We start from the raw sequence: 56,630 nt of genomic DNA on the forward strand, positions 1-56,630 counted from the left end.
AGGCGCGCATTCTACAGCAGCCTCATTTGCTGTCAAGTGATTATTTTCAGAAGCTTTCGAAGATTTCTTCAACAACTTCAACCACTTGCGCTTCTGATCTCTCATCAGCGGGAGGCGAATTCTACAGCGTTACACGCTGCTGTCAACACCTCTTTTTCAACTTCCTTTCGGCTTCGATGAACTGAAGCAACCTGCTGCCGAAAACCTCATAACTCATTGTTTACCAAAGAGTTTTCCGTTTCGACTGCGCCGGAAGTGGGGCGAATTATAGGCCTCCAGAATCTGCCGTCAACTATTAATTCTACTTTTCTATCAATAAGTTAGGATTGATTAAAAAGCGAGCACTCTCTAAAAGATCGCCCTGCGCGCTCCTATATAGAAGGGTTAACTCAGATGACACCGGCCGCCTTCAATGCAGCCACATTAGCTGCCCCCAACCCTAGAACTCCCTGCAACACCTGAAGCGTATGCTCCCCCAATAGAGGAGGCGCACTACGGTACTCCACAGGTGTCTTGGATAACCGTATAGGGCTGGCGACCTGAGGCACCATTCCCGCCAACGCATGAGGTAGTTCCATCGCCAGGCCGCGCGCCCTCACCTGAGGATCGGCGAACACCTGCGCCAGATCATTGATCGGCCCACACGGCACCCCCACTCGCTCCAACTGTGACACCCACTCAGCAGTCGTCTTGAAGACCGTAGCTTGGCGGATCAATGGAATCAGCACGGCACGATTGGCCACTCGCGCCCTGTTAGTTGAAAAGCGCGGGTCATCCACCCATTGCGGCTGCCCAGCGACTTCAGCGAACTTGCGGAACTGACCGTCATTACCAACCGTGAGGATGAAATCCCCATCGGCCGTAGGAAAGTCCTGGTACGGCACAATATTGGGATGAGCATTGCCAAGACGCTTAGGCGACACCCCTGTTGTCAGGTAATTCATCGCCTGATTAGCCAGGCAAGCCACCTGCACATCCAGCAGCGCCATATCGATATGCTGCCCACCGCCATCGTGATCGCGATGAGCTAGCGCAGCCAGGATCGCCACGGTCGAATAAAGCCCCGTCAGAATGTCAGTCAACGCTACGCCAACTTTCACCGGTCCCTCACCGTCATCCCCCTCAGGCCTCCCCGTCAGGCTCATGAGCCCACCCAACCCTTGGATCATGAAGTCGTAGCCAGCGCGCGCCGCATAAGGCCCTGTCTGACCAAATCCGGTGATCGAGCAGTAAATCAGCTCTGGATTGACCTCCTTGAGCGATTCATAGTCCAGCCCATACGCAGCAAGACCACCCACCTTGAAGTTCTCGATCAGAATGTCCGACTTGGCAGCCAAGTCGCGCACCAGCTTTTGCCCTTCCGGTCGCGTGAAGTCGATGGTCACCGACTCTTTATTGCGGTTAGCCGAAAGGTAATACGCCGCCTCACTGGTGTTCTCGCCATCGGCACCCTTGAGGAAGGGCGGCCCCCAGGCACGCGTATCATCACCGGTGCCCGGCCTTTCGACCTTGATCACCTCGGCCCCAAGGTCTGCAAGGATCTGCCCGGACCAGGGGCCCGCCAGTACTCGCGACAAATCCAGTACCCGCAGATGCGAAAGCGCGCCCATACCCATGCTCCTATTAATAGAACGCCTGAAGACCGGTTTGCGCACGCCCCAGAATCAAGGCATGCACGTCATGAGTCCCTTCATAGGTATTGACCACCTCCAGGTTGACCAGATGGCGCGCCACCCCGAACTCGTCGGAGATACCATTGCCACCCAGCATGTCCCGGGCCATACGCGCGATGTCCAAGGACTTGCCACACGAGTTACGCTTCATGATCGAGGTAATCTCAACCGCAGCCGTACCCTCATCCTTCATCCGCCCCAAGCGCAGGCAGCCTTGCAGGGCGAGGGTAATCTCAGTCTGCATGTCGGCCAGCTTTTTCTGGATCAACTGGGTGGCAGCCAACGGACGACCAAACTGTTGACGATCCAGCGTGTATTGGCGTGCGGTATGCCAGCAGAACTCCGCGGCCCCAAGCGCGCCCCAGGAAATGCCGTACCGCGCCGAATTAAGGCAGGTAAAAGGGCCTTTCAAGCCACGTACATCCGGGAAAATATTCTCTTCCGGTACAAATACGTTATCCATGACGATTTCACCGGTGATGGAGGCGCGCAGGCCGACCTTGCCGTGAATGGCCGGAGCACTTAGCCCTTTCCAACCTTTTTCAAGAACGAAACCACGGATATCGCCCGCATCGTCTTTGCCCCACACCACAAACACATCCGCGATCGGACTGTTGGTGATCCACATCTTCGCGCCGGTCAGGCTATAGCCGCCATCCACTTTGCGCGCCCGGGTGATCATCGCGCCCGGGTCGGAGCCATGGTTTGGCTCAGTCAGGCCGAAACAGCCGATCCATTCGCCAGAAGCCAGCTTCGGCAGGTATTTCTGTTTCTGCGCCTCAGTGCCAAACTCATTGATCGGCACCATGACCAGTGACGACTGCACACTCATCATCGAGCGATAGCCGGAGTCAACACGCTCCACTTCACGCGCAATCAGCCCGTAGCTGACGTAGTTCAAGCCACTGCCACCGTACTGCTCGGGAATCATTGCGCCCAGCAAACCGGTTTCACCCATCTCACGGAAGATCGCAGGGTCAGTCTTTTCATGACGGAAGGCTTCGAGCACACGCGGGGCCAGCTTGTCCTGAGCAAATTGCTCGGCACTGTCACGCACCATGCGCTCTTCTTCGGTGAGCTGCTGATCCAGCAGCAGTGGATCGATCCAGTTGAAGCTTGCCTTACCAGCCATGAATAAGTCCTCGCGGAAAAATCAGAAGTCGTGGATGCAGACTAGGCCGGGTCAGCGCAGAGGGCAAACGAGGTTTCTGCATAGGCTTGTGCTAATTTCTCACTTCGTAACACTCAATAAGGCCAAAAAAAGCGCCTTATCTGTGAGGACAATGTACATGCGTAGAAAAATCCCCAGTACCACCGCACTTATCAGCTTTGAAGCAGCGGCCCGTCACGAGAGCTTTACCAAGGCGGCGCAGGAGCTTTCCATCACACAGGGCGCCATCTGCCGACAGATCGCCAGCCTTGAGGAGTTTTTGAGTGTCGAACTGTTTCGCCGCTCTCGCCGCGGGGTCAAGCTGACGGAGGCAGGGCTTTCTTATAGCCGCAGAGTTGCAACACAACTGGATGCCGTGGAGCGCGACACCTTGTCAGTCATGGGCCAGCAGGGCGCCAACGTCATCGAACTGGCAGTGGTGCCTACCTTCGGCACACAGTGGCTGATCCCGCGCCTCAAGGATTTTCAGCACCAGCACCCGGAAGTGACGGTAAACCTCACCAACCGCACACGCCCCTTCCTGTTTGCCGACACCGAATTCGACGCGGCAATCTACTTCGGCGATGCCGACTGGTCCGGTACAGAGTCCCACAGGCTGATGGGCGAAAACCCTGTCCCAGTGTGCAGTCCGCGTTTACTCAATGGCCGGACGCATTTCTCCCCCCAAGAGATCGCCGAGCTGCCACTGCTGCAACAGACAACGCGCCCTTATGCCTGGCGCCAGTGGTTCAACGCCCAACAACTGAACATCCCTCGCGACATGACAGGCCCTCGATACGAGCTATTCTCGATGTTGTCCCAAGCAGCCATGCATGACATGGGCATTGCACTGATCCCTCCCTTCCTCATCCAGCGAGAGTTGAAGGAACGACAACTAGTCATCGCCAGCACCGAAGCGCTGAGAAGTGAAAAGGCTTATTACCTGATGATTCCCGACAAAAAGGTCGAATCAGCCTCGTTACACGCGTTCAGGGATTGGCTAGTCGACCAATCACAACGCTACAGCCCCAGTATTTAAAGGAGATCGACTTCTTGCTGACTCTGTAGTCAACTTATTTTTTATCCTACAGATATACGTATATGTCGCATTTAAACAGACTGTACTCGTCACGCAAAAATAAGGCTCAAAGCCATGATTTGCATGGCTTGTAGCGACTCTTACCATGCAATATACGACTATTCACACAGACGATGGAAAAAGACCCAGTAATCGCCTACAGCCCTTTAAAGACTTGTATTTAAAGAGGTTATTTCAGGGTGTTGCGACAATCAGTCACAGGGTGACTTGTAGTTAATTTTTCGTCACCCGTCATAATCCCTTGAAGGCCGTAAAGTTCGCCTGCAAAATGCCGCGCCCCGCTGTCATTTCAGCGGGATCGTGCTGATCGGCCGCCCCAGTTACGCCACTCGCGGTGTACTGGCCTTTTTACAAAAAGATCAAAAGCAAAAAGATCATGCAGGAGATTTGACGTGCACATTGGTGTTCCTCTCGAAACCCAGACCGGTGAAACGCGGGTGGCTGCCACCCCAGAAACCATCAAGAAGCTGATCGGCCAGGGCCATAAGGTCACTGTACAAAGCGGCGCAGGCATCAACGCCAGCATCCTCGACAGTGCCTATGAAACGGCAGGCGCAACCATTGGCAGCGCCAGCGATGCGTTTGGCGCAGAGCTGATTCTCAAGGTGGTTGCCCCCAGCGACAGCGAACTGGCGCTGATCAAAAGCGGCACCGTATTGGTGGGCATGCTCAATCCGTTCAGCAACGAAACCATCACCAAGCTCGCGGAGCGCGGCATCACCGCCTTCGCCCTTGAAGCCGCACCGCGCACCTCACGGGCCCAGAGCCTTGACGTGCTGTCTTCGCAAGCGAACATCGCCGGTTACAAGGCAGTGTTGCTGGCCGCCCATCACTACCCGCGCTTCATGCCGATGCTGATGACTGCCGCCGGCACCGTAAAAGCTGCGCGCGTACTGATTCTCGGCGCCGGCGTTGCGGGCCTGCAGGCTATCGCCACAGCGAAACGCCTGGGTGCGGTGATCGAAGCATCCGACGTACGTCCGGCGGTGAAAGAGCAGATCGAATCCCTCGGTGCGAAATTTGTCGACGTCCCGTACGAAACCGATGAAGAGCGTGAATGCGCCGTCGGCGTCGGCGGTTACGCACGCCCAATGCCGACCAGTTGGATGCAGCGCCAAGCCCTGGCCGTACACGAGCGCGCCAAGCAGGCCGACATCGTTATCACCACAGCGTTGATCCCGGGGCGTAAGGCTCCCACCCTGCTCAGCGCCGATACAGTGGCGCAGATGAAGCCAGGCTCAGTGGTCATCGACCTCGCCGCGGCCCAAGGCGGCAACTGCCCGCTGACCGTCGCCGACCAGGTGGTGGTGGAAAACGGCGTGATCATTTGCGGCCCGACCAACCTGGCGGGCGCTGTCGCCGCCGATGCCTCGGCCTTGTATGCGCGCAACCTGCTGGACTTCCTGAAGCTGGTCTTCACCAAGGAAGGGCAGTTTGAAATCAACCTCGAAGACGACATCGTCGCCGCGTGCCTGATGTGCCGCGACGGCCAAGTCATCCGCAAAAACGCCTAAGCAGGGATTCAGACGATGGAAGAGCTTATCTCCCCCGGTATCTACAACCTGATCATCTTTGTGCTGGCAATTTATGTCGGTTACCACGTGGTCTGGAACGTAACACCCGCGCTGCACACGCCGTTGATGGCAGTGACCAATGCCATTTCCGCGATTGTCATCGTCGGCGCCATGCTGGCTGCTGCGCTGACCGTCACCCCGCTGGGCAAGACCATGGGCACACTGGCCGTGGCCCTGGCCGCAGTGAATGTATTCGGCGGCTTCCTGGTGACTCGCAGAATGCTTGAGATGTTCAAGAAGAAAGCCCCGAAAGCAAAAGAAGAGGCGCCATCGTCATGAGCATGAATCTGGTCACGACGCTCTACTTGATCGCGTCGATTTGCTTTATCCAGGCCCTTAAAGGCCTGTCGCACCCAACTACCTCGCGACGCGGCAACCTGTTCGGCATGCTCGGCATGGCGCTGGCGGTGCTGACCACCGTGGGCCTCATCTATAAGCTTGGGGCTGAGCTGGCCACCGCCGGTATCGGCTACGTGATCGTTGGCCTGCTGATCGGCGGCACTGCCGGTTCGATCATGGCCAAGCGCGTAGAAATGACCAAAATGCCCGAGCTGGTGGCGTTCATGCACAGCATGATCGGCCTGGCCGCAGTGTTTATCGCCATCGCCGCCGTGGTCGAGCCGCAATCGCTGGGCATCGTCAAACACCTGGGCGACGCGATCCCGGCCGGTAACCGCCTGGAGCTGTTCCTCGGTGCCGCTATCGGTGCGATCACCTTTTCCGGTTCGGTGATCGCGTTCGGCAAGCTGTCGGGCAAGTACAAGTTCCGCCTGTTCCAAGGCGCACCGGTACAGTTTGGCGGGCAGCACAAACTGAACCTGGTGCTTGGCCTGGCAACACTGGGCCTGGGCCTGGCATTCATGCTCACCGGCAACCTCACTGCGTTCGCACTGATGCTGGCCTTGGCCTTCGTGCTGGGCGTGTTGATCATCATCCCGATTGGCGGCGCTGACATGCCGGTAGTCGTGTCGATGCTCAACAGCTACTCCGGCTGGGCAGCGGCGGGTATCGGCTTCTCGCTGAACAACTCGATGCTGATCATCGCTGGCTCCCTGGTGGGCTCCAGTGGCGCGATCCTGTCGTACATCATGTGCAAAGCGATGAACCGCTCCTTCTTTAATGTGCTGCTCGGCGGTTTCGGCAACACGGCGGATGCAGCCGGCCCGGCGGGCTCTAAAGAAGCACGCCCGGTGAAGTCCGGCTCGGCCGACGATGCCACCTTCCTGCTGACCAACGCCGATACCGTGATCATCGTGCCGGGCTATGGCTTGGCAGTGGCACGTGCGCAACATGCGCTTAAAGAACTGACCGAGAAGCTGACCCACCGTGGCGTGACCGTGAAGTACGCGATCCACCCAGTGGCGGGGCGCATGCCTGGGCATATGAACGTGCTGCTGGCTGAGGCGGAAGTGCCTTATGACCAGGTGTTCGAGATGGAAGACATCAACTCCGAGTTCGGCCAGGCCGACGTGGTGCTGGTATTGGGCGCCAATGACGTGGTCAACCCGGCCGCCAAGAACGACCCGAACTCGCCGATCGCCGGCATGCCGATCCTGGAAGCGTTCAAGGCCAAGACCATCATCGTCAACAAGCGCTCTATGGCCAGCGGCTATGCGGGCCTGGACAACGAGTTGTTCTATCTGGACAAGACCATGATGGTCTTCGGCGATGCCAAAAAGGTCATCGAAGACATGGTCAAGGCCGTCGAATAACACTGCGCCAGCGCAATACCCGAAACCCTGGCCTCCCGTAGGCTGGGGTTTTTTATTACGGGATAAAACCCGACCAAAGGCTCTAAATCGCTACCTTGCATTCGACCATGGTAGCGGGCCGAAATTTTTTGAAATCACTACACTGCCCACCTTGCTTCCGTAGCCTGAGATAACAATTCATGTACCGTGATCGTATCCGCTTGCCTTCGTTGTTGAACAAGGTCATGAGCGCGGCAGACGCCGCTGCACTGATCGAGGACGGCATGACCGTCGGCATGAGCGGCTTCACCCGAGCCGGTGAAGCCAAGGCCGTCCCCCACGCCCTGGCCGAACGCGCCAAGACTTCGCCATTGAAAATCACCCTGATGACCGGCGCCAGCCTGGGCAATGACCTGGACAAGCAACTGACCGAAGCCGGCGTACTATCGCGACGCATGCCATTCCAGGTCGACAGCACCCTGCGCAAGGCTATCAATGCCGGCGAGGTGATGTTTATCGATCAGCACCTGTCGGAAACCGTCGAGCAGCTGCGCAACAACCAGCTCAAATTGCCCGACATTGCGGTGATTGAAGCCGTCGCAATCACTGAGCAGGGCCATATCGTGCCCACCACCTCGGTCGGCAACTCGGCCAGTTTCGCGATTTTTGCCAAACAGGTGATCGTCGAGATCAACCTGGCGCACAACCCGAACCTGGAGGGGCTGCACGACATTTACATCCCGACCTACCGGCCGACTCGCACGCCGATCCCGCTGGTGAAAGTCGACGACCGCATTGGCAGCACTGCGATTCCGATCCCGCCGGAGAAAATCGTCGCCATCGTGATCACCAACCAGGCCGACTCCGCCTCCACGGTGACGCCACCTGACAGTGACACACAAGGCATCGCCAACCACCTGATCAACTTCCTCAAGCAAGAAGTGGACGCCGGGCGCATGACCAACAAGCTCGGCCCGCTGCAAGCCGGGATCGGCAACATTGCCAACGCGGTGATGTGCGGCTTGATCGACTCGCCGTTCGAAGACCTGACCATGTATTCGGAAGTCCTGCAGGACTCGACGTTCGACCTGATCGACGCTGGCAAGCTGAGCTTCGCCTCCGGCAGCTCAATCACCTTGTCGGAGCGGCGCAATGCCGACGTGTTCGGCAACCTGGAGCATTACAAGGACAAACTTGTATTGCGCCCACAGGAAATCTCCAACCACCCTGAAGTGGTGCGTCGCCTGGGCATCATCGGGATCAACACCGCGCTGGAGTTCGATATCTACGGCAACGTCAACTCCACCCACGTGTGTGGCACGCGGATGATGAACGGTATTGGCGGTTCTGGCGATTTTGCACGCAACGCGCACCTGGCGATCTTTGTCACCAAATCGATTGCCAAGAGCGGCGCGATTTCCAGCGTGGTACCGATGGTCAGCCATGTGGACCACACCGAGCATGACGTGGACATTCTCGTCACCGAAGTGGGCCTGGCCGATTTGCGCGGGCTGGCACCGCGGGAACGTGCGCGGGTGATCATCGACAACTGTGTACATCCGGCCTATCGCGATGCGCTCAACACCTACTTCGAAACCGCCTGCGCCATCGGTGGGCACACCCCGCACATTCTGCGCGAGGCACTGAGCTGGCACATCAACCTCGAAGAAACCGGGCATATGCTCAAGGCTTGATGAATACAGATCCGAGCTGATGCAAATACAGTTTCATCAGCTCGGAGATCTAACCGTCACGCCTGTAAAAAACTGTACTGCTGTACTGGTCATTTCCTACCGAAATATCCCACATAAAACCTCAAAAACACCAAATACGCACCTTTTAGGTGCGCACAGGTACAGTTGCCCCATTTACGTACCGTACAGCCTGATTAAACAGTTAACTGGCCTCTCACAATACAGGTGAACTGTATCTAGAGAGTCTTGCGCGGGAGGAGGATCATTGGCATCAGTTAAACCACTACCTAATCCCGCCACAAGCGGAAGGATGTCATCATGGAACGTACACTCAGTTCCGAACTGTTCCTCGAAGAAAAAGCTGTAAACACCCGGGCTTCCTTGCCTTTGCGCGTTCTCGCCAACCTGATGTTGTGGCAGCGCCGCATCTCCAGCCGCCATCAGTTGGCCCGCCTGGATTCGCGTCTGCTGGCTGACGCCGGTATCAGCGAAGCTCAACGCTACGAAGAGCTGAGCAAGCCGTTCTGGCGCTAATGGGCGCCCGCTGGCCCTGACCCGCCGGGTCCACCGCCAGCACCCAGATTTGTCAAGGCAAAGCCCGCCCCGGGTAACCGGAGACGGGCTTTGTTGTTTCTGCGATATCGCCTTGAATCTTCGAGGATTTCTACAAGCAGGTACAGTTTTAAAATTATAGAAAAAGATAGGTACAGATGAATTGCAAGCTTCCGAATGGACGGGCGCAAGACTAATATCCATCCACCACGTGGCGAACCTTGTAGAGCGTGCGTCTGATGCTCAACAGTCCCAGTCCGTTTCGCAGTGGCCGTTTCGCGCCACCTTCTTATTCGTCTACAGGAGTTACCCCATGTCCCGTCTTCGCCTGCTGTGCACTGCCGCTGTGTTGACTCTGGCTGCCAATGCCAATGCGAGCAGCTTGATCATGACCACCGACTCGATCGTCGGCGCGCTGAAAGCCACCTCCGATGCCAGTTCCGATGCTACATCCTCCCTGCGCGACAACAAGGTCGTACAGGCCGCCCGTGACGACGCCGCCAGCTTTGTCGCCAGCGAAGGCGCCATCCGTGGCGTGAAGCTGGAAAGCGCCCTGGCCCAGATCCGCCAACAAGCACCGCAACTGAACACCGCAACCGATGCACAGCTGGCACAGGCCATCCTGGCGATCTGATCGGCGGCAACCAGAAGGGAGCGCATGCCGCTCCCGGATGCCTCGGCGCTGGCTCTCGCCGGGCCATTGCGCTAGCCTTGGCGCTCGCTTTCAGTTGTCGAGTCCCATGGTTTTTTCATACCGCCTGTTGATCGTCCCTGTACTGTTTTCCGCTTGCTGGTCACCTTTGGCTTCGGCCCTTGATGTGTCCACCCAGAGCACCGTTGTCAGCGTGTACGCCACCAGCAAGGTGACCTCTGCACCGTTCGACGACAAGTTGATATTGGCCGCCCAGGATGATGCTGCCGCTTTCATCGCCACTGACGGCCAATGGCGGGGCGCACGACTGGAGTCTGCACTGGATTATCTGCGCCGCACCCAGCCAAAACTTCATGCAAGCGACCTTGAACTGGCGCAGGCAATTCTCGTCCAATAATCATCTTTGTATTTGGAGTCACCCCCAATGCGTAGCCCGTTGATCGTCGCCGCCCTCGGCCTGCTGTTTTTGGCTGATGTCGCCCAGGCGCAAACCTTGAAGGCCACCAGCAACATCGTCGTGCGAGCTTCGGCGCGCACTATTGATTTCACCTCGGACACCACCACCTCCATCCGCGACTCCAAAATCGTGCGTGAAGCACACGATGATGCCGCCAGTTTCGTCGCCACCAATGGCGAAATTCGCGGGGCGCAACTTGAAGCAGCTTTTGACACCCTGCGCACCCGCGTACCCGAAGCCCGTGATGCCAGTGATCAGACCCTCGCCGAAGCTATTCTCGCTCTGTGAGGCGAATCAACGCCTGGCTCCTGGCCGGGGCCGTGCTGCTGTGTGCAAGTGCAGCCCAGGCCAGCCTGCAACTGCGGCTCAAAGCCGATGGCCTGAGCCCGGCCGAACAGCAGGCCAGCCAGGCATTGCTCGATGAAGCACTACACGCCTTGCCGCCGCGCTTTGTCGAGCAATTGGACCGGCGTATTGATGTTGGCTGGACCGATAAAATGCCCGAGAACGCCTACGGCCAGGCGTCATTGGTTTCGGAGTTGGACCTCAACCAAAACCTGCTAGCCAGCCTGACCGATGGCAGCGCCGCCACCCAAAAAACCAATCGCCCCCATGGCACTGTGCGCAGGGAAATGCTCGCCACCGTGCTGCATGAACTGACCCACATCTATGACCGTGCACGCCTTTGGCCCAAAGACGAGCGCACGCTGATCCAGCGTTGCAGCCGCCAGAACAACATCACGGGCTTGATCGGCCTGCCCGACCAATGCCGCGGCCAGAACGATCGTCGCTTCACGCTGAGCGATGACCCACGCCTGCTGGACCTTGCCGGCTGGCCACAATACGTCGGCCGTCGCGGTGAACGCGAACAGCACAACAATCAGGTGGTCCGCAGCCCGGATATCTATGAAACCACCAGCCCGCTGGAGTTCGTGGCGGTCAATATGGAGTACTTCCTCCTCGACCCCAGCTATGCCTGCCGCCGCCCCGCGTTATTCCGCTACTACGAGGAACACTTTGGCTGGGCCCCGCCGGAGCAAGATACTTGTGCCAAGACTTACCCATTCCTGAACGCCGGCAACGACTTCGCCAAGACGCCCCTGGGCCAGATCGACCCGGAACGTGTGTATGAAATTGACTACCTGCTCGCCGAAGCCAACCAAAACCTGGTGAGCCGCTGGGGCCATAGCATGTTGCGCCTGGTGATTTGCGCACCAGGTCGCCCGCGCGGCCCGGATTGTCGTCTGGACCTGGACCGGCACTTGGTGTTGTCCTACCGAGCCTTTGTCGGTGACGTACAGCTGTCGAGCTGGGATGGCCTGGTGGGTAAGTACCCGTCGCGGCTGTTTGTACTGCCGCTGGCGCAAGTCATCGACGAATACACCAAGACCGAATTGCGCGGCCTGGCGTCGGTGCCGCTGAAACTCAACCGCCAGGAAATCAACGACACCGTCGAACACGCCGCTGAAATGCACTGGAGCTATGACGGAAACTACTTCTTTATCTCCAACAACTGCGCGGTCGAGAGCCTGAAACTGTTGCGCAGTGGCAGCGCCAACCCGCAATTGACCGGCCTGGACAACATCACGCCTAACGGTTTGCTCGAAGTCCTCAGCGCACGCGGCCTGGCCGATACCAGCGTATTGAATGACAAGCGCGAGGCGCTGCGCCTGGGGTATCACTTCGACTCGTTCCGCGAGCGTTACCAGGCCATGTTCGATGTATTGCGCAAGCGCCTGCCGATCAAGCAGACCCAGGTCGAAGACTGGTTATCCCTCGATGCTCAGGCGCGCCGCCAGTGGTTCAGCCAGGCCGACCTGCGTACCAGTGCTGCGTTGTTGCTGCTGGAGCAGGCCAGCTATCGCAAGCAACTGATGCTTGCCCAGGACGAAGTCAAACAACGCTATCTCAACGCCCGCGAGCTGAAAAACGGCGGCATGGAGAAAGCCAACAACACACTGCAACAGATCCTCGCCAATAGCGGCTTTCTCAGTCGCCCGGCCGAGTTGCTCGACAGTGGTGGCTACGGCCTGCCGCAGCCTTCGGAAGCCAAGCGCCTGGAATCGGAGAGCGCCGAGCGCCAGAAGCAACTGCAATCATTGACCGGCGAGCTGGATAAAGAGGTGAGGGCGCTGCTCGATCCATCCCGCGCCGCCGAGATTGCCGCCTGTGAAGCCAACCTCAAACAGCTGGGTGAGCATCTGCGTACGTTGCATAAAGCAGCCGGTGGCCTCGAACTACCCTAAATACCTAGCGGTACACAATCAAATTGTGGAGGGGGCTTACTCCCGATAGCGTCGGTGCAGTCATTATCTTCAGTGACTGATACACCGCGATCGGGAGCAAGCCCCCTCCCACATTTTTATCTGCATCAGCCTTAAGACCGTATATCCCCAGTTTCTGCGGCGAAAGCTGGCTGAAAGCTTCCCCGTCTAGGATCGCCCCCACTGCCGGCAATAGACCGGCTGTTAACAACAACAATGGTGATTCCCGATGTCCGCTCGTACCCGCCTGTTCGCCCCGACTCCACCCGTACGCCTCGTGCCTTTCGTTCTGCGCTGACCCTCACTCGGTTCGCCATTCCCTAGCCGCGCTACGCCTGGAGTATTCCTATGCTGACTTTCCTTGGCTTTGCCATGGTCATCACGTTCATGTTCCTGATCATGACCAAGCGCCTGTCCGCGCTGATCGCCTTGATCATCGTGCCGATCCTGTTCGCGCTGTTCGGCGGCTTCGCGCCGAAGATCGGCCCGATGATGCTCGAAGGCATCACCAAGCTCGCGCCGACCGGCGTGATGCTGATGTTTGCCATCCTCTACTTTGCCCTGATGATCGACTCCGGCCTGTTCGACCCGGCCGTGCGCAAGATCCTCAAGATGGTCAAGGGCGACCCGCTGAAAGTCTCGGTCGGCACCGCCGTGCTGGCCCTGGTGGTGTCCCTCGACGGTGACGGCGCCACCACCTACATGATCTGCGTCGCCGCCATGTTGCCGCTGTACCAGCGTATCGGTATGAGCCCGCGCATCATGGCCGGCCTGATCATTCTCGCCGGTGGCGTGATGAACATGACCCCCTGGGGTGGCCCGACGGCCCGCGCCGCCAGTGCGTTGCATGTGGACCCTTCCGACATCTTCGTACCGATGATCCCAGCCATGGCCGCCGGTGTCGTAGCGATCCTGGTGATTGCCTACATGTACGGCAAGCGCGAGCGTGCGCGCCTGGGCGAGTTGCACCTGCAAGGCGACGAGATCGACCACAGCGAAATCAGCGTGTCGCAGTACCCTGACGCCCGCCGTCCGAAGTTGATCTGGTTCAACGGTGCTCTGACCCTGGCGCTGATGTGCACACTGATCGCCGGCCTGCTGCCACTGCCCGTGCTGTTCATGGTGGCGTTCAGTATCGCGATGATCGTCAACTATCCCTGCCTGCAAATGCAGAAAGACCGCGTCGCGGCCCACGCCGGCAGCGTACTGGCGGTAGTGGGGCTGATCTTCGCTGCGGGTATTTTCACGGGCATCCTGTCGGGTACCGGCATGGTCGACGCCATGTCCAAGAGCTTGCTGGCGGTCATCCCCGAGGCCATGGGCCCGTACCTGGCGGTGATCACCGCGTTGGTGAGCATGCCGTTCACCTTCTTCATGTCCAACGATGCGTTCTACTATGGCGTGCTGCCAGTGTTGGCCGAAGCCGCTAGCCATTACGGCATCACCGCCGTGGAAATGGCCCGCGCATCCATTGTTGGCCAACCGGTACACTTGCTCAGCCCGCTGGTACCCTCGACTTACCTGCTGGTGGCACTGGCCGGTATCGAATTCGGCGATCATCAACGCTTCACCCTCAAGTGGGCAGTGCTGGTGTGCCTGTGCATAATGTTCGCCGCACTGCTGATGGGGATTTTTCCGCTGTTCAGCACTCTATAATCCTACCGACTCACTCACCGCGCGGCGCTGCAGCTGGCGCGGTTTAACATTTGCTCAAAGGAATACACATGGAATGGCTGACCAATCCGGAAATCTGGATTGCCTTCTTCACCCTGACGGCCCTCGAGATCGTCCTGGGCATCGATAACATCATCATGATTTCGATCCTGGTCAGCCGCATGCCCAAGCATATGCAGGCGCGCACCCGGATCTTCGGCCTGGCCCTGGCCATGGTCACGCGAATCCTGTTGCTGCTGTCGATCACCTGGGTCATGCAACTGACCGCCGACCTGTTCGTGGTGTTTGACCAGGGTATTTCCGGCCGAGACCTGATCCTGTTCTTCGGCGGCTTGTTCCTGCTGTGGAAAAGCTCCCAGGAGATGTACCACGCCCTGGAAGGTGAAGACGAAACCCACGAAGAGCCGGGCGGCAAAGGTGGCAAGTTCATCTACACCATCATCCAGATCGCCATCATCGACATCGTGTTCTCCCTGGACTCGGTAATCACCGCCGTCGGCATGGTTTCCCACGTGCCGGTGATGGTCGCAGCGATCATCGTTGCGGTACTGGTGATGATGCTGGCTGCCGGCACCATCAGCGAATTCATCGACAAGCACCCGTCGCTGAAAATGCTGGCGCTGTCGTTCCTGCTGGTAGTAGGTACCGTGCTGATCGCCGAATCCTTCGGCGTGCACGTGCCAAAAGGCTACGTCTACTTCGCCATGGCGTTCTCGCTGGCGGTGGAAGCGGTGAATATCAAGATGCGCACCGCCATCGCGAAAAAGAAAAAACAGCAGGACCCTGTGAAACTGCGCAAGGACATTCCGGGTCAATAATCATGGCCCGCTGCTGAAATGGGGCGCTCGCGCCCCATTTTTTCATCTGCAAAAAACTGATTTCATGACAGTTTTGTTTCAATCCCCACTTTAGCTATGCGATGCTGGCGCAGAGCCCATTCGCCAACTACAGCTTAAGTACAAGACGTAGAACGGCACGCGGCAATTCTCATTTGCTCCTGTTGGAGCACACCCAAACGGGGGGCCGAGCATGCTGACCTTGCTCAATCTGCTTTCCGCCGTGACCCTGCTTATCTGGGGCACGCACATTGTCCGTACCGGCATCCTGCGGGTCTACGGCTCCAACTTGCGCCAAGTCATCGGGCAGAACATGTCCAAGCGCTGGCTGGCCTTTGTCGCCGGGATTCTGGTGACAGCCATGGTGCAAAGCAGCAACGCTACCGCGATGCTGGTGACGTCCTTTGTCGGCCAAGGGCTGATGAGCCTCACGCCTGCCTTGGCCACCATGCTCGGCGCCGACGTCGGTACCGCGTTGATGGCGCGCGTACTGACCTTCGACCTGTCCTGGCTATCGCCGCTGCTGATCTTTCTCGGGGTGATTTTCTTCCTCTCGCGCAAACAGACACGGGCAGGGCAGTTGGGCCGGGTCGGTATCGGCCTAGGGCTGATCATCCTCGCGCTGCAATTGATCGTCGAAGCCGCCGGCCCCATTACCCATGCCCAAGGCGTCAAAGTCATCTTCGCCTCGCTGACCGGCGATATCTTGCTGGACGCCTTGGTCGGCGCGCTGTTCGCGATGATTTCCTACTCCAGCCTTGCAGCGGTGTTGCTCACGGCAACCCTGGCCGGCGCTGGCGTGATCGGTTTGCATGTGGCAATCGGCCTGGTGATCGGCGCCAACATCGGCAGCGGTGTACTCGCGTTCCTCAGCACCAGCATGCAGAACACCGCCGGGCGCCAGGTGGCCCTGGGCAGCCTGCTGTACAAATTGATCGGCCTGCTGCTGATCATTCCAGTGCTTGACCCACTCGTACTCTGGATGGACGGCCTGGACTACAGCGCCCAAGGCATGGTCATCACCTTCCACCTGCTCTACAACGTCACGCGTTGCTTGATTCTGCTGCCGACCATTGGCCCTATGGCGCGGCTATGCGCCTGGCTGCTGCCCGAGCGCGAAGAAACCAATGGCAAGGCCAAACCGCGCCATCTTGACCTGGCCGCGCTCACCACGCCGAGCCTGGCCCTGGCCAACGCCGCGCGGGAAACCCTGCGCCTGGGCGACCTGATCGACAATATGCTCACTTCGATGCAAGAGGTCCTGCGCGGCAATCAAACCGCGATCACCCAGCAAATGCGCAGCCTCAGCGATGACGTCGAGGCGCTCTACAGCGCGATCAAGCTCTACCTGGCGCAAATGCCCCGTGAAGACCTGAGTGAACAAGACAGCCGCCGCTGGGCAGAAATCATCGAGCTGTCGATCAACCTGAAACTGGCGGGCGACCTGATCGAACGCATGCTGCGCAAGGTCCAGCAGCAGAAAACCTCGCAGCGCCGGCAGTTCTCCGAAGTGGGCCTGGAAGAGCTCAGCGGCCTGCACAGCCAGTTGATCGCCAACCTGCGCCTGGGTCTGTCGGTGTTTCTCAGCGGTGATGCGGAAAGCGCCCGCCAATTGCTGCGTGAAAAACGCCGCTTTCGCGCCCAGGAACGTCGCCTGGCCCACGCCCATGTCAGCCGCCTGCAACGCAAGATTGTGCAGAGCCTGGAAACCAGCTCATTGCACTTGGAGCTGATTGCCGACATGAAACGCTTGAACTCGTTGTTTTGCAGCAGTGCTTATGTAGTGTTGGAAACGTCCGACACCGGCGCACTCTCCGCCGAAGATATTGCCGACATCACCCATTCGCCCTGAACGTACGACGGCGAGTGAAGTCAGTTAACAATGGACCTCATTCGCCAGGAAGCTTGTTATGCGTCGCCTGTTACTCGCCTGCCTGCTCCTAGGCTCGGCACACACATTCGCCTTTGACCGCCTGCAAGTCGAGGGCTACACCTTGCCCAACGGCCTGCAACTGCTGCTCAAGCCGGGCACCGAACGCGGGCACGTAGCCATTCGCCTGGTGGTGGGCGTGGGCCTGGATGATTTCGGTTGTGAAGACAAAGAGCTGCCGCACCTGCTTGAACACCTGCTGTTCAGCGGCATCGACGGCGGAGGGGAAGGTGACCTGGAAGACCGCATGCAAGCCCTGGGCGGCGAGTGGAACGCCTATACCAGCAACGCCGACACCACCTTCGTGATCGAGGCCCCCGCGCAAAACCAGCGCAAGGTGCTGGACCTGCTGCTGGCTATCCTCACCCGTACGCAACTGACCGACGCCCATATCAACGCCGCCAAGCAGGTGGTCGAGCGTGAAGACGGCGGCCATTACTCCCATTTGCAACGCCTGCTGGACCGCCAGGACCTCGGCCACAACGCCAGCAACCAATTGGCTGTCGAACTGGGCCTCAAATGCACCGAACGCGCCGAGGCCAATCACCTGACCCGCGATCAGCTGGAAGGGGTGCGCAAGCACTGGTACGCACCGAACAACATGACCTTGATCATCGTTGGCGACCTCGACAAATTGCTGCCCGCCTATCTGGAACGCACCTTCGGCCAACTCGACCCTGTGGAACCCAGCGAACATCGGCCGCTCCCGGAGATCCAGCACACCGCCGCCAGCCACCGCGACCTGATCCGCGGCTGGGTCGGCGACGGCGCCAAGCTGCACTGGCTGTTCCCCGAGCCGGTGCTGGACGACCAGCATGATGAAACCTACGACCTGCTAAAGGATTACCTCGACTGGGCGCTGTACCGGCAACTACGCCTCAAGCACGGTTTGTCCTACGGCCCGTGGACTGAACGCGAAGTGCTCGGCGGCGTCGGTTTCCTGAGCCTGAATGCCGACCTCGAACGGGAAAATGTCCCTGAGGCCGAACAGGTTCTGCAAGACCTCAAGGCAAAACTGCTCAAGGACGGGCTGGACCCAACGGTATTCGCCCGCCTGCAACAAGCCGCCATTGCCCGTCAAGCCTGGGCCGTTCAGGGCAACAGTGCGTTGGCGGACTATTATTGGAGTGCCTCAGGCGACTACGCCGATGGTCATTTCAGTGACCCGGTCAAACGCATCAAAGCCGTGAGCTTGGCGCAAACCAACCAGGCCCTGCGTGAGGTGTTTAAACACTCGGGTTACTGGCGCATCGAAAAGCCGCTGCTTAGCTATGACGCGCTGACCTGGATCGGCGCGGGCGTGCTTGGCCTGATCGCCATAGTGTTGATCGCCGTTCGGCGTTATCGCCAACGGATCGTGGAATGAGGCACCGGACCCAGGGCTAAGACGTTATTCTGTCTGGGATTTTTTCCTACAAAGACTGCGAACCGCCGAATGCCTAACCTGACCCACTTAATCCAGCGCATCCTCGAACTGATGAAGCGCTACCCAGGGGTGATAGCACTCGGCGGTTTCATCTCGGGTGTGGGCAGCTTCATCCTCGTGGACCGCCAGCAGGGCATGGCCAGTTGGATCGCGGTGATCATGCTCGTGAGTTGGCTGTGGCTGATGCTGGAGAACAGCTTCACCCAGCTGTTCACCAAGGTCTTCAAGCGCGAAATCCCTGAACCGCTGCTGCGCTACGCCACCCAGATGATCCACCAGGAAAGTCTGTTTTTCGTCTTGCCATTCTTTTTCGTTACCACGGCCTGGAACAGCGGCCAATCGCTGTTCACCGGCCTGCTCGGCGCGGCGGCGCTGGTGTCGATCATCGACCCGCTGTACTACAAGTGGCTGGCACCCAAGCGCTCGCTGTTCCTGGCCCTGCACACCCTGACTTTGTTTGCCGCGTTGCTCACCGCGCTGCCGATCATCCTGCACCTGACCACTGCCCAGAGCTACAAACTGGCGCTCGGCGTTGCCATGGTTCTGTCGATCCCAAGCCTGGCCGTCAGCCTGCCGCTGCGCAGCCTCAAAGGCTGGGCAATGCTACTGGGAGTCACCGTCGCCATCGGCTGCGCCGGCTGGTTCCTGCGCAGTTGGGTACCACCCGCCACCCTGTGGATGACCGAAGTGGCGATCAGCACCCAGCTACAAGACCGCACACCGGGCGATGACCTCAAGGAAGTCACCGCCGACCAGTTGCGCAGCGGTGGGCTGTACGCCTACACCGCGATCAACGCCCCGCGTGGGTTGGATGAGCGGATCTACCATGTGTGGAAATTCAACGGCCAGGAAGTCGACCGCATTGCCCTGGATATCCATGGTGGGCGCAAGGAGGGCTACCGCGCCTGGACCCACAAGCAGAACTTCCCGGGTGACGCCGTGGGGCGCTGGCAAGTGCAGGTACTTACCGAAGACGGGCAAGTCATCGGCGTATTGCGCTTCAAGGTGATAGACGCAGCACAAGCGGACAACCCAAAGTAGGCCCGTTCGTGCTATTACGTAGGAACTGTGGATAGCCAAACAAGCTCGGAGCTTATGACCACTCGCACGACGGCCGGCGCGGCCCATCTTGATACGTCCAGCACCCCACCGTTGCTGCGGATTACCGGCGACTGGACGCTTGCCCACTACGCCAATCTGAAGAAGCTGTCGGGCACACTCGACGGCCAATACGACGCTGGCGCCCGTATTGACCTCAACGGCCTTGGCGCTCTGGATACCGCCGGTGCCTCGCTGCTGGTGGAACTGCTGGGCCCCGAGCGCATCGAGCACTCCGCCGAGCAGACCGATTGCAGCCTGCCAGCCGCCGACCGCGCACTGCTCAAGACCGTCTACCGCTCCCTGAATGATTTCTGCGTGCCGATCAAAGAGCCAGAAGAGGCCGTCGGCATTCAGGTGATGGCACGCATCGGCCGCGCCGTGGACACCGTTTGGCAAGACGCCATGAAGCTGTTGGGCTTTATCGGCCTGATCCTCGAAACCTTCGCCCGTGGCGTACTGCGCCCCAAGCGCTGGCGCCTGACGCCCATGGTCGCGCATATCGAACAGACTGGCCTCGACGCAGCGCCTATCGTCGCCTTGCTGACCTTCCTGGTCGGCGCGGTAGTGGCGTTTCTCGGCGCTACGGTACTCAAGAGTTTCGGCGCGACGATTTTTACCGTGGACCTGGTGGCGTTCTCCTTCCTGCGAGAGTTCGGTGTATTGCTCACCGCGATCCTGATCGCCGGCCGAACCGCCAGTGCGTTCACCGCACAAATCGGTTCAATGAAAGCCAATGAAGAAATCGACGCCATCCGTACCCTGGGCCTGGACCCCATGGAGCTGTTGGTATTGCCGCGGGTTCTGGCGCTGCTGGTGGCGCTGCCAATGCTGACCTTCCTGGCGATGCTCTCGGGGATTGTCGGGGGTGGCGTGGTGTGCGCCGTGGCGCTGGATATTTCACCGGCGATGTTCCTCTCGCTGCTGCAATCGGACATTGGCGTGCAGCATTTTCTGGTGGGCATGGTGAAAGCGCCGATCTTCGCTTTCCTGATCGCGGCCATTGGCTGCCTGGAAGGCTTCAAGGTCAGCGGCAGCGCCGAGTCAGTGGGCGCGCATACCACCTCCAGCGTGGTGCAATCGATTTTTGTGGTGATCGTACTGGATGCGGTCGCCGCGATGTTTTTCATGGAGATGGGCTGGTGAGTCGTCTACACCGTACGCCCACTGAGGCGGTGATTGAAGTACGCGGCCTGTGCAACCGCTTTGGCAGCCAGAGCGTGCACGAGAACCTCGACCTGGATTTGTACAAGGGCGAAATCCTGGCAGTGGTCGGCGGCTCCGGCAGCGGTAAGTCCGTGCTGCTGCGCAGCATCGTCGGCCTGCGTCGCCCAAGCGAAGGTGAAGTGCGGGTATTTGGCAAGAACCTGCCGAGCCTGCCTGAGCATGAACGCTCGCTGGTGGAGCGGCGCTTTGGCGTGCTGTTCCAGAAGGGCGCGCTGTTTTCCTCGCTGACCGTCACCGAGAATGTCGCCCTGCCATTGATTGAACACGCGGGCCTCAGCCGCGCCGACGCCGAGCACTTGGCGGCGGTCAAGCTGGCCCTGGCAGGGCTGCCGCTGTCGGCGGCCGACAAATACCCGGCCTCATTGTCCGGCGGCATGGTCAAGCGTGCGGCATTGGCCCGTGCGCTGGCATTGGACCCGGATATCCTATTCCTCGACGAACCCACCGCCGGCCTCGACCCGATTGGCGCGGCGCAGTTCGACCAATTGATCCTGACCCTGCGCGATGCGTTGGGTTTGAGTGTGTTCCTGGTCACCCATGACCTCGACACGCTGTACACCATCACCGACCGCGTGGCGGTGCTGGCGCAAAAGAAAGTACTGGTGGCCGACGCCATCGATGTCGTCTCGGAAACGGACGACCCCTGGATTCATGAATATTTCCACGGCCCCCGGGGCCGCGCGGCATTGGATGCCGCTCAATCGCTCAACGAGGTATGACATGGAAACCCGAGCCCATCATGTGATGATCGGACTGTTCAGCGTAATCGTGGTGGTCGGCGCAATGCTGTTCGGCCTATGGCTGGCCAAGTCCAGCGTCGACAGCGCCTTCCGGGATTACGAGGTGGTGTTCAACGAGGCGGTCAGCGGCCTGTCCCAGGGCAGCTCGGTGCAGTACAGCGGGATCAAGGTGGGTGACGTCACCAGCCTGCGCCTGGACCCCAGCGACCCACGTCGCGTCCTCGCACGCATCCGCCTGGCCGGGCAGACGCCGATCAAGGAGGACACCCAAGCCAAGCTGGCGCTGACCGGCATCACCGGCACCTCGATCATCCAGCTCAGTGGCGGCACCCCACAGAGCCCGGAGCTCAAGGGCAAGAACGGTAACCTGCCGGAAATCATCGCGTCGCCATCGCCCATCGCACGACTGCTCAATAACAGCAACGACCTGATGACCAGCATCAACCTGCTGCTGCACAACGCCAACCACATGTTCTCCCGGGAAAACGTCGAACGCCTGAGCAACACCTTGGACAACTTGCAGCAAACCACTGGCGCCATCGCCGAGCAACGTGGCGATATCAAGGTGGTGATGCAGCAACTGATGCAGGTGAGCAAACAGGCCGGCGCCGCGCTCGAGCAAACCACCGTGCTGATGCGCAGCGCCAATGGCTTGCTCAATGAGCAAGGCAAGCAAGCCTTCGGCAGCGCCGAGCAGGCGATGAAATCCCTGGAACAAAGCACCGCCACGATCAACACCTTGCTGACCAACAATCAGGATTCGGTGAACAGCGGCATGCAGGGCCTCAACGAACTGGCGCCAGCGGTGCGCGAGCTGCGTGAAACCCTCGGCTCGCTGCGCGCCATCTCCCGCCGCCTGGAAGCCAACCCCAGCGGTTACCTGCTGGGCAGCGACAAGAACAAGGAGTTCACGCCATGAAGCGTGCTTACCAAATGATCGCCCCTGTGGCTCTGGCACTGGTCAGTGCGTGTTCAATCCTGCCCAAGCCGGACCCATCGGACGTGTACCGCCTGGTATCTGCCCAGCCCATCACTCAAGGCGCACCGGTAAGTTGGTCATTGCGGGTGAGCAAACCCCAGACCAGCGAGTTTCTCGACAGCCCACGCATTGCCGTGGTGCCGCACGGTAATTTGATCAGCAGCTATGCAAGCTCACGCTGGAGCGATCCAACCCCAGTGCTGCTACGCAATCGGTTTATAGACGGCTTCCAGCGCGATGGTCGGGTGACGCTGCTGAGTACCGATGAGACCAATCTGCAAGCCGACTATGAGCTGGGCGGGCAGTTGCAGGCGTTTCAGAGTGAGTATCGTGGCACCGCGGTGGAAGTAGTGATTCGCCTCGACGCACGGCTGGTGCGCGGGAGTGATCAGCGGATTATTGCCAGCCGGCGGTTTGAGGTCAGGCAGCCGGTGAGCGACACCAAAGTGCCGGCGGTGGTGGAAGGATTTGGGCAGGCAGGGGATCAGTTGAATAAGCAGGTGGTGGATTGGGTGGTGGCGCAGGGCAACACTGCCTCTAAACACTGATGGCCTCATCGGGAGCAAGCCCCCTCCCACATTTGACTGTGTTCACAAATCAAAATGTGAGAGGGGGCTTGCTCCCGATAGCAATCAAAGCCTCAACCAAAAAACCAGTAGCACACCGAAATAGCCGCAACGACACCGGCAAACTCCGCCAGCAATGCACAGCCAACGGCATGCCGCGCGCGCTGGATACCTACCGAACCGAAGTACACCGCCAACACATAGAACGTGGTCTCGGTACTGCCCTGAATCGTAGCCGCCACCAACGCCGGGAAGCTGTCCACCCCCTGGGTCTGCATGGTCTCGATCAGCATCGCCCGCGCCGCACTCCCTGAGAACGGCTTGACCATCGCAGTCGGCAGCGCGTCGACAAAACGCGTGTCCATACCGGTCCAGGCCACCACATGGCGAATTCCTTCCAGACCGAAGTCCAAGGCACCCGAGGCGCGCAACACGCCAACGGCACACAGCATCGCGACCAGATAGGGCAACAGGTTCTTGGCAACGTCGAAGCCTTCCTTGGCGCCTTCGACAAAGGCCTCATACACCTTGACCTTGCGCAAGGCACCGATCACCAAGAACAACATGATCAAGCCAAACAGCGTGAGGTTACCCAGTATCGACGACAAACCGGCCAGCGCCGTGGCCGAGAGTGTCGCCAGCAGCGCCATGAAGCCACCCAGCACCAACGCGCCAGGGATCAGATAGGCCAGCACCACCGGGTCCCACAGCCGCAGGCGCTGCATCACTGCCACCGACAGCAGGCCCACCAGGGTCGAAGCGCTGGTAGCCAGCAGGATCGGCAGGAACACCAGGGTCGGGTCGGCAGCGCCTTGCTGGGCGCGGTACATGAAGATGGTCACCGGCAACAGCGTCAGCGAGGACGCATTGAGCACCAGGAACAGAATCTGCGCGTTGCTCGCCGTATTGGGGATGGGGTTGAGTTCCTGCAGCGCTTTCATGGCTTTCAGGCCAATGGGCGTGGCGGCGTTGTCCAGGCCCAGGCCGTTGGCGGCGAAGTTGAGGGTGATCAAGCCGATGGCGGGGTGGCCGGCGGGCACTTCCGGCATCAGGCGGCGAAACAGCGGGCCAAGGGCCTTGGCCAGCCAATCGACGATGCCGGCTTTTTCGGCAATACGCAAAAAGCCCAGCCATAAGGTCAGGGTACCGAACAGCAGCACCATCACTTCCACCGACAATTTGGCCATGGCGAAAATGCTTTCCACCATCGCTGCGAAAATCCCGGCGTTACCGCCCACCAGCCATTGCGCCAGTGCTGACACCATTGCCACGACAAAGAAGCCAAGCCACAGGCCATTGAGCATCAGTTAAATCCCCCGAAAGATGGGGCGAATGATAACGGGGCTGGCAGAAACGACAAACCCCGGAATTATCCGGGGTTTGCGTCAGCGCAATCGTGGCATCAGCCGCGAGTAGTCTCGCCGGCCGGCAGGGCTTCCTTGCTGCGCCAGTGCGGCAGGGAGTTCCAGTAGCGTTCGCCCTTCGCGTCGTCGTACATACCTTCCCAACGGGAGATAACCAGCACGGCCAAGGCGTTGCCGATCACGTTCAGCGCGGTACGTGCCATGTCCATCACACGGTCCACACCGGCGATAAATGCCAAGCCTTCCAGCGGGATGCCTACGCTGCCCAAGGTGGCCAGCAGTACCACGAAGGACACACCTGGCACGCCTGCGATGCCTTTGGAGGTAACCATCAGGGTCAGTACCAGCATCAGTTGCTGGCCGATCGACAGATCGATGCCATACAGCTGGGCGATAAAGATCGCGGCGATGCTCTGGTACAGGGTCGAACCGTCGAGGTTGAATGAGTAACCGGTCGGCACCACGAAGCTGCAGATCGCCTTCGGCGCGCCGTAGGCTTCCATCTTCTCGATCACACGTGGCAGCACGGTTTCGGAACTGGCAGTGGAGTAAGCCAGCACCAGCTCATCCTTGAAGATGCGCATCACTTTCAGGATCGAGAAGCCGAACAGGCGGGCGATCAAGCCCAGAACCGCAAAGGCGAAGAACAGGATCGCGACGTAAACCAGGATAACCAGCTTGGCCAGCGGCAGCAGGGAGGCAAAACCGAAGTTGGCGACGGTTACCGCGATCAGGGCAAACACGCCGATAGGGGCGTACTTCATGATCATGTGGGTAACTTTGAACATGCTTTCGGACACGCCCTGGAACATCGTCACCAAGGGCTCGCGCAGCTCTGGCTTGAGGCTCGACAAGCCCAGGCCGAACAACACGGAGAAGAAGATGATCGGCAGCATCTCGCCACGGGCAACCGCCGCGAAGATGTTCGATGGGATCAGGTTGAGGATGGTCTCGATGAAGGCATGTTCATGCTGCACCTCGGCGGCAGTCGCCTGGTACTTGGAGATATCGACGGTACCCAGGGTACTCATGTCGATGCCAGCGCCCGGGTGGAACAGGTTGGCCAGCAATAGGCCGACCACAATGGCGATGGTGGTGACCACTTCGAAGTAAAGAATGGTTTTGACACCGATGCGACCGAGTTTTTTCGCATCACCTACCCCGGCAATGCCGACGATCAGCGAGGAAATCACAATCGGGATCACGATCATCTTGATCAGGCGGATAAAGATATCGCCTGCCGGCTGCAACACATTGCTGATCCACCAGGCCTTTTCAGCACTGAAATGGTTGAGCACTGCACCGATTGCGATCCCCAGTACCAAACCGATGAGGATCTGCCAGGCGAGGCTTAGCTTTGCCTTCTTCATGTCATTACCCTTACTTCAAGTGGACTTAAGGCAAATGCGCCAGCTGGAACGCTCGAAAGCGAAAAAGTGTGTGCATCTGCCTCCATGGAAGGTCACCGCAGCGTGGCCGAAATGGCTTACTGGCAGGCGAAAAAAGGCGCAACTATTCCCATGCAAGGGAGCGACGTCTAATGCCGTAAACGCCTACCCTATGCCGAATCGGCATGGCTTTTTTTGAAAATAATTGTCCGAATGGTCAGTTCGAATACGCCATTCAGGCGGGTGAATATGCCGTGAAGCTGCCAAATCAGGCTCGCTCAGAGATGCTGGACGACGTCAGGTGATTGGCAGAAATGCTTGATAAATCCATTACCTAGCGTCAGAAATGTCCTATGGCGCGGACTAAAATTTCTCGATAGATGGTCGCGTCGACATACCCAGTAATGGTTGGCGAGAGGCAAAAAGCAAAATTTCGGCTATGGACAGCATCAGAAGCGGGGAATGAGAGTCATAAGCCCGCCGCAAGTTCAGCAAGCTTGAGAACTTGTGAACTTGCGTCGCAGCTTTTCGCCTGACCCGGCCCTTTCGCAGGTACTCCCTGTACCCGTAGGTCACGCCGATCTAAATCGATCAGAGCAACCCGGCCCCCTGGTCATGCACCGCCCTTGGCGAGCGATGCAAACAGAAAGAAGCGAGGCGGCTTCTTTCTATGGACGCCGGCTCCGTCAAACGGAACCTAGTACCAATTCGGGTCGTTCTTGAGCTGCTCCATCAGCAGCTTTTGCATGCCTTCATCCGGCTTACCGAGAAAACGGTAATCGGCGTGCCGCGTCGGGGACTTGTCTGCTGGCAATCCAGCTGGGACTTCAACCAACATGGCATAGGCATCTTCCTTGTCGAAGCTGAAGGCAACGATCAGGCGCTTGTTCAGGCACGTATCTGCAGTTTCGCAAAGTGGCCCCACCAGATACTTGTCACCATCCTCTTCGACGGCATTCATTTGCTCGGCCGTACCCGACAGGTTGATCACCCAGTCCGGCAGGCGCTCTTCTTTCTTGACCACGCCTTGCCAGGTTTCACGGTACTGCGGATCCGCGCTGAGCAATTCGTTGGCTCGGGATTGGCCGTCGTTGGCGGCCATCGCCAGGCCGCTGCCGCCCAAGAGCAGGGCGGCAGCAATAGCTTTAAAAGGCAAAGTGGTCATATTCAGCCTCGGCCTTTACGACCAAAGAAGAACGAAGCAATAAACATCACCAGGAAGACCACAAAGAGAATCTTGGCGATACCCGTAGCGGTACCCGCGATACCACCGAAGCCCAGGACTGCAGCCACAATGGCGATGATCAGAAATGTGATTGCCCAACTCAACATGGTGATTCTCCTTACGCTTTTATAGGGGTAACAGCGGTAGTGCCATGCAGTCGCTCGACACGAGCGACCTTTTCGTGCCTAGAACACCCAGCGCTCTTGAACCGGCAGTTCGTCCAGGGTGGAATCCTGGTCAACCAGGCTCAATTGCGGGGCAGTCACATCGGCGCTGACGCTGCCAATGGAACGGAAATGGGTCTGGGTCATGACCGGACGCTCAAATTGCGGGGCTGGCTGCGGACTCTGCTGCCAATGATGCATCTGCTGACCGGCAATCAACGTGACCATCAAGGCCAGGCTGGCAAACAGTCCCTGCTGCACACGCAGCGGCGATACACATAGTTGGCTGAGGCTTTGGCGAGTCATGCTGCTTTTCTCCCGCATTCTGATTATTCGTTCATGACACTCTTGGGAGAGATATTGCAGAGTGCGTGCCAGCTTTATTTCAAAATAAAACTCAATAAAATCAAGTGGTTATATGATGGCAATGGATATGCCACCTAGCATCCTGCACGATGCCCCTGTGGCACCCGTGCGAAATGCACGATGGTCAGTGGTCGGATCAAGGGATCGAAAGCTCACACTGGGTTGACGAAGTAGCAAGAGAACATGAAAACGCCATCAGCTGGCGTGATGTAGGAGGGTATGCAGATACCTGCACGACGATGCCTTTTATGAATCAGAATAAACCATGCAACTTGCCCGATTATTCCGGGACTAAACACCATCACATTTATTGTTAAGGAGCGCGGGACAGATGGATTCAGCCAAGGAGCTACAAGGCCGCATTCTTTTAGTGGATGACGAATCCGCGATCCTCCGCACCTTCCGTTATTGCCTGGAAGATGAGGGCTACACCGTAGCCACCGCCAACAGCGCCGCCCAGGCCGATGCCCTGATGCAGCGCCAGGTGTTCGACTTGTGCTTCCTCGACTTGCGCCTGGGCGAGGACAACGGCCTGGATGTATTGGCCCAGATGCGTGTCCAGGCGCCCTGGATGCGCGTGGTGATTGTCACCGCCCATTCCGCCGTGGACACAGCCGTGGACGCGATCCAGGCCGGTGCCGCCGACTATCTGGTCAAACCCTGCAGTCCGGACCAATTGCGCCTGGCCACGGCCAAGCAATTGGAAGTGCGCCAGCTGTCGGCGCGTCTGGAAGCCTTGGAAGGTGAAGTACGCAAGCCCAAGGATGGGCTCGACTCCCACAGCCCGTCGATGATGGTTGTATTGGAAACTGCCCGGCAGGTAGCCGGGACCGATGCCAACATCTTGATCCTCGGCGAGTCCGGCACGGGTAAAGGTGAGCTAGCCCGGGCCATCCACGGCTGGAGCAAACGTTCGAAAAAGTCCTGTGTGACCATCAACTGCCCGTCGCTGACCGCCGAACTGATGGAGAGCGAACTGTTCGGCCACAGCCGCGGCGCGTTCACCGGCGCCAGTGAAAGCACGCTGGGCCGAGTTAACCAGGCGGACGGCGGTACGTTGTTTCTTGACGAAATCGGCGACTTTCCCCTCACCTTGCAGCCAAAACTGCTGCGGTTCATCCAGGACAAGGAATATGAGCGGGTGGGCGACCCAGTCACCCGCCGCGCAGATGTGCGTATTCTCGCGGCCACCAACCTGAACCTGGAAGACATGGTGCGCGATGGCCGCTTCCGTGAAGACTTGCTGTACCGTCTCAACGTCATCACCTTGCACCTGCCGCCGCTGCGCGAACGCAGTGAAGACATACTGACCCTGGCCGACCGCTTCCTGGCACGTTTCGTCAAGGAATACGCCCGACCTGCTCGCGGCTTCAGTGCTGATGCCCGAGAAGCAATGCTCAACTATCGCTGGCCTGGCAATATCCGCGAGCTACGTAACGTAGTTGAGCGCGCCAGTATCATTTGCCCGCAGGAGAAGGTGGAGATCAGCCACCTGGGGATGGCCGAGCAACCGGCCAACAATGCACCCCGTATCGGCGCAGCACTGAGCCTGGACGAGCTGGAGAAAGCCCATATCGGCGCCGTACTGGCTACCAGTGACACCTTGGACCAGGCAGCCCGCACCCTCGGCATCGACGCGTCGACCCTGTACCGCAAACGCAAACAGTACAACCTATGAGCACCTTATGAAGCTCGCGATGAAACTGCGCACTCGGTTGTTCCTGAGTATTTCAGCGCTGATCACCGTTGCCTTGCTGGGGTTGATCCTGGGCTTGGTCAGCGTCATGCAAATGGCAAAGACCCAGGAATCGTTGATCCGCAGCAATTTCATCACCCTGGACCTGGGCCTGAAGTTGCGTCAAAGCCTGGGCGACCAGTTGATCATGATGCTGGAGAATCGACCCGACCCCGATGCCTTGCGAGCCTCCACGCAGCACTATTTCGAGCTGCTGGACCAAGGCATCGCCCACGAGCAGCTCGACGGTAAAAGCCATGGTTTCAGCCAGGCACGCTCCGATTACCAGAACCTGCTTGAGGCATTTGAACAATCTCAAAAGGCAACACCGCTCGCAGGCAGCAAGGACAAGCTCACCGAAACCTTCAATGTGCTGCGCAACGGCCTGATCGCCGATCACAAGCAGGCCCTGGAAAACATCAGCACCAGCGAGCATAAGTCTCGTGAGCGCGCGCTGTTGATTGCCGGCCTCCTCGGGCTGGTAGGGTTGGCGGTGCTGATCATCGGCTTCATCACGGCCCATGGCATCGCCCGGCGTTTCGGCGGGCCAATCGAAGCGCTGGCCAAGGCCGCCGATAAGATCGGGCAAGGCGATTTCGAAGTCACGCTGCCTATCTCTTCAGCAGCGGAGATGAATCAGTTGACTCGCCGTTTCGGCATCATGGCCGAAGCGTTGCGCCAACATCAGGCCACCAATGTCGATGAATTGCTGGCAGGCCAACAGCGCCTGCAAGCGGTGCTCGACAGCATCGATGACGGCCTGTTGATGATTGATCGCCAAGGCTGCCTGGAGCACCTTAACCCTGTTGCGCAGCGCCAACTGGGCTGGGACGAGGATCGCCTCGGCCAAGGCCTGGGCGAAGCTCTGGGTCGTGCGGAAATGGATGAACAACTGCAACTGGTGCTGCGCGGCGGCAACCTGGAGCGGGCACCGGATGACCTGGAGGTGGAAGTCGAGGGCGAACTGCGCCTGCTCACCTACAGCCTGACCCCTGTCAGCCACACACAGGGGCATATCCTTGGCGCGGTTATGGTGTTGCATGACGTCACCGAACAACGCGCCTTCGAGCGGGTGCGTAGCGAGTTCGTGTTGCGCGCCTCCCATGAACTGCGTACGCCAGTGACTGGCATGCACATGGCCTTCGGCCTGTTTCGCGAACGAGCCAAGTTCCCGGCAGATTCCCGGGAAGCGGACTTGCTGGATACGGTCAATGAAGAGATGCAGCGCTTGATGCAATTGATCAACGACCTGCTCAATTTCTCGCGCTACCAGAACGGCTTGCAAAAACTTACCTTGGCAGCGTGCGACGTCACCGACTTGCTGGAACACGCTCGTGCGCGGTTCACCGAGCTGGCGAACGCGCAACACATTGAATTACTGGTAGAAGCCCAGCCTGAATTGCCACGGCTTTATGCCGACCAGGTGCAACTGGAGCGTGTGCTCGACAACCTGCTCGGCAATGCCCTGCGCCACACCGCCGAAGGTGGGCAGATTCGCCTGCAGGCTCGTCGTCATGGCGAGCGAGTGATTATCAGCGTCGAGGATAACGGCGAAGGCATTGCCTATGGTCAGCAAGGGCGAATTTTCGAACCCTTTGTGCAGGTGGGTCGCAAGAAGGGCGGTGCGGGCCTGGGGCTGGCACTGTGCAAGGAGATCGTGCAATTGCACGGCGGCCGCATGGGCGTGTATTCACGGCCTGGGCAGGGGACGCAGTTCTATATGGCATTGCCCCTGTAGGAGCGAGCCTGCTCGCTCCTACATTTACACACTCAGCGTTGGTTCAAGGTCCGCAGGATCGCAGCACTTTCAGCATCCGGGGTGCCGTCAAACAACGATGGGCGGAAGCGCATCTGGAACGCGGCGATTACGTGTCGCGTGGCCACATCCAACTCACCGGTCTGCGGCGTCTGGTAGCCCAGGCGAGCCAGTTCTTCCTGGAACCAGGTGATGCTTGGCAGCTGCGCAGCGTACTGCACCTGGAATCGTGCTACCGCCTGGGCATCCGGCCAAACGCCTAAACCTTCTGCGGCCAAGCGCTTCCAAGGGAACAACGGGCCGGGGTCGAGCTTTCGCAGTGGGGCGATGTCGCTATGACCGATGATGTTCTTGGCATCGATGCCATTGCGCTTGCTGATGTCCTTGAGCAGCACTATCAGTGATTTCACCTGCGCTTCTGAATACGGGTACCACACCCGCCCCGTCGGCGTATCGCTGAACCCTGGGTTGACGATCTCAATGCCGATGGAGCTGGAGTTGAGCCAGGTGCGGCCCATCCATTCGCTTTCCCCGGCGTGCCAGGCGCGTTGGCTTTCATCCACCAGCTTGTAGATGGTGCCTGAGGCATCGTCGCCAATCAGGTAGTGGCTGCTGACTTGGCCATGGGTCAACAACGCCAGGGAGCGTTCGAGGTTGGTTGAGGTGTAATGCACGACAACGAACTGCACACGGTTGTCGTGGTTCACCGAAGGGTGGCTGGTATCCAGGCGCGGGCCGCTGGCGCAAGCGGTAAGCAGGAGAAACACAAAAGCGGTATATAAAAATTTCATGGCGGGAAGCATTACACTGAAGGACGATAATGCAATAGTGTAACGTAACGTTCATCGCCAGGCGGCCCCATTACAAAAATGGAACATTTTTTACGCCGCCTGCACTTGATTACGTCCCGCCGCCTTCGCCCGATAGAGGGCCTCATCAGCACGCTTGAGTGCCAGGTCACTACGCTCGCCGAGTTGAAACTGCGCCACGCCCATGGACACCGTGATCGTCACCGGCTCGCCCTTGAAGTGGAACGGGCACGCTTCGATGGCCCCACGCAGCACTTCACCCACGGCCAAGGCATCCGCCAAGGTTGAGTCGGGCATCAGCAGCACGAACTCCTCACCGCCGAAACGCGCGATGAAGTCGGTAGGCCTCAGGCGCTTGCTCAACACATTGGCGATGATCTTCAACACCTTGTCACCCGCCAGGTGACCGTAGCCATCGTTGATGCGCTTGAAGTGATCCAGGTCGAGCATGGCCAGCGCCAGACTGTTGCCGTGCTGATGCCAGGCGTTGACCTCATGATCGAGGCGTTCGCTCCAGGCCGCACGGTTGGGCAGGCCGGTGAGCGGGTCGAGCAAGGCCTTCTGGCGCTGTACCTCCAAGTGCTCGCGGTAACCCTGGGCTTCCTGCTCCATGTTGGCCACCCGCTCCGCCAGGCCTTTGAGGCGTGCGGCCACTTCCTGCTCGCGCTGGTCGCGTTGCTGCTGGTGTTCGTTCATGGTGCCGAGCAAGCCTTCGAGGTGGCTTTCGAGCACCTGCTTGAGGCTGCCCAGGTCGGCGGCTTCCTGCACGCTGCTTTGCAGACCATCGACCTGTTCACGTATCTGCGTATCCAGTTCCCGTGCAGCCAGGCTGCTATCGGCGTGGTCCTCGCTGGCGACCTGCAGATGGCCCTGGAACGCCTCGAGGCGCTCGTTGAGCTGCTTGAGATAAGCCTCGAACTCATGCTGGCCGCTGTCGGTGATCGCCAGCATCAACACCGCCAGATCATCGAGGATCGGCAGCAGTTCGTACCAGTTCAATCCATGGGCGAGACGCTCACGCATGGCCTCGGCCTGGGGCCGATGGCGCTCGGGCAGGGACAGGTCTTCCAGCAAGCCAAGTAAAGTGTCTTCGATATGCTTGGCCACCGAGCTGTAGGACGGCTCGGGCGAATCGGGTAGGGCGTATATCCCGTCTGGTTGCAGTTCGTCGGGCTCGGGGCTTTCCAACACGGGCGGCAGAGACAGGCTGCCAATGGTGGTTTCATCCGGGATGTCGACTTGGGTTTGCGGTGCTTCGATAAAGGCGGCGAGTGCACTTTCGTGAGCCGGCTCTGCCAGCGGAGGCTCCTGCACTTCGGGCTCGGATACTTGCGCAGACGCAACCACTGGCTGCTCTGGAGCCGGCGCGGGGGCCTCGAACACAAATGTATCGCTGCAAACCTCTTCCACTTTAGCCGGTGCAACCGGCTCGGACTGCAAGGCTACGGGTGCTTGCGGCGCCGGCGCGAAGGCACGCAAGGCTTGTGTCAACTCTTCCGATTGGGCAGGCTCTTGCGGCTCGGGCGCGGATTGTGGCGCAGCGGGCTTCAGCGGCGCCAATGGCGCTGCAGGCAATGGCGCTGCGTCGGCCACCGGGTCTTCACCCGAGGCATCTTTGCTTCCAAACAGACGCTGCAACAGACCCGGCCCCGGACGCACGGTTTCGCTCTCAGGCTCCAGGTTATTCAGCGCCTGCCCCTGCAGGCTGCTCAGCTCACTGAGCAGCAGCGGTATCTCCCGCGCTTGCCCGACGCGGCCATCAAGCTGCTTGGCGAAGGTTTTCAGCGGGCGGGCCACCTCGCGTGGCAATGGAAGCTTTTGCAACTGGGCAACCAAGGCGGTGAGCGCGGTGCTGATCTGGTCGACCCGGGTTTCACGGCGCTGCTCGGAATCGAGCACGGCCTTTTCCAGGCGTGGCAGCAAAGCTGCGAGGGCGGCGTCCATGTCGTCGGTACGTACGACGTCACGCATTTCCTTCATGCATTGATCAACGGCGCGGTCGGTCCCTTCAGCGGCCAGCGTGCTGCGTACCAGCCCACGGCGCAGCAAGTCGAGTCGGGCTGCCCAGCGGCGTTCGAGCTTGTCTTGTTGCTCGATGCTCTTGAGGTATTTCTCTTTCCAGCGCTGGGCGTCGTCGCTCATGCAAGGGGTCCGCGAGGGCCTGGGCTCAACGCGGGTAATGCATCAGCCGTAAGCGAACCCGGCAGACGAATCTCTACCGCGACCGGCAGGTGATCGGAAATGGGCTGCGCCAGCACCTGCACACTTTCCAGTGTGAGGCTCGGGCTGAGCAGGATATGGTCAAGACAGCGCTGTGGGCGCCAGCTGGGAAACGTGGCTTCGACTTGCGGCGCCAATAACCCAAGGTCGCGCAGCGGGGAATTCTGCAACAGGTCATTGGCATGGGTGTTCATGTCACCCATCAGTACCTGGTGCTTATAGTTGCCAATCAGATCACGCACGTAGGCAAGCTGCAGGTTACGCGTACGCCCGCCGAGTGCCAGGTGCATCATCACCACCACCAAGGCTTCCGGGCCCTCACCGAAACGCACGAGGATCGCGCCGCGCCCTTTAGGCCCGGGCAGTGGATGATCCTCGATGACAGTTGGCTTAAGGCGGCTGAGCACACCATTACTGTGCTGTGCCAGGCGCCCCAGGTTGCGGTTGAGTTGCTGGTACCAGTAGGGGAACGCGCCAAGCTGGGCAAGATGTTCCACCTGATTGATGTAGCCGGAACGCATGCTGCCGCCGTCGGCTTCCTGCAAGGCGACAAGGTCGAAGTCGCTGAGCAGGTCGCCGATTTTTTGCAGGTTACCGGTACGCCCCTTGTGCGGTAGGAGGTGCTGCCAGCCACGGGTGAGGTAGTGCCGGTATTTCTCGGTACTGTTGCCCACCTGAATATTGAAGCTGAGCAGGCGCAGACGGCTGTCTGCCGGCAGGCCCGTGGCCTCCAGGTGGTGTTCGTTGACCCGCGGCTCATGCAGGCCAACGACGCGTTCGGTACCCCAACGGCGCATGGCGGGCCCCTTACTTGGCTGCCCGCTCTTTGGCGATCAACTGGTCGGCAACATTGAGGGTCGCTTCCGGACCACCGGTGGTGCCCAGGTCAAAGCGGTACTTGCCATTGACGATCAGGGTCGGAACGCCTTGCACGCCGTACTTCTGCGCCAGTTCTTTGGCCTGCTTGATCTGGCCCTGGATGGCGAAGGAGTTGAAGGTGGCCAGGAACTTGTCTTTGTCGACACCTTGGGTCGCCACGAAGTCAGCCATCTCGTCCGGCTTGGTCAGGCGCTTGCCTTGTTTCTGGATCGCTTCGAAAACGGCGTTGTGGACGTTGTGCTCCACACCCATGGCTTCCAGGGTCAGGAACAGTTGGCCGTGAGCATCCCACGGGCCACCGAACATGGCAGGAATGCGGCGGAAGTTAACGTCCTTGGGCAGCTTCTCGGCCCATGGGTTGATGGTCGGCTCAAAAGCGTAGCAATGCGGGCAGCCATACCAGAACAGCTCCACCACTTCGATCTTTCCTGGCACCGACACAGGTACAGGATTAGCCAATTCAACGTAGGTTTTACCGGCTTCAAGCGGCACATCGGCAGCTTGTGCGGTCATGCCGAAAAGGCTGGCAGTGACGAGAGCGGCGCTGAGGATCAGATTACGCATGCTTTACTCCTGGACAAATAAAGTCGCCTCACGCGACCTTTGTTGTGACAGGTCTACGCGGGCATGAGTTCGTTAGTGTAACGGCAGCGGCCACAAAAAAGGGCGGCCTGGGCCACCCTTTTTATGCTTGCATCGCGGGATTAATCGAGTGTTAACGTCGGGGAGCTTTAGTGCAGGCCCTGGATGTAACTGGAGACGGCTGCGATGTCTTCGTCGCTCAGCTTGCGAGCGATGGTGCGCATGATCGCCGCATCGCCATCGTTAGCTCGCCCCGCCTCTTCCTTACGGAAATCGGTCAACTGTTTGGCGATATAGGTAGCGTGCTGACCACTCAGATGCGGGAAGCCGGCGGCGGCTATGCCAGCGCCATTTGGCGAATGGCAACCGGTGCAGGCAGGCAGGCCTTTTTCCAGATCGCCACCACGGAACAACTTCTCTCCGCGGGCAACCAATTTAGGATCAGCAGCTCCCACGCTGCCCTTCTGACTGGCAAAATACGCTGCGAGGTCCGCCAGGTCCTGATCGTTGAGGTTGGTCAGCAAACCGGTCATTTCTAGCACCGTGCGCTTGCCATCCTTGATGTCGTGCATCTGCTTGCTCAGGTAACGTTCACCCTGGCCGGCCAGTTTGGGGAAGTTCGGCGCCGGGCTGTTACCATCCGGCCCGTGGCAGGCACCACACACGGCGGCCTTCGCTTGACCGGCAGTGGCATCACCTTTGACGGGGCCCTCTGCAGCGACGGCAGCGCCTGTGATGCCCAAGGTCAACAGCAGACTCACGATCAGTTTGTTCATCAGCTAATCCAACTACGGCTAAGGGTTTAAGAGTTATCTACCGGGTTTACTCACCGTCAACTCAATGACGGCCTGGTAATCCTCAGTACTGCAGTCCATGCACAAACCACGCGGCGGCATTGCCTTGAAACCCTGGGTCACGTGTCAGCGCCAGCGCAACCACGCAAACTCGGTTGTACAGCGCCTCCGTATCCTGTGTAGCCTGAGCGCCGGAAAGCGGGACCAGGACACCGAAAGCGAGCAACCATCGGCCATACATCGACCTTTTCAGGGTTTGAGAGCGTTTTGCGTTCTAATGCGCAATAAAGGTCTTTCGCTCCCGTGAACTTCATCCTTCGCTGGGACAAAGCACACACAAAATCTGCGGCATTATATACTGGCGCTACTGAAACGGAAACGACACCGCTTGCCGCACCCTTTTTCGGCACCGCCCACATCGGAAATCTCATGCAACTCAAGAACCCCATCCTCGGCCTGTGCCAACAGTCCACCTTCATGCTCAGCGCCGCCAAAGTGGACCAATGCCCCGATGACGAGGGCTTTGAAGTCGCCTTTGCCGGCCGCTCCAACGCCGGTAAATCCAGCGCACTGAACACCCTGACCCACGCCAGCCTGGCGCGCACCTCGAAAACTCCGGGCCGCACGCAACTGCTCAATTTCTTCAAGCTAGACGATGATCGGCGTCTGGTCGACCTGCCGGGCTACGGTTATGCAAAAGTACCCATCCCGCTGAAGCTGCACTGGCAGCGTCACCTTGAGGCTTACCTGGGTGGCCGCGAGAGTTTGAAGGGGTTGATCCTGATGATGGACATCCGTCATCCAATGACCGACTTCGACCTGCTGATGCTCGACTGGGCTGTCGCCAGCGGCATGCCGATGCATATCCTGCTGACCAAGGCCGACAAGCTCACCTACGGCGCCGCCAAGAACACCTTGCTCAAAGTACAGTCCGAAATCCGTAAAGGCTGGGGCGACGCAATCACCATCCAATTGTTCTCGGCGCCAAAGCGCCTGGGCCTGGAAGATGCTTACACCGTGCTGGCCGGCTGGATGGAATTGGCAGACAAGGGCGCGGAAATCACCGAGTAACTTTTCTGCGGGCGAAAAAAAACCCCGGACTTCGTATGGGGAGGGAAGTTCGGGGTCCAAGTTCCGGACCGCTAGGGCGGGGTCCAGATATCTGCCAACACTTAACACAACATAGGAGCATTGAAGGGCTTCACCACCCATTCAGTAACTCTGAGTCGCAGTTCACGGGTTAAGTTCCAGCAAGCCCGAAAAACTATTGGAAATAACTGACGGTGATTTCCGATCTAAAGCGCTGCACCACCGCAGGCGGTGGTGCAGTCGCAGAATCAGTGTGCTTCGTCCCAGTTGTCGCCCACGCCCACGTCTACCACCAACGGAACATCCAGCTGTGCTGCGGCGCTCATATGTTCGCGGATCTTCTCGCTGACCTCGACAACCAGATCCTCACGCACCTCGAGTACCAGCTCATCGTGCACCTGCAGGATCACCTTGGCATCCAGGCTTGACTCGGTCAGCCAGTTATCCACCAACACCATGGCTTTCTTGATGATGTCCGCTGCCGTGCCCTGCATGGGTGCGTTGATCGCGGTGCGCTCGGCCGCCGCGCGCTCCTGAGGTTTGTTGGAATTGATATCCGGCAAATACAGGCGCCGCCCGAAGAAAGTCTCCACATAGCCTTGGTCCGCCGCCTGGGCGCGGGTGCGCTCCATGTATTCGCGAACGCCTGGATAGCGCGCGAAGTACACGTCGATATAAGCCTTGGCAGTCTTGGTATCGACGCCGATGTCCTTGCCGAGCTTCTGGGCACCCATGCCGTAAATCAGGCCAAAGTTGATCGCCTTGGCGCTTCGGCGCTGGTTGGACGTGACCTCAGCCAACTCAACCTTGAAGACCTCGGCCGCCGTGGCCGTATGCACATCCAGATTGTTGCGGAAGGCATTCATCAGGCCCTCGTCCTTGGACAAGTGCGCCATGATCCGCAACTCGATCTGCGAATAGTCCGCCGCCAGCAGTTTGTAGCCCTTGGGCGCGACAAATGCCTGGCGAATCCGCCGCCCTTCGGCAGTGCGCACCGGGATGTTCTGCAAGTTCGGATCGCTGGAAGACAGGCGCCCGGTCGCCGCCACGGCCTGATGATAAGACGTGTGAATGCGCCCGGTACGCGGGTTGATCTGTTCGGGCAGACGGTCGGTGTATGTGCTCTTGAGCTTGCTCATGCTGCGGTACTGCATCAGCACCTTGGGCAACAGGAAGTCATCTTCGGCCAGCTTGGCCAGCACTTCCTCGGCGGTGGACGCCTGGCCCTTGCCGGTCTTCTTCAACACCGGCAAGCCCAGCTTTTCGTAGAGAATAGCCCCAAGCTGCTTGGGTGAACCCAGGTTGAATTCTTCGCCGGCGATCTCGAACGCCTGGCGCTCCAGTTCAACCATCTTGTTACCCAGCTCGATGCTCTGGATGCCCAGCAGATCCTTATCCACCAACGCACCCTGGCGCTCGATACGCGCCAGCACCGGTACCAACGGAATCTCGATATCCGTCAGCACACTGGCCAGGCTCGGGATCGCCGCCAGTTGTGCGTGCAATGCCTGGTGCAGGCGCAGTGTCACGTCGGCATCTTCAGCCGCGTAAGGGCCGGCCTGCTCGAGCGGGATCTGATCGAACGTCAGCTGCTTGGCGCCTTTGCCGGCAATGTCCTGGAAGCTGACGGTGTCGTAGTCCAGGTACTTTTTCGCCAGGCTGTCCATGTCATGGCGGGTGGCAGTGGAGTTCAGCACGTAGGATTCAAGCATGGTGTCGAAGGCAATACCACGCATGGTAATGCCCTGCGTCGGGTCACCACCGATGGCGCAGTTGGCCAGGATGTTCATGTCGAACTTGGCGTGCTGGCCGACCTTGAGCTTGGCTGGGTCTTCCAACAACGGTTTCAGGGCCAGCAGCACAGTGTCACGGTCCAACTGCTGCGGAGCCCCGATGTACGAATGAGTCAACGGAATATAGGCCGCTTCATGGGGCTGCACGGCAAAAGAAACGCCCACCAACTGCGCCTGCTGGGCGTCGATGCCAGTGGTTTCGGTATCGAAGGCAAACAGCGGCGCCCCATTGAGCTTTTTCAACCAGCTATCGAATGTCGCCTGGTCGAGGATGGTGGTGTAAGTCGCCTCTACAGGCACCGCCGCCGCTACCTCGACGATGGCTTCGACGGCAGGCGCAGCCTCGGTAGAAGCCTTGAGCTCGACCCGCTTGGCATCGCGCTGGATCTCTTCGTACCAGCTCTTGAACTCAAGCAGCGTGTACAGCTCCAGCAGCTTCTCGCGATCCGGCTCGATCAGGTGCAGGTCATCCAGGCCCACGTCCAGCGGCACATCGACCTTGATCGTCGCCAACTGATAGGACAGGAATGCCATCTCCTTATGCTCTTGCAGCTTGGCTGGCAGGGTCTTGGCCCCACGGATAGGCAGGGTCGGCACAATATCCAACTGCTCATAAAGCTCTTTGAGGCCGCCATTGACCCCCACCAGCAAACCGGAGGCGGTCTTCGGACCAATGCCCGGAACGCCTGGGATGTTATCGGATGAATCCCCCATCAACGCCAGATAGTCGATGATCTGCTCCGGAGCGACGCCGAATTTCTCCTTTACGCCCTCGATGTCCATCGCGCTACCGGTCATGGTGTTGACCAAGGTAATGTGCCCGTCCACCAACTGCGCCATGTCCTTGTCACCGGTCGAAATCACCACCGGGCGGCTGGCCGCGGCGCTGCTGCGGGCCAGGGTGCCGATCACGTCATCGGCCTCGACGCCCTCGACGCACAGCAACGGAAAGCCCAGGGCCATCACGCTCTGGTGCAGCGGCTCGATCTGCAGGCGCATGTCATCGGGCATGCTCGGGCGGTTGGCCTTGTATTCGGCATACATCTCATCGCGAAAGGTCCCACCCTTGGCGTCGAACACCACCGCGAACGGGCTGTCCGGATACTGCTTGCGCAGGCTTTTGAGCATGTTCAACACGCCCTTGACCGCACCGGTCGGCAGGCCTTTGGAGGTGGTCAGCGGTGGCAGCGCGTGGAAGGCGCGGTACAGATAAGAAGAACCGTCCACCAGGACGAGGGGCGATTGGCTCATGAGCAGGATCAACCTTTTCGGCGGGTCAGGCGCTAGAATAGCCGGACCAATGAAAACAAAGGGACAAGGTTATCATGCGTACATTCAATCGCCTGCTGTTGACCGGCTTGATTGCACTCGCTCCGATGGCTGCCATGGCGGCAGACAGTGCCCCTGGGGGTGATCCGGAAGTTACCATTCGCACGGAAGGCGACAAGACTATCCAGGAATACCGCCAAAACGGTTTCCTGTATGCAATCAAGGTCACCCCGAAGGGGGCTCCCGCGTATTTCCTGGTACGTGCGGACGGAACCGATGCGAACTTCATCCGCTCTGACCAGCCGGATATGCTGATCCCGTCATGGAAGATCTTCGAATGGAAATGATTTCTTAATTTTAACCGGCGCTGCCCACGGCAGCGCCCGTAACGGCAGTTTTAACCATGTCTGTGTTCACCCCCCTGGCTCGGCCCGAGCTGGAAACTTTCCTCGCACCCTACGGGCTCGGCCGCCTGCTTGATTTCCAGGGGATTGCCGCTGGCAGCGAAAACACCAACTTCTTCATCAGCCTGGAGCAGGGCGAGTTCGTCCTGACCCTGGTTGAACGTGGCCCCGTGGCAGAAATGCCGTTCTTCATCGAACTGCTCGATGTACTCCACGACGCCGACCTGCCGGTGCCTTACGCCCTGCGTACGGCTGACGGCATTGCTTTGCGCGAACTCAAGGGCAAACCGGCATTGCTGCAACCGCGCCTGGCGGGCAAGCACATCAAGGACGCCAACGCCCAACATTGCGTCCAGGTCGGCGACCTGCTCGGCCACTTGCACCTGGCTACCCAAGGCGAAAAGGTACTTGAGCGCAAGACCGACCGCGGGCTGGATTGGATGCTCAGTGAAGGCGCTCAGCTTATTTCGCACCTCAACGACGCCCAGCAGCGCCTGCTGCATGATGCGTTGGCCGAGATCGAAGCCCACAAGGCCGACATCCTCGCCCTGCCACGGGCTAACGTGCACGCCGACCTGTTTCGCGACAACGCGATGTTTGAAGGCACGCACCTGACGGGTTTGATCGACTTCTACAATGCCTGCTCGGGACCAATGCTCTACGACGTGGCGATCGCCTTGAATGACTGGTGTTCGGATGCGTCGGGCGTGATTGACGGACAACGCGCCCGGGCGCTGCTGGGCGCCTACGCAGGGCTGCGGCCGTTTACCGCCAAGGAAGCCGAGCTATGGCCGACCATGCTACGCGTGGCGTGCGTGCGGTTCTGGCTGTCACGACTGATCGCGGCCGAGTCGTTTGCCGGGCAGGATGTGTTGATTCACGATCCAGCTGAGTTCGAACATCGCCTTGCACAGCGTCAGCAGGTCACTGTCCACCTGCCGTTCGCACTCTAAAAGGCCTACTCGGCCATAAAAATGTGGGAGCGGGCTTGCCTGCGATAGCGGTGTCGACTGACACGCCGCCATCGCGGGCAAGCCGCTCCCACATTGGTTATGCGCAGATAGTTAGAGCGACTCCAGGCACCCAGCCAAGTCATTGCCCAACTTCTCCAGCACCTGCTCATAACCCTGGGCGGTAGCCGGGGTATAGCCACCCAACGCATCCAGCTCTGCCAACTTCACCGGTAACCCGGCCACCAGCGTCTCGGCCAATCGCGGACGCAACGGCGGCTCACTGAACACGCAGGTCTTGCCCACTTCCTGCAAACGCGTGCGCATTGCCGCGACGTGCTGGGCACCTGGCTGTACTTCGGCGGCAACGCTGAACACACCGGTATGCTTGAGCCCGTAGGCGTCTTCGAAATAGTCGAAGGCTTCGTGAAATACGAAGTATGGCTTGTCACCGACACTTGCCAGGCGCGCTTTGAGCCGCGCATCCAATGCATCGAGGCGCTCATCGAAGGCCTTTACGTTGCTTTGATAGCGCTCGGCGTTGGCCGGGTCGGCGGTGCTGAGGTCAGAGGCCATGCGCGCCGCAATTACTCGGGCATTGACCGTCGACAGCCACAGGTGCGCATCGAGGCTGCCCGGACGGTGATCGTGATCATGTTCGTCGGCATCGTCGGCATGAGAATGGCTATCTTCGGCGAAACGGCGAAGTTTCATACCAGGAAGATCCTGCACGGCCACCGTTGCCGCTGTGCGACCTTTCAGAACGCGCGGTAGGAAGCTCTCCATATCCGGCCCGATCCAATACAACAGGTCCACCGACTGCACACGCCGTACGTCGGATGGGCGCAAGGCGAAGTTATGCGGCGATGCGCCCGGCGGTAGCAACACCTCTGGAATGGCCACTCCGTCCTGCACAGCAGCGGCAATCAACTGCAACGGTTTGATGCTCGTCAGCACCTTGACCTCGGCTTGAGCGGCACCCGCAACGAACAAACTGGTGACAAATACGACAAAAACGGGAAAAAGTCGGGACACGATGACCACTCGATGGCGTAGGAACGGGTAACATAATAACGTCTCTATCAAATATCTGTCGCCGCTCATGCCTAAAACACCGCTTGCCAGCCGTCCCCACGACCACTCTCACTGCGTACACACCGCATTGTCGGAGGCCGACACCCTGTGCGCACAGAAAGGCTTGCGCCTGACCGCCTTGCGTCGCCGGGTGCTGGAGCTGGTGTGGCAGAGTCACAAGCCGCTGGGCGCGTACGACATTCTTGGCGTACTCAGCGAGCAGGATGGCCGCCGCGCTGCACCGCCTACCGTGTACCGCGCGCTGGATTTCCTGCTGGAAAACGGCCTGGTACACCGGATTGCCTCGCTCAATGCCTTTGTCGGCTGCAACCACCCGCAGCACACGCATCAGGGCCAGTTCCTGATCTGCCGCGAGTGCCACGCCGCCATCGAGCTGGAACAAAAAAACATCAGTGACGCCATTATCAACAGTTCTGCCGACGTCGGCTTCAAGGTCGAGGGGCAAACGGTCGAAGTGGTCGGCCTGTGTGCGGGCTGCCAGGGGGCTTGATGAGCAACGCCTTAATCCGCCTGGAACAGGTCGGGGTCACGTTCGCCGGGCAAAACGTGCTGGAAAACATTGCACTGAGCGTGCAACCGGGGCAAATCGTCACCTTGATCGGCCCCAATGGCGCCGGCAAGACCACTCTGGTGCGCGCCGTACTCGGCCTGCTCAAGCCCGACAGCGGCAGTGTGTGGCGCAAGCCCAAGCTGCGTGTGGGCTATATGCCGCAAAAGCTGCATGTGGACCCGACCTTGCCGCTCTCCGTATTGCGCTTTCTGCGCCTGGTGCCTGGTGTCGACCGCGCCCGTGCACAGGGCGCGCTCAGGGAAGTCGGCGCCGAGCAGGTGATCGACAGCCCGGTACAAAGCATCTCCGGCGGCGAAATGCAGCGCGTACTGCTGGCCCGCGCCTTGTTGCGCGAGCCAGAGTTACTGGTGCTCGATGAGCCCGTACAAGGCGTCGACGTCGCCGGCCAGGCCGAGCTGTACAGCCTGATCACCCGCCTGCGCGACCGCCATGGCTGCGGCGTGCTGATGGTCTCCCACGACCTGCACCTGGTGATGAGCACCACTGACCAAGTCGTCTGTCTCAACCGCCACGTGTGCTGCTCCGGCCATCCGGAACAGGTCAGTAGCGATCCGGCCTTCGTCGAACTGTTCGGCAAGAACGCCCAGAGCCTGGCGATATACCACCACCATCACGACCACGCCCATGACCTGCATGGTGCCGTTGTCGATACGCCTCACGTTCATGGAGATAGCTGCAAGCATGGCTGATTTTCTGCTCTACGCCCTGCTGGCAGGCTTGGCTCTGGCACTAGTGGCGGGCCCATTGGGTTCGTTCGTGGTCTGGCGACGCATGGCCTATTTCGGCGACACCTTGTCCCATGCCGCGTTGCTGGGCGTGGCCATGGGCTTTCTGCTGGATGTCAGCCCGACCATCGCCGTGACTGTGGGCTGCCTGTTGCTGGCGGTACTGCTGGTGACCCTGCAACAGCGCCAGCCGCTGGCTTCCGATACGCTGTTGGGCATCCTCGCGCCGAGTACCTTGTCCCTGGGCCTGGTGGTGCTGAGCTTCATGCATGAAGTGCGCATTGACCTGATGGCTTACCTGTTCGGGGACTTACTGGCAATCAGCCCGACTGACCTGGCCTGGATCCTCGGAGGCAGCGCGGCGGTGCTGGTCTTGCTGGTAGCCCTGTGGCGCCCGCTGTTGGCGATCACCGTGCATGAAGAGCTGGCCACGGTGGAAGGCTTGCCCGTGCCAGCCCTGCGCATGACCCTGATGTTGTTGATCGCGGTGGTGATTGCTGTCGCGATGAAGATTGTCGGCGTATTGTTGATCACGTCGCTGCTGATCATTCCCGCCGCCGCCGCCCAGCGTCACGCTCGCTCTCCGGAGCAGATGGCAATCGGCGCCAGTTTCCTGGGGATGCTGGCAGTGTGTGGGGGCCTGGCGCTGTCCTGGTTCAAGGACACACCGGCCGGGCCGTCGATTGTGGTTACGGCGGCCGCCCTGTTTCTGCTGAGTTTTGTCCTGCCCCGTCGAGGGGTGTAGACTTGCTCGCTTTTTGCGCAAATAGAGAGTCGCAGGAATGAAGCCGTTCACCTCCCGTTATCTGCTCCTTGCCGCATTTTCGCTGCTGCTGGGCGCCTGTCAAAGCACACCGCCCGCGGCCCCCGAGGTTCCGGACGCACGCGCTGCAGCCATCGCGCAGCTGGAGCAAAACCTCGCCAGCAGCGAGTTGGCAACCGCCGAAGACCAGCTCGCGGCGTTGCAGGCGCAATCACCCGACGACCCAACGCTGGAGCCCTACCAGCGCCAATTGGCTGAAGCCTACCTGCAGCGCAGCCAGATCGTGCTGCAAAAAGGTGACGTCAACGCCGCCGCCACGGCCCTGAGCCGCGCCCGTGCACTGATGCCCAAGGCGCCCGCACTCACCGGCGGCGTCAACAGCGCCATCAGCCATGCGCGCAAAGCCGAGCTGGATAAAGCCGAGGCCGCCTTGAAGGCCGCCGAAGCCAAGCCCGCCGCCAAGGTCATCGATCCGGCCGCACCCAGCACTACCGTGGCGCTGAACCTGACCAATATCGAAGAACTGCGCCATCAGTTGGATGCGATCGCTACCGACGTGGTGAATTACCAGTGCGATGTGAGCATCCAGGCGCCGCGCACCCAGGATTACCCGTGGTTGGCGACGTTGCTGACCAAACGGGTGAAGCGGATTGATTCGGGGTATGACCTGAAGATTCACCGGCAAATTCTGAAACATATTCCGGCGCAGGTTGTGCTGATTCCGCGCAAGGCGGAATAAAAACATCGGGGGCAAGCCCCTCCCACGCTTGAATGTATTCACAATTCAAATGTGGGAGGGGCTTGCCCCCGATGACGGTCTAACAAACAGCCAGAAAATTAAGCCGGAATCGCCTTGGCCTTCGGCTCACGATCCCAAACCCGATGCTGGGCAATCGCGGCAAAGAACGCCTTGAACGCCTTGGCATCCGCGCCCACGATCAACCCCGCATCTGCCTCCAGTTTCAGCAGGTCCAGCAGAGGCTTCGCGTCACTGGCCACCGCAATCGCCTTCAGGTGCTTGTACGCTTCCAGCACGTAATGCAACGCCACACCATCACCGCTCAGTGCTTTGACCGACTCTTTGCCGCCCGGGATAAACACCGCGTCAAAGGCAATAGACGGCATGCCTTCCATTGACGCATCCACCTTCAGGCTTTTGCCATCGGCGGTCGTCACCGGCGCCGACGTCGGCCCCAGCAACTTGGCGTGCGCACCTTCAGCCTCCAGCGCCTTCTGCAACGCGGCAATCGCGGCGCCGTCCACACCATTGGCCGCCAGAATCGCCACTTTGCGTGTCTTGATATCGCCCGACAGCAAATTCACTTGGCTCAACGCCGGTGATTCTTTAAGCGACGTTTCCACGGGCGGCACCGTACCTTTGCTTGGCGCCGGTAGGCCCAGGTTCTGCGCAACGCGCTTAGCCAGGTCCAGGTCGATATTGGCCAGAATCTCATTGACCTGGCGGGCGCGGATAAACTCACGCTCCACCTTGCCCAACTCAAAGCTGTAGGCGGCGATAATGTGCTCTTTCTCGTGGTGGCTCATGCTGTTGTAAAACAGCGTAGCCTGGGAGAAGTGATCGCCAAACGACTCGCTGCGCTCGCGCACCTTGTTGGCATCAACTCGCTCGTAATAGGTTTCGAACCCGCCATCCTGTGCCGCAGGTGGGGTTTCTTTCGGCCAACCCCCATCGATCGAGTTCGGCTCATACGCAGCACGCCCCTTGTCGATCACGGTGCGATGCTGGGCGTCGCGCTGGCTGTTATGGAAAGGCACCACAGGCCGGTTGATCGGCAACTCATGAAAGTTTGGCCCGCCCAGTCGGCTGATCTGGGTATCTGTGTAGGAAAACAGACGGCCTTGCAGCAGAGGGTCGTTAGTGAAGTCGATGCCCGGCACGATATGACCTGGGCAGAACGCAACCTGCTCGACTTCAGCGAAGAAGTTGTCCGGGTTACGGTTCAGCACCATTTTGCCCAGTGGCGTGATCGGCACCAGCTCCTCGGGAATAATCTTGGTCGGGTCGAGCAAGTCGAAATCGAACTTGTGCTCGTCTTCTTCCGCCACAATTTGCACACCCAGTTCCCACTCAGGGTAGTCGCCACTTTCAATCGCTTCCCACAGGTCGCGACGGTGGTAGTCGGTATCTTTGCCCGCCAGCTTTTGCGCTTCGTCCCACACCAGGGAGCAGGTGCCGACTTTTGGATGCCAGTGGAATTTCACAAAGCTCGACTTACCTTCGGTATTGATCAAGCGGAAGGTGTGAATACCAAAGCCCTGCATGGCACGCAGGCTTTTTGGAATGGCACGGTCGGACATGGCCCAGATCACCATGTGCGCCGACTCCGGTTGCAGCGAGACAAAATCCCAGAACGTATCGTGGGCCGAGCCACCGGTAGGAATTTCGTTGTGAGGCTCAGGCTTCACCGCGTGGACAAAGTCGGGAAACTTGATCGCATCCTGAATGAAAAACACCGGCATGTTGTTGCCCACCAGATCGAAGTTGCCTTCGTCGGTGAAGAACTTCACGGCAAAGCCACGTACGTCGCGCACGGTATCGCCGGAGCCACGCGGGCCCTGTACGGTGGAAAAACGTACGAACACCGGGGTTTTATGCTCCGGGTTGCGCAGGAAACCGGCCTTGCTCAGCGCCGAATGGTTTGCATAGGTCTGGAAGTAACCATGGGCGCCGGTACCGCGAGCATGCACGATGCGCTCCGGGATACGCTCATGGTCAAAGTGCGTGATTTTTTCACGCATGATGAAGTCTTCCAGCAGCGACGGGCCGCGGGCGCCGACTTTCAGGGTGTTCTGGTTATCGGAAATCTTTACGCCTTGGTTGGTGCGCAGGGCCTGGCCGGTCGCATCGGAGCGGAACTCTTCCAGAGCTTGCAGCTTGGCGTTGGTGTTGCCACGGTCCAGGGTATCGGTACCCGCGAGTTCACTCTTGGACGGGGTGGCTGGCTTCTTGGTACTCATCAGTCAAAACTCCTTATTCAAAGTGGCCAGAGCGGTCCCCGGCTCGTTTGAGCAAAACCCCAGGCACGGCACCTGAGAAATCGAGTTGCTTCAGTAGTGACTGACAGGGTTTTGCACCGTTCCTTTTTTATGACCTTTGATCGCGTTATTGCCAAATGACTGGATGAATACGAAATAAATGCTAAGAAACGCTATACGGACAGGCTAAAATGCGCGCCCGGCTAACCGCTGATCCCTTTTCAATGCGCCCCACAAGGTTCGCTACGTGATCGAGTTTCAAAACGTCCATAAAACCTACCGCGTCGCCGGTAAGGATATCCCCGCACTGCACCCCACCAGCCTGCGCGTCGAGAACGGCCAGGTGTTTGGCCTGATTGGCCACTCGGGTGCGGGTAAAAGCACCCTGCTGCGCCTGATCAACCGCCTGGAAGAGCCCAGCGGTGGCCAGATCACGGTGGATGGTGAAGAAGTCACCGCCCTGGACGCCAACGGCCTGCGCCGTTTCCGCCAGCAGGTCGGCATGATCTTCCAGCACTTCAACCTGCTGGCATCCAAGACCGTCGCCGACAACGTGGCGCTGCCGCTGACCCTGGCCGGCGACCTGTCGCGCAAGGCCATCGACCAACGCGTCGCCGAATTGCTCGACCGTGTCGGCCTGTCGGACCACGCCAAGAAGTACCCGGCGCAGTTGTCCGGGGGCCAGAAGCAGCGCGTCGGCATCGCCCGTGCCCTGGCGACCAAGCCAAAGATCCTGCTGTGCGACGAGGCCACCAGCGCCCTCGACCCGCAAACCACCGCGTCGGTCCTGCAACTGCTGGCCGAGATCAACCGCGAGCTGAACCTGACCATCGTGCTGATCACTCATGAAATGGACGTGATTCGCCGCGTGTGCGACCAGGTCGCCGTGATGGATGCCGGCGTGATCGTCGAGCAAGGCTCGGTGGCCGACGTGTTCCTGCACCCCAAGCACCCGACCACCAAACGCTTCGTGCAAGAAGCCGAACAGGTTGACGAAGGCGAGCAGCATGACGACTTCGCCCATGTACCGGGTCGCATCGTGCGCCTCACGTTCCAGGGCGAAGCGACCTACGCGCCATTGCTGGGTACCGTCGCCCGGGAAACGGGTGTGGACTACAGCATCCTGGCCGGTCGTATCGACCGCATCAAAGACATCCCTTACGGGCAACTGACCCTTGCCGTCACCGGTGGTGACATGGAAGCCGCGTTTGCACGCTTCACCGCCGCCGACGTCCACATGGAGGTCCTGCGCTAATGGAAGTCCTGATGAGTTTCTTCGCCAATATCGACTGGTCTGAAATCTGGCTCGCCACCGGCGACACCATGACCATGCTGTTCGGCTCGCTGTTCTTCACCGTGCTGCTTGGCCTGCCCCTGGGTGTGCTGCTGTTTTTGACCAGCCCGCGCCAACTGTTCGAACAGAAAGGCCTGTATGCGCTGCTGTCGCTGATTGTGAATATCCTGCGTTCGCTGCCGTTCATCATTCTGTTGATCGTGATGATCCCGTTCACCGTGCTGATCACTGGCACGTCGTTGGGTGTGGCCGGTGCGATCCCACCTCTGGTGGTAGGCGCCACGCCATTCTTTGCGCGCCTGGTGGAAACCGCCCTGCGTGAAGTGGACCGCGGCATCATCGAAGCCACCCAATCAATGGGGGCCAGCACCCGTCAGATCATCACCAACGCGTTGTTGCCCGAGGCCCGCCCTGGCATTTTCGCGGCGATTACAGTGACGGCGATTACACTGGTTTCCTACACGGCCATGGCCGGCGTTGTAGGTGCAGGTGGCCTGGGTGACCTGGCGATCCGCTTTGGCTACCAGCGCTTCCAGACCGATGTAATGGTAGTCACGGTGGTGATGTTGTTGATTCTGGTGCAAATTCTGCAAACCGTCGGCGACAGGCTGGTGGTGCACTTTTCTCGAAAATAACGGCCATTGCCGGCCCACAGCCGGCAGATGCCCGAACAAGGAGCTTGCTGGATGAAAAAACTACTGGTTGCCTTCGCTGCCGTTGCCGCGTTTTCCGCCCATGCCGAGACTATCAAGGTCGCTGCCTCGCCGGTGCCTCACGCGGAAATCCTCGAATTCGTGAAGCCTGCCCTTGCCAAAGAAGGCGTGGACTTGCAGGTCAAAGTCTTCACCGACTACGTGCAGCCCAACGTGCAAGTCGCTGAAAAGCGCCTGGACGCCAACTTCTTCCAGCACCAGCCGTACCTGGATGAATTCAACAAAGCCAAGGGCACTCACCTGGTGAGCGTTGGCAGCGTGCATCTGGAGCCACTGGGCGCTTACTCCAGCAAGCACAAGACACTGGCCGACCTGCCTGACGGCGCCAACGTGGTGATCCCGAACGACGCCACCAACGGCGGCCGTGCGCTGTTGCTACTGGCCAAGAATGGCCTGATCACCCTGAAGGACCCGACCAACATCCTGTCGACCATCAAGGACATCACCGAAAACCCGAAAAACCTGAAATTCCGCGAACTGGAAGCCGCCACCCTGCCGCGCGTGCTGACCCAGGTCGACCTGGCGCTGATCAACACCAACTACGCCCTTGAAGCCAAGCTGGACCCGTCCAAGGACGCCCTGGTGATCGAAGGCAGCGACTCGCCTTACGTAAACATCCTGGTGACCCGCGAAGACAACAAGGATTCGGACGCGGTGAAGAAGCTGGTTGCAGCCCTGCACACGCCGGAAGTGAAGAAATTCATCGAAGAGAAGTACAAAGGCGCGATCAAGCCGGCGTTCTGATCCGCCTAGATCTCCAAAACACTGAAGATCAAAAATGTGGGAGGGGGCTTGCTCCCGATAGCAGAGTATCAGTCGATGCATGAGCTGACTGATCCACCGCTATCGGGAGCAAGCCCCCTCCCACATTTGTTTTGTGTTGCTTTTATTTACGCTGTACCAACCCCGGCAACTGCGCCACCAGCTTCTGGTTATTCAACGGCGCCCGGATAAACCCGCGCTGCGTACCATCCGGCCCGATCAGCGCCAGGTTGCCGCTGTGGTCGACGGTGTAGTTCGGCTTGCTGGTATCCGCCGGAATGAAGGGAATGCTCACCGCATTCGAGACCTTCTGCACATCCTCCACATTCGCGCCGGTCAGGCCTTCGAACTGCGGATCGAAGTAGCCCAGGTATTGCTTGAGCTGCGTCGGGGTATCGCGGTGAGGGTCGACGCTGACCAGGATCACCTGCAACTTATCCACAACCTCTTTGGGCAGCTCGCTCTTGATCTGGCGCAGCTGGGCGAGGGTGGTCGGGCAAATGTCCGGGCAAAAGGTATAGCCAAAAAACAGCAGGCTCCACTTGCCTTTCAACTCATTGACCAGCACCGGCTGGCCGTCCTGGTTGGTCATGCTCACCGGCGGCAGCTGGCGGCTTTGCGGCAGCAGGATGATGCCCGCGTCGATCAGCGCAGTGGGGTCGCCCTGGCCTTTGCCCGAGAGCACTTTGTTGACGGTCAGGCCCATGATCAACGCCACCAGGGCCACGAGGATGAAGACGGTTTTTTGAGTTCGAGTCATAGGTTCAACAGTAAGTAGTGGTCTACGAGCAGGGCGATAAACAACAGGAACAGGTACCAGATAGAGTACTTGAACGTGTTGATCGCCGCGTGCGGCTGGCTGCCACGGTACAGCACCCAGGCCCATTGCAGAAAGCGCGCGCCCAATACCAGGGCACAGGCCAGGTAGAGCAGGCCGCTCATATGGATGACGTAGGGCATCAGGCTCACCGCCAACAGGGCGAAGGTATACAGCAGGATATGCACCTTGGTGTAGTGCTCGCCATGGGTGACCGGCAGCATCGGGATGTCCGCCTTGGCGTATTCCTCTTTGCGGTGGATGGCCAGGGCCCAGAAGTGCGGCGGGGTCCAGGCGAAGATGATCAGCACCAGCAGCAGCGGCTCAGCACTCACATGCCCGGTGACGGCGACCCAACCCAGCAGGGGCGGCGCGGCGCCAGCGAGGCCGCCGATGACGATATTCTGTGGCGTCGCACGCTTGAGAAAGCCGGTGTAGATCACCGCATAACCGAGCAGCGAAGCCAACGTCAGCCAGGCCGCCAGCGGGTTGGTGAACGCCAGTAGCAGGGCCAACCCTGCAACAGCCAGAAACAATGCAAACGCTAACGCCGCAATCGGTGCTACACGCCCCTCAGCCATCGGCCGTTTATGGGTGCGGGCCATCACCGCATCAATCCGCCGGTCGACCACATGGTTCACCGCCGCCGCGCCACCCGCGCACAGGGCAATGCCCAGGTTGCCGAACACCAGCACCGTCCACGGCACCCCGGCGCGGGTGGCGAGGAACATGCCCACCAGCGAGGTGATCAGCATCAGCACCACCACTTTCGGCTTGGTCAGCTCCAGATAGTCACGCCAGATCGCCTGATCGTGACGTGCGCCGATCAAGGTCGCCATGGCATCTCTCCTTTAAGGGTAATCAGGCCCGACACCTGTTTGCGCGGGATGAAACGCCAGCCGAAGGGTAGCTGGTTGCGAACCCGTACCAGACTGGTGCGGGCGTGGTAATTGACCAGTACCAGGCTCAGCAACAAGGCCGCGCCGCCCGCGTTATGGCCCACCGCCACTGGCAGCGGCAGGCCCAACGCCACATTGCTCACCCCCAGGCTGATTTGCGCGGCCAGGACGATCAGCAGCAAGCCCGCCAGCCGCGTCATGCCCACGGCGCGCAGTTGCCAGGCCAGGCCCAGCAATACCAGGGTGACCAGCACTGCGCCGATGCGATGAGTCAGGTGGATCGCCGTGCGCGCCTCGCTGTCGAGCTGGCCGCCCAGGTAATTGGGGCCGATGTGTTGGGTCAGGTGAAAGCCATTGGCAAAATCCGCCGCCGGCCACCACTGGCCGTGACAGGTCGGCAGGTCGACACAGGCCACGGCGGCGTAGTTGGAGCTGACCCAACCGCCCAGCGCAATCTGCCCGATTACCAGCACCAGCCCGGCCGTTGCCCAATATTGCAGGCGCTTGGGCACGATCAGCGCCGGCAGCACGCCGGACAGTCGCAGGGTCAACAGGAACAACAGGCTCAAGGTGGCGAAGCCGCCCAGCAAATGCCCGGTCACCACCTGCGGCCACAGTTTCAAGGTCACCGTCCACATGCCAAAGGCCGCCTGGGCGAACACCACCGCCAACACAAACAACGGCAATTTCACCGGCTGGCCCGGATCACGCCGATGGCGCCACGAGCGCGCCGCCAGCAGCGCGATCAATAGCCCCAGGCTGCCGGCGAAGTAGCGGTGGGTCATCTCGGCCCAGCCTTTATCAGCCTCCACCGGCGTATCGGGAAAATGCAGTTCGGCATGGGCCAGTTGGGCTTCGCTGTTGGGGACACTGATAAAGCCATAGCAGCCCGGCCAGTCCGGGCAACCCAGGCCGGCGTGGGTCAGGCGTGTGTAGGCGCCGAGCAGCACGACAATCAGCGCCAGCAACGTGGCAAACAGCGCGAGGCGAAATCCAGGTTTGGCCATGACGATGCCCTTATCCGATATTCGACAGTTTCAGCAGCAGGCGCAGGTCGTTGAGCAAGTCCTTGCCCTTGACCCTGGCGTCGTAGCGCAGTACCAGGTTGCCGTGGGGGTCGACGATCCACAGTTGCGCCTCACCGGGCGCGGCAGCGTTCCTGGTAAAGGTCGATAGATCCAGCGAATAGCGCTGCAGTTGTGGGTATTCGGCCTTGAGCTTGGCCTCGTATTCGGTGCTCAGCGGTTGCGCAGCGGCCAGGGCATGGCTGGCGCGGGACGCGTCGCGGCCAAGGCTGATTTGCAGCTGACGTGCCAGGTAAACCAGTTGTTGGCAGTCGTTGGCGCACGCCGTGGGCGCGGTGACCAGTAGCTGCCAGCGGTCTTGATCGGCCTGCACGCCGATATCGGCACGGGTCTGGCCGTTGCCGATCAGTTCGCCGTGGTAGCTGCGGCTCTCCGGCACCCAGAACTGCAATTTGTACATGAAGGTCGCCAGCACCATCGGGCCGATCACCATCATCAGGATCAAAATCAACTGCCAGCGGCCTTTGCGCCGGTCGGGCGTCTCAGACGTGCTGGGTGGATTCATGGCCGCTCCCATGGGGCTTCTCCTTTTTATTGTGCCATCCGAGGTAGAGGTAAAGCACCAGCAGTGCCAGTGCCATGGCGAACCACTGCACCGCGTAGGCCAGGTGTTTTTCCGGGCCCATAGCGACTATTGGCCAGGTGGCTTCGTACGTACCGGGGCCTGCTTCGGCACGCAGCTCGTAGGCAAAACCGCTACGCCCCAGCTCGCTCCACAGCGCGGCGGGGTGCAATGCGGTAAGCAGACGTGGCCATTGCGCACTTGCAGGGTCGGCATGCAGTTGGAAGGTCTCGCCAGGGGCGACGTACACCCAGGCATCGAGATTCAGTACGTGTTCAGGAGTGGAAAAGGTCGGCGGCGTGCGCCGGTCCGGCCACGGCAGCCAGCCGCGGTTGAGCAATAGCCACAGGCCGCTGGCCTGATCATGGAAGGGCTGCAGCAGCTCGACACCGGCCTTGCCGTCACGCATACGGTTATCCAGCAATACGCTGTGCTCGGCATCGAATTGACCACGAAGATGAACGCGGCGAAAGGCTGGGTCGGCCATGTCATTGAGCTGCGCACTGCTCACCGGTTCTGCGGCGCGGCGCTCGGCATAACGGTCCACCAGCAGCTGTTTTTCATGCCCACGGGACAGTTGCCAGAACCCCAGGCACACCATCAATGGCAGCAACACCAGCACCACCAGCGTCGGCGCGATACCCGGACGAAAGCGCTGCATGGCACTGGCTATACTGGATTTCATCGCCCCTCCCCCTGTAGCCCTGGAGCCAGACCATGCTCAAAGCAGCCATTGCCCTGATGCTGATCGCGACTGTCATGAGCCTGTTCAGTGGCTTGTTCTTTTTGGTCAAGGACGAGGGCAACTCCAACCGCCTCGTCACTGCCTTGACCGTGCGTGTGGTACTGGCCGTGATCACCGTAGGCTTGATCGCCTGGGGTTTCTTCAGCGGCCAACTGGTCTCTCATGCGCCGTGGTAAGCCGCCTCACAGCACATAGACGAAGAAAAACAGCCCGATCCACACCACATCCACAAAGTGCCAATACCAACTGGCCGCCTCGAAACCGAACTGGTGCTCGGCATTGAAATGCCCACGCAGGATGCGCATCAGCATCACAAACAGAATGATGGTGCCGATAGTGACGTGGGCGCCGTGAAAGCCGGTGAGCATGAAGAAGGTCGCGCCGTAAACGCCTGAGCCCAGGGTCAGGCCCAATTCTTTATAGGCGTGGATGTACTCCTCGGCCTGGAACCCGAGAAACGCCAGGCCCAACAACACCGTGATCGCCAGCCAGATTTTCAGCGCACCGCGATGGCCTTTGCGCAGGGCATGGTGGGCGATGGTGATGGTCACGCTGGAACTGACCAGCAGGATGGTGTTGACCAACGGCAGCCCCCACGGGCTGATGGTGCCTTCAGGCGCAGGATAGAGCTTGGGGTCAGGGTTATTGAGCAACGGCCAGGCGAACTCGAAGTTTGGCCACAGCATATGCGCAACGCCCTTGGAGCCTTCACCTGCCAACCACGGCGCCGACATGTGCCGCACATAAAACAGCGCACCGAAGAACGCGATAAAGAACATCACCTCCGAAAAGATGAACCAGGTCATGCCCCAGCGGAACGAGCGGTCCATCTGTGCGCTGTACAGCCCGGCGCGGCTCTCCTTGATCACCGCGCCAAACCAGCCGAAGAGCATGTAGGCCAGCAACAATCCGCCCACGAAAAAGATCCACGGCCCGTGGGATTCCGGGCGTGCTGCCTTCAAGTCGTTGAACCACACGGCCAGGCCATACACGGTGACCAGCATGCCGATCGTGGCAATTATCGGCCATTTGCTTTGCGCTGGTACGTAGTACGTATCATGAGTCGACATGTATTCGCTCTCCTGATTGAGGGGGCAAACAGTAGCTAGCCGCCGCCGTTCGCAGCCACCGGCGGTTGACGCGCAGTGATATCGAACAACGTGTACGCCAGGGTCAAATGCCTCACATCCTTGGGCATGGCGCGGTCGACGATAAAACGCACCGGCATCTCGATACGCTCGCCTGGCTGCAGCACCTGCTGGGTGAAGCAAAAGCATTCGGTCTTGTGGAAGTACATCGCCGCTTCGGCCGGGGAGATACTCGGGATCGCCTGGGCGGTCATCGGCTTATCGGTGGGGTTGTAGGCCACGAACAACATCTCGTTGACCGCGCCAGGATTGACCACGATCTCATCGGCCTTTGAATGAAACTCCCAGACCATGTCGATGGCATTGGTGGACAGAAACTGCACCCGCACCTGGCGCGAGGGGTCGACGACTTGTTCACCCTCGTACTGCCCGGCGGTTTTGCCAT

The 56,630-nt window shown here is 59.6% G+C and carries 54 protein-coding genes and 2 pseudogenes (1 of these 56 running past the window's edge); 33 read left to right on the forward strand and 23 right to left on the reverse strand.

Annotation, left to right across the window (positions count from 1 at the left end; translation table 11 throughout):
• Positions 1–185: pseudogene (locus FRT59_RS27080) on the forward strand (hypothetical protein); the annotation flags it as partial.
• 204 nt (positions 186–389) lie between these two features.
• Here the strand turns inward: FRT59_RS27080 and FRT59_RS10365 are convergent.
• On the reverse strand, positions 390–1,610 hold the full coding sequence (locus tag FRT59_RS10365; RefSeq protein ID WP_153871155.1) for a CaiB/BaiF CoA transferase family protein: 1,221 nt from the start codon (positions 1,608–1,610) through the stop codon (positions 390–392).
• Positions 1,611–1,623: 13 nt separating this feature from the next.
• Positions 1,624–2,805 carry an acyl-CoA dehydrogenase gene (locus FRT59_RS10370; RefSeq protein WP_003187423.1) on the reverse strand — a complete coding sequence of 394 codons (1,182 nt, stop codon included), beginning with the start codon at positions 2,803–2,805 and terminating at the stop codon, positions 1,624–1,626.
• A 157-nt stretch (positions 2,806–2,962) separates the two neighbouring features.
• On the opposite strand from FRT59_RS10370, the gene FRT59_RS10375 reads away from it, so the two are divergent.
• From FRT59_RS10375 to FRT59_RS10465, 19 genes are all read left to right on the forward strand, one after another.
• Positions 2,963–3,862, forward strand: coding sequence for a LysR family transcriptional regulator (locus tag FRT59_RS10375; protein ID WP_153837249.1), 900 nt, complete (start codon positions 2,963–2,965; stop codon positions 3,860–3,862).
• Between the two features lie 452 nt (positions 3,863–4,314).
• A complete protein-coding gene (locus FRT59_RS10380; RefSeq protein ID WP_034116680.1) occupies positions 4,315–5,436 on the forward strand; it encodes a Re/Si-specific NAD(P)(+) transhydrogenase subunit alpha in 1,122 nt (373 codons plus the stop codon).
• A 15-nt stretch (positions 5,437–5,451) separates the two neighbouring features.
• Complete coding sequence (locus FRT59_RS10385; RefSeq protein ID WP_008439664.1) at positions 5,452–5,775, forward strand: NAD(P) transhydrogenase subunit alpha part 2; 324 nt, start codon at positions 5,452–5,454, stop codon at positions 5,773–5,775.
• Positions 5,772–7,208, forward strand: a complete 1,437-nt coding sequence (locus tag FRT59_RS10390; RefSeq protein ID WP_153871156.1) for an NAD(P)(+) transhydrogenase (Re/Si-specific) subunit beta — start codon at positions 5,772–5,774, stop codon at positions 7,206–7,208. Before FRT59_RS10385 ends, FRT59_RS10390 begins: the two co-directional genes overlap by 4 nt.
• A 179-nt stretch (positions 7,209–7,387) precedes the next feature.
• Positions 7,388–8,881: a succinyl-CoA:acetate CoA-transferase ScpC gene (gene scpC, locus FRT59_RS10395; RefSeq protein WP_153871157.1), complete on the forward strand. Its 1,494-nt coding sequence runs from the start codon at positions 7,388–7,390 to the stop codon at positions 8,879–8,881.
• A gap of 318 nt (positions 8,882–9,199) precedes the next feature.
• Positions 9,200–9,415 (forward strand): DUF1127 domain-containing protein, encoded by a 216-nt coding sequence (locus FRT59_RS10400; protein ID WP_153871158.1) that lies wholly within the window; start codon positions 9,200–9,202, stop codon positions 9,413–9,415.
• 331 nt (positions 9,416–9,746) lie between these two features.
• On the forward strand, positions 9,747–10,067 hold the full coding sequence (locus tag FRT59_RS10405) for a DUF2388 domain-containing protein (RefSeq protein WP_034116677.1): 321 nt from the start codon (positions 9,747–9,749) through the stop codon (positions 10,065–10,067).
• 106 nt (positions 10,068–10,173) lie between these two features.
• The gene (locus FRT59_RS10410; RefSeq protein WP_034116676.1) at positions 10,174–10,482 is read left to right on the forward strand and encodes a DUF2388 domain-containing protein; all 309 of its coding nucleotides are present in this window, start codon (positions 10,174–10,176) and stop codon (positions 10,480–10,482) included.
• Positions 10,483–10,509: 27 nt separating this feature from the next.
• Positions 10,510–10,830, forward strand: a complete 321-nt coding sequence (locus FRT59_RS10415) for a DUF2388 domain-containing protein (RefSeq protein WP_003187408.1) — start codon at positions 10,510–10,512, stop codon at positions 10,828–10,830.
• Positions 10,827–12,788 (forward strand): DUF7844 domain-containing protein, encoded by a 1,962-nt coding sequence (locus tag FRT59_RS10420; RefSeq protein ID WP_198809680.1) that lies wholly within the window; start codon positions 10,827–10,829, stop codon positions 12,786–12,788. Before FRT59_RS10415 ends, FRT59_RS10420 begins: the two co-directional genes overlap by 4 nt.
• Positions 12,789–13,154: 366 nt before the next feature.
• Positions 13,155–14,462 carry a CitMHS family transporter gene (locus tag FRT59_RS10425; protein WP_034116673.1) on the forward strand — a complete coding sequence of 436 codons (1,308 nt, stop codon included), beginning with the start codon at positions 13,155–13,157 and terminating at the stop codon, positions 14,460–14,462.
• 68 nt (positions 14,463–14,530) lie between these two features.
• The gene (locus FRT59_RS10430) at positions 14,531–15,298 is read left to right on the forward strand and encodes a TerC family protein (protein ID WP_034116672.1); all 768 of its coding nucleotides are present in this window, start codon (positions 14,531–14,533) and stop codon (positions 15,296–15,298) included.
• A gap of 211 nt (positions 15,299–15,509) precedes the next feature.
• Positions 15,510–17,168, forward strand: coding sequence for a Na/Pi cotransporter family protein (locus FRT59_RS10435; RefSeq protein WP_153837251.1), 1,659 nt, complete (start codon positions 15,510–15,512; stop codon positions 17,166–17,168).
• 58 nt (positions 17,169–17,226) lie between these two features.
• Positions 17,227–18,612: a M16 family metallopeptidase gene (locus FRT59_RS10440; RefSeq protein WP_153871159.1), complete on the forward strand. Its 1,386-nt coding sequence runs from the start codon at positions 17,227–17,229 to the stop codon at positions 18,610–18,612.
• A 69-nt stretch (positions 18,613–18,681) separates the two neighbouring features.
• Positions 18,682–19,713, forward strand: coding sequence for a DUF5924 family protein (locus FRT59_RS10445; RefSeq protein WP_153871160.1), 1,032 nt, complete (start codon positions 18,682–18,684; stop codon positions 19,711–19,713).
• 54 nt (positions 19,714–19,767) lie between these two features.
• Positions 19,768–20,916 carry an MlaE family ABC transporter permease gene (locus FRT59_RS10450; RefSeq protein WP_153871161.1) on the forward strand — a complete coding sequence of 383 codons (1,149 nt, stop codon included), beginning with the start codon at positions 19,768–19,770 and terminating at the stop codon, positions 20,914–20,916.
• Positions 20,913–21,716: an ABC transporter ATP-binding protein gene (locus FRT59_RS10455; protein ID WP_162524786.1), complete on the forward strand. Its 804-nt coding sequence runs from the start codon at positions 20,913–20,915 to the stop codon at positions 21,714–21,716. The genes FRT59_RS10450 and FRT59_RS10455 overlap by 4 nt, the downstream gene beginning before the upstream one ends.
• Position 21,717: 1 nt before the next feature.
• Positions 21,718–22,656 (forward strand): MlaD family protein, encoded by a 939-nt coding sequence (locus FRT59_RS10460; RefSeq protein WP_153837255.1) that lies wholly within the window; start codon positions 21,718–21,720, stop codon positions 22,654–22,656.
• Positions 22,653–23,264, forward strand: a complete 612-nt coding sequence (locus FRT59_RS10465; RefSeq protein ID WP_153871162.1) for an ABC-type transport auxiliary lipoprotein family protein — start codon at positions 22,653–22,655, stop codon at positions 23,262–23,264. The genes FRT59_RS10460 and FRT59_RS10465 overlap by 4 nt, the downstream gene beginning before the upstream one ends.
• A gap of 92 nt (positions 23,265–23,356) precedes the next feature.
• Here the strand turns inward: FRT59_RS10465 and FRT59_RS10470 are convergent, their stop codons facing one another.
• The 5 genes from FRT59_RS10470 to FRT59_RS10490 form a co-directional block, all read right to left on the reverse strand.
• Positions 23,357–24,586 (reverse strand): nucleoside recognition domain-containing protein, encoded by a 1,230-nt coding sequence (locus tag FRT59_RS10470; protein WP_012721536.1) that lies wholly within the window; start codon positions 24,584–24,586, stop codon positions 23,357–23,359.
• Positions 24,587–24,684: 98 nt separating this feature from the next.
• On the reverse strand, positions 24,685–26,016 hold the full coding sequence (gene gltP, locus FRT59_RS10475; RefSeq protein WP_005783475.1) for a glutamate/aspartate:proton symporter GltP: 1,332 nt from the start codon (positions 26,014–26,016) through the stop codon (positions 24,685–24,687).
• Positions 26,017–26,731: 715 nt separating this feature from the next.
• The gene (locus tag FRT59_RS10480; RefSeq protein ID WP_153871163.1) at positions 26,732–27,199 is read right to left on the reverse strand and encodes an inhibitor of vertebrate lysozyme family protein; all 468 of its coding nucleotides are present in this window, start codon (positions 27,197–27,199) and stop codon (positions 26,732–26,734) included.
• 2 nt (positions 27,200–27,201) lie between these two features.
• On the reverse strand, positions 27,202–27,366 hold the full coding sequence (locus FRT59_RS10485) for a DUF1328 domain-containing protein (RefSeq protein ID WP_003187386.1): 165 nt from the start codon (positions 27,364–27,366) through the stop codon (positions 27,202–27,204).
• Between the two features lie 78 nt (positions 27,367–27,444).
• Positions 27,445–27,729 (reverse strand): hypothetical protein, encoded by a 285-nt coding sequence (locus FRT59_RS10490; protein WP_153871164.1) that lies wholly within the window; start codon positions 27,727–27,729, stop codon positions 27,445–27,447.
• A gap of 391 nt (positions 27,730–28,120) precedes the next feature.
• Between FRT59_RS10490 and algB the strand changes: the two genes are divergently transcribed.
• Together algB and FRT59_RS10500 are read left to right on the forward strand one after the other, a co-directional pair.
• Complete coding sequence (algB, locus tag FRT59_RS10495; RefSeq protein ID WP_153871165.1) at positions 28,121–29,467, forward strand: sigma-54-dependent response regulator transcription factor AlgB; 1,347 nt, start codon at positions 28,121–28,123, stop codon at positions 29,465–29,467.
• A gap of 7 nt (positions 29,468–29,474) precedes the next feature.
• Positions 29,475–31,262: a KinB sensor domain-containing domain gene (locus FRT59_RS10500; RefSeq protein WP_034116662.1), complete on the forward strand. Its 1,788-nt coding sequence runs from the start codon at positions 29,475–29,477 to the stop codon at positions 31,260–31,262.
• Positions 31,263–31,294: 32 nt separating this feature from the next.
• On the opposite strand, the gene FRT59_RS10505 is transcribed toward FRT59_RS10500, so the two are convergent.
• The 6 genes and pseudogenes from FRT59_RS10505 to FRT59_RS27215 form a co-directional block, all read right to left on the reverse strand.
• Positions 31,295–32,071, reverse strand: a complete 777-nt coding sequence (locus FRT59_RS10505) for an N-acetylmuramoyl-L-alanine amidase (RefSeq protein ID WP_153871166.1) — start codon at positions 32,069–32,071, stop codon at positions 31,295–31,297.
• A gap of 90 nt (positions 32,072–32,161) precedes the next feature.
• The gene (locus FRT59_RS10510) at positions 32,162–34,231 is read right to left on the reverse strand and encodes a GGDEF domain-containing protein (protein WP_153871167.1); all 2,070 of its coding nucleotides are present in this window, start codon (positions 34,229–34,231) and stop codon (positions 32,162–32,164) included.
• On the reverse strand, positions 34,228–35,106 hold the full coding sequence (locus FRT59_RS10515) for an endonuclease/exonuclease/phosphatase family protein (RefSeq protein WP_034116659.1): 879 nt from the start codon (positions 35,104–35,106) through the stop codon (positions 34,228–34,230). Before FRT59_RS10515 ends, FRT59_RS10510 begins: the two co-directional genes overlap by 4 nt.
• 10 nt (positions 35,107–35,116) lie before the next feature.
• Positions 35,117–35,752, reverse strand: coding sequence for a thiol:disulfide interchange protein DsbA (gene dsbA / locus FRT59_RS10520; protein WP_153837261.1), 636 nt, complete (start codon positions 35,750–35,752; stop codon positions 35,117–35,119).
• A gap of 167 nt (positions 35,753–35,919) precedes the next feature.
• Positions 35,920–36,546, reverse strand: a complete 627-nt coding sequence (locus FRT59_RS10525) for a c-type cytochrome (RefSeq protein WP_153837262.1) — start codon at positions 36,544–36,546, stop codon at positions 35,920–35,922.
• A 33-nt stretch (positions 36,547–36,579) separates the two neighbouring features.
• Positions 36,580–36,805: pseudogene (locus FRT59_RS27215) on the reverse strand (cytochrome).
• Positions 36,806–36,993: 188 nt separating this feature from the next.
• Here FRT59_RS27215 and yihA point away from each other — a divergent pair.
• Entirely contained in the window at positions 36,994–37,635 is a 642-nt protein-coding gene (gene yihA, locus FRT59_RS10535) for a ribosome biogenesis GTP-binding protein YihA/YsxC (protein ID WP_153871168.1), read from the forward strand.
• Between the two features lie 266 nt (positions 37,636–37,901).
• On the opposite strand, the gene polA is transcribed toward yihA, so the two are convergent.
• Positions 37,902–40,697, reverse strand: coding sequence for a DNA polymerase I (polA, locus tag FRT59_RS10540; RefSeq protein ID WP_153871169.1), 2,796 nt, complete (start codon positions 40,695–40,697; stop codon positions 37,902–37,904).
• A 74-nt stretch (positions 40,698–40,771) separates the two neighbouring features.
• Here polA and FRT59_RS10545 point away from each other — a divergent pair, with 74 nt between their 5' ends.
• Together FRT59_RS10545 and FRT59_RS10550 are read left to right on the forward strand one after the other, a co-directional pair.
• Entirely contained in the window at positions 40,772–41,062 is a 291-nt protein-coding gene (locus FRT59_RS10545; protein ID WP_034116654.1) for a DUF2782 domain-containing protein, read from the forward strand.
• Positions 41,063–41,118: 56 nt separating this feature from the next.
• Complete coding sequence (locus tag FRT59_RS10550) at positions 41,119–42,072, forward strand: homoserine kinase (protein ID WP_153871170.1); 954 nt, start codon at positions 41,119–41,121, stop codon at positions 42,070–42,072.
• 111 nt (positions 42,073–42,183) lie between these two features.
• On the opposite strand, the gene FRT59_RS10555 is transcribed toward FRT59_RS10550, so the two are convergent.
• Positions 42,184–43,113, reverse strand: a complete 930-nt coding sequence (locus FRT59_RS10555; protein WP_198809687.1) for a zinc ABC transporter substrate-binding protein — start codon at positions 43,111–43,113, stop codon at positions 42,184–42,186.
• 58 nt (positions 43,114–43,171) lie between these two features.
• Here FRT59_RS10555 and FRT59_RS10560 point away from each other — a divergent pair, with 58 nt between their 5' ends.
• From FRT59_RS10560 to FRT59_RS10575, 4 genes are read left to right on the forward strand one after another with little or no spacing between them, the layout of a single operon-like run.
• A complete protein-coding gene (locus tag FRT59_RS10560) occupies positions 43,172–43,654 on the forward strand; it encodes a Fur family transcriptional regulator (protein WP_034116651.1) in 483 nt (160 codons plus the stop codon).
• On the forward strand, positions 43,654–44,424 hold the full coding sequence (znuC, locus tag FRT59_RS10565; protein WP_153871172.1) for a zinc ABC transporter ATP-binding protein ZnuC: 771 nt from the start codon (positions 43,654–43,656) through the stop codon (positions 44,422–44,424). The genes FRT59_RS10560 and znuC overlap by 1 nt, the downstream gene beginning before the upstream one ends.
• Entirely contained in the window at positions 44,417–45,205 is a 789-nt protein-coding gene (gene znuB, locus FRT59_RS10570; RefSeq protein WP_153837264.1) for a zinc ABC transporter permease subunit ZnuB, read from the forward strand. Before znuC ends, znuB begins: the two co-directional genes overlap by 8 nt.
• A gap of 37 nt (positions 45,206–45,242) precedes the next feature.
• Positions 45,243–45,962, forward strand: a complete 720-nt coding sequence (locus tag FRT59_RS10575; RefSeq protein WP_034116648.1) for a PA5502 family lipoprotein — start codon at positions 45,243–45,245, stop codon at positions 45,960–45,962.
• A gap of 98 nt (positions 45,963–46,060) precedes the next feature.
• Here FRT59_RS10575 and katE read toward each other — a convergent pair whose 3' ends face one another.
• A complete protein-coding gene (katE, locus tag FRT59_RS10580) occupies positions 46,061–48,202 on the reverse strand; it encodes a catalase HPII (RefSeq protein ID WP_153871173.1) in 2,142 nt (713 codons plus the stop codon).
• Between the two features lie 265 nt (positions 48,203–48,467).
• Between katE and FRT59_RS10585 the strand changes: the two genes are divergently transcribed.
• The 3 genes from FRT59_RS10585 to FRT59_RS10595 are packed head-to-tail and all read left to right on the forward strand — an operon-like array spanning position 48,468 to position 50,971.
• Entirely contained in the window at positions 48,468–49,475 is a 1,008-nt protein-coding gene (locus tag FRT59_RS10585) for a methionine ABC transporter ATP-binding protein (RefSeq protein ID WP_034116645.1), read from the forward strand.
• Positions 49,475–50,149, forward strand: coding sequence for a methionine ABC transporter permease (locus tag FRT59_RS10590; protein ID WP_034116644.1), 675 nt, complete (start codon positions 49,475–49,477; stop codon positions 50,147–50,149). Before FRT59_RS10585 ends, FRT59_RS10590 begins: the two co-directional genes overlap by 1 nt.
• Positions 50,150–50,200: 51 nt before the next feature.
• On the forward strand, positions 50,201–50,971 hold the full coding sequence (locus FRT59_RS10595; RefSeq protein WP_153871174.1) for a MetQ/NlpA family ABC transporter substrate-binding protein: 771 nt from the start codon (positions 50,201–50,203) through the stop codon (positions 50,969–50,971).
• 142 nt (positions 50,972–51,113) lie between these two features.
• Here the strand turns inward: FRT59_RS10595 and FRT59_RS10600 are convergent, their stop codons facing one another.
• Genes FRT59_RS10600 through FRT59_RS10620 form a run of 5 tightly spaced genes read right to left on the reverse strand, consistent with a single transcriptional unit; the run spans position 51,114 to position 55,037 of the window.
• Positions 51,114–51,749, reverse strand: coding sequence for an SCO family protein (locus FRT59_RS10600; RefSeq protein ID WP_153871175.1), 636 nt, complete (start codon positions 51,747–51,749; stop codon positions 51,114–51,116).
• Complete coding sequence (cyoE, locus tag FRT59_RS10605; protein ID WP_034116641.1) at positions 51,746–52,645, reverse strand: heme o synthase; 900 nt, start codon at positions 52,643–52,645, stop codon at positions 51,746–51,748. Before cyoE ends, FRT59_RS10600 begins: the two co-directional genes overlap by 4 nt.
• Positions 52,633–53,712, reverse strand: coding sequence for a COX15/CtaA family protein (locus FRT59_RS10610; RefSeq protein ID WP_034116640.1), 1,080 nt, complete (start codon positions 53,710–53,712; stop codon positions 52,633–52,635). The genes cyoE and FRT59_RS10610 overlap by 13 nt, the downstream gene beginning before the upstream one ends.
• A 10-nt stretch (positions 53,713–53,722) precedes the next feature.
• On the reverse strand, positions 53,723–54,307 hold the full coding sequence (locus FRT59_RS10615) for a hypothetical protein (protein ID WP_153871176.1): 585 nt from the start codon (positions 54,305–54,307) through the stop codon (positions 53,723–53,725).
• Positions 54,273–55,037, reverse strand: coding sequence for an SURF1 family protein (locus FRT59_RS10620; protein ID WP_153871177.1), 765 nt, complete (start codon positions 55,035–55,037; stop codon positions 54,273–54,275). Before FRT59_RS10620 ends, FRT59_RS10615 begins: the two co-directional genes overlap by 35 nt.
• A 32-nt stretch (positions 55,038–55,069) precedes the next feature.
• Here FRT59_RS10620 and FRT59_RS10625 point away from each other — a divergent pair, with 32 nt between their 5' ends.
• The gene (locus tag FRT59_RS10625; RefSeq protein WP_153871178.1) at positions 55,070–55,273 is read left to right on the forward strand and encodes a twin transmembrane helix small protein; all 204 of its coding nucleotides are present in this window, start codon (positions 55,070–55,072) and stop codon (positions 55,271–55,273) included.
• Positions 55,274–55,279: 6 nt separating this feature from the next.
• Here the strand turns inward: FRT59_RS10625 and FRT59_RS10630 are convergent, their stop codons facing one another.
• A complete protein-coding gene (locus tag FRT59_RS10630) occupies positions 55,280–56,167 on the reverse strand; it encodes a cytochrome c oxidase subunit 3 (RefSeq protein ID WP_034116637.1) in 888 nt (295 codons plus the stop codon).
• 35 nt (positions 56,168–56,202) lie between these two features.
• Positions 56,203–56,630, reverse strand: partial view of a cytochrome c oxidase assembly protein gene (locus FRT59_RS10635; protein WP_034116636.1) — the 3' portion only. Its footprint extends 124 nt past the window's final position; the window shows 428 of its 552 coding nt (coding positions 125–552); the start codon falls outside the window, past its right edge; it ends in the stop codon at positions 56,203–56,205.

The organism is Pseudomonas haemolytica, from assembly GCF_009659625.1.
Lineage (GTDB): Bacteria > Pseudomonadota > Gammaproteobacteria > Pseudomonadales > Pseudomonadaceae > Aquipseudomonas > Aquipseudomonas haemolytica.

Excerpts from the sequence above, each read along its gene's own strand:
- FRT59_RS10365 (WP_153871155.1), bottom strand. The coding sequence starts at position 1,610 with ATGGGCGCGCTTTCGCATCTGCGGGTACTGGATTTGTCGCGAGTACTG.
- FRT59_RS10370 (WP_003187423.1), bottom strand. The coding sequence starts at position 2,805 with ATGGCTGGTAAGGCAAGCTTCAACTGGATCGATCCACTGCTGCTGGAT.
- FRT59_RS10375 (WP_153837249.1), top strand. The coding sequence starts at position 2,963 with ATGCGTAGAAAAATCCCCAGTACCACCGCACTTATCAGCTTTGAAGCA.
- FRT59_RS10385 (WP_008439664.1), top strand. The coding sequence starts at position 5,452 with ATGGAAGAGCTTATCTCCCCCGGTATCTACAACCTGATCATCTTTGTG.
- FRT59_RS10390 (WP_153871156.1), top strand. The coding sequence starts at position 5,772 with ATGAGCATGAATCTGGTCACGACGCTCTACTTGATCGCGTCGATTTGC.
- scpC (WP_153871157.1), top strand. The coding sequence starts at position 7,388 with ATGTACCGTGATCGTATCCGCTTGCCTTCGTTGTTGAACAAGGTCATG.
- FRT59_RS10400 (WP_153871158.1), top strand. The coding sequence starts at position 9,200 with ATGGAACGTACACTCAGTTCCGAACTGTTCCTCGAAGAAAAAGCTGTA.
- FRT59_RS10405 (WP_034116677.1), top strand. The coding sequence starts at position 9,747 with ATGTCCCGTCTTCGCCTGCTGTGCACTGCCGCTGTGTTGACTCTGGCT.
- FRT59_RS10410 (WP_034116676.1), top strand. The coding sequence starts at position 10,174 with ATGGTTTTTTCATACCGCCTGTTGATCGTCCCTGTACTGTTTTCCGCT.
- FRT59_RS10415 (WP_003187408.1), top strand. The coding sequence starts at position 10,510 with ATGCGTAGCCCGTTGATCGTCGCCGCCCTCGGCCTGCTGTTTTTGGCT.
- FRT59_RS10425 (WP_034116673.1), top strand. The coding sequence starts at position 13,155 with ATGCTGACTTTCCTTGGCTTTGCCATGGTCATCACGTTCATGTTCCTG.
- FRT59_RS10430 (WP_034116672.1), top strand. The coding sequence starts at position 14,531 with ATGGAATGGCTGACCAATCCGGAAATCTGGATTGCCTTCTTCACCCTG.
- FRT59_RS10435 (WP_153837251.1), top strand. The coding sequence starts at position 15,510 with ATGCTGACCTTGCTCAATCTGCTTTCCGCCGTGACCCTGCTTATCTGG.
- FRT59_RS10440 (WP_153871159.1), top strand. The coding sequence starts at position 17,227 with ATGCGTCGCCTGTTACTCGCCTGCCTGCTCCTAGGCTCGGCACACACA.
- FRT59_RS10445 (WP_153871160.1), top strand. The coding sequence starts at position 18,682 with ATGCCTAACCTGACCCACTTAATCCAGCGCATCCTCGAACTGATGAAG.
- FRT59_RS10450 (WP_153871161.1), top strand. The coding sequence starts at position 19,768 with ATGACCACTCGCACGACGGCCGGCGCGGCCCATCTTGATACGTCCAGC.
- FRT59_RS10460 (WP_153837255.1), top strand. The coding sequence starts at position 21,718 with ATGGAAACCCGAGCCCATCATGTGATGATCGGACTGTTCAGCGTAATC.
- FRT59_RS10465 (WP_153871162.1), top strand. The coding sequence starts at position 22,653 with ATGAAGCGTGCTTACCAAATGATCGCCCCTGTGGCTCTGGCACTGGTC.
- FRT59_RS10470 (WP_012721536.1), bottom strand. The coding sequence starts at position 24,586 with ATGCTCAATGGCCTGTGGCTTGGCTTCTTTGTCGTGGCAATGGTGTCA.
- gltP (WP_005783475.1), bottom strand. The coding sequence starts at position 26,016 with ATGAAGAAGGCAAAGCTAAGCCTCGCCTGGCAGATCCTCATCGGTTTG.
- FRT59_RS10480 (WP_153871163.1), bottom strand. The coding sequence starts at position 27,199 with ATGACCACTTTGCCTTTTAAAGCTATTGCTGCCGCCCTGCTCTTGGGC.
- FRT59_RS10485 (WP_003187386.1), bottom strand. The coding sequence starts at position 27,366 with ATGTTGAGTTGGGCAATCACATTTCTGATCATCGCCATTGTGGCTGCA.
- FRT59_RS10490 (WP_153871164.1), bottom strand. The coding sequence starts at position 27,729 with ATGACTCGCCAAAGCCTCAGCCAACTATGTGTATCGCCGCTGCGTGTG.
- algB (WP_153871165.1), top strand. The coding sequence starts at position 28,121 with ATGGATTCAGCCAAGGAGCTACAAGGCCGCATTCTTTTAGTGGATGAC.
- FRT59_RS10500 (WP_034116662.1), top strand. The coding sequence starts at position 29,475 with ATGAAGCTCGCGATGAAACTGCGCACTCGGTTGTTCCTGAGTATTTCA.
- FRT59_RS10505 (WP_153871166.1), bottom strand. The coding sequence starts at position 32,071 with ATGAAATTTTTATATACCGCTTTTGTGTTTCTCCTGCTTACCGCTTGC.
- FRT59_RS10510 (WP_153871167.1), bottom strand. The coding sequence starts at position 34,231 with ATGAGCGACGACGCCCAGCGCTGGAAAGAGAAATACCTCAAGAGCATC.
- FRT59_RS10515 (WP_034116659.1), bottom strand. The coding sequence starts at position 35,106 with ATGCGCCGTTGGGGTACCGAACGCGTCGTTGGCCTGCATGAGCCGCGG.
- dsbA (WP_153837261.1), bottom strand. The coding sequence starts at position 35,752 with ATGCGTAATCTGATCCTCAGCGCCGCTCTCGTCACTGCCAGCCTTTTC.
- FRT59_RS10525 (WP_153837262.1), bottom strand. The coding sequence starts at position 36,546 with ATGAACAAACTGATCGTGAGTCTGCTGTTGACCTTGGGCATCACAGGC.
- yihA (WP_153871168.1), top strand. The coding sequence starts at position 36,994 with ATGCAACTCAAGAACCCCATCCTCGGCCTGTGCCAACAGTCCACCTTC.
- polA (WP_153871169.1), bottom strand. The coding sequence starts at position 40,697 with ATGAGCCAATCGCCCCTCGTCCTGGTGGACGGTTCTTCTTATCTGTAC.
- FRT59_RS10545 (WP_034116654.1), top strand. The coding sequence starts at position 40,772 with ATGCGTACATTCAATCGCCTGCTGTTGACCGGCTTGATTGCACTCGCT.
- FRT59_RS10550 (WP_153871170.1), top strand. The coding sequence starts at position 41,119 with ATGTCTGTGTTCACCCCCCTGGCTCGGCCCGAGCTGGAAACTTTCCTC.
- FRT59_RS10560 (WP_034116651.1), top strand. The coding sequence starts at position 43,172 with ATGCCTAAAACACCGCTTGCCAGCCGTCCCCACGACCACTCTCACTGC.
- znuC (WP_153871172.1), top strand. The coding sequence starts at position 43,654 with ATGAGCAACGCCTTAATCCGCCTGGAACAGGTCGGGGTCACGTTCGCC.
- znuB (WP_153837264.1), top strand. The coding sequence starts at position 44,417 with ATGGCTGATTTTCTGCTCTACGCCCTGCTGGCAGGCTTGGCTCTGGCA.
- FRT59_RS10575 (WP_034116648.1), top strand. The coding sequence starts at position 45,243 with ATGAAGCCGTTCACCTCCCGTTATCTGCTCCTTGCCGCATTTTCGCTG.
- katE (WP_153871173.1), bottom strand. The coding sequence starts at position 48,202 with ATGAGTACCAAGAAGCCAGCCACCCCGTCCAAGAGTGAACTCGCGGGT.
- FRT59_RS10590 (WP_034116644.1), top strand. The coding sequence starts at position 49,475 with ATGGAAGTCCTGATGAGTTTCTTCGCCAATATCGACTGGTCTGAAATC.
- FRT59_RS10595 (WP_153871174.1), top strand. The coding sequence starts at position 50,201 with ATGAAAAAACTACTGGTTGCCTTCGCTGCCGTTGCCGCGTTTTCCGCC.
- FRT59_RS10600 (WP_153871175.1), bottom strand. The coding sequence starts at position 51,749 with ATGACTCGAACTCAAAAAACCGTCTTCATCCTCGTGGCCCTGGTGGCG.
- cyoE (WP_034116641.1), bottom strand. The coding sequence starts at position 52,645 with ATGGCGACCTTGATCGGCGCACGTCACGATCAGGCGATCTGGCGTGAC.
- FRT59_RS10610 (WP_034116640.1), bottom strand. The coding sequence starts at position 53,712 with ATGGCCAAACCTGGATTTCGCCTCGCGCTGTTTGCCACGTTGCTGGCG.
- FRT59_RS10615 (WP_153871176.1), bottom strand. The coding sequence starts at position 54,307 with ATGGGAGCGGCCATGAATCCACCCAGCACGTCTGAGACGCCCGACCGG.
- FRT59_RS10620 (WP_153871177.1), bottom strand. The coding sequence starts at position 55,037 with ATGAAATCCAGTATAGCCAGTGCCATGCAGCGCTTTCGTCCGGGTATC.
- FRT59_RS10625 (WP_153871178.1), top strand. The coding sequence starts at position 55,070 with ATGCTCAAAGCAGCCATTGCCCTGATGCTGATCGCGACTGTCATGAGC.
- FRT59_RS10630 (WP_034116637.1), bottom strand. The coding sequence starts at position 56,167 with ATGTCGACTCATGATACGTACTACGTACCAGCGCAAAGCAAATGGCCG.